Raw genomic sequence first — 55,117 nt, forward strand, 5'->3', positions numbered from 1 at the left:
CTGTTTCGCCAGGCTCACCGCGGCAAAGGCCACGGAAACCGGGTTTTCGCCGATGGCGGTGTCGGTGCGCACCTGCTTGGCGGCGCTGAAGGTGGCCTGGAACAGCCGCCCCAGCAGCGGGCCAATGGTTCCGGCCTCACGCGCCACGGCGTAGGCGGATTTCATCTGCCCGAGGATCTGCGGCTCGCCCAGCACCAGCGAGTCCAGCCCCGAGGCGACACGCATCATGTGACGAACGGCCGCATCGTCTTCGTGCACATAGGCACTGGCGCGCAGGTCTTCGAGGCTCAGATGGTGGTACTCGGCCAGCCAGCGCAGCACGACATCCGCCGAAAGGTGATCCTGTTCTATATAGAGTTCACTGCGATTGCAGGTGGAGAGGATCGCAGCTTCGCGGCTGTCGGTGAGGCGGCAGAGCTGCTGCAAGGCCTCAACCAACTGCTCAGGGGTAAAGGCCACGCGCTCGCGGACGTCTACTGAAGCAGTCTTGTGGTTAATACCGAGTGCGAGGAAGGCCATTCAAGGTCGCTGATGATGTCGAGAAGCCGACAATTGTCCTACTTCGAAAGATTCAGAACAACCATTGCCGACTATTGTCCCAATAGACTGCCTCTGTAAGGCATCCGCTGAGTCTCGGTTATGTTTGGCCGAAGGCTTGTGTCATGATGATCCGACCGCAGGTTAGTCGTCCTCTTCCTATATGAATAGATCTTCCGCGTTGCTCCTCGCTTTTGTCTTCCTCAGCGGCTGCCAGGCCTTGGCACCCGTTTCACCGGACGCTACACCGCCGGTCGAAGACAGCACACCGGCTCCTGAAAAGCCCAAGGTTTACTCCTCGTTCAGCGAAGACACGATCTTCAGCCTGCTGAGCGCGGAACTGGCTGGCCAACGCAATCGTTTCGACATTGCCCTGGACAACTATGTCACCCAGGCCATCAACACCCAGGACCCGGGCATCTCCGAGCGGGCGTTTCGCATCGCCGAATACCTGGGCGCCGACCAGGCTGCGCTGGACACCGCGCTGATCTGGGCGAAAAACGCCCCGGACGACCTGGAAGCCCAGCGCGCCGCCGCCATCCAGCTGGCCCGCACCGGGCGTTACGACGAATCCATGGTCTATATGGAGAAAGTCCTGCAGGGCAAGGGCGATACTCATTTCGATTTCCTCGCGCTGTCGGCCGCCGACACCGACCAGGACACCCGCAACGGTCTGATGAAAAGCTTCGACCGCTTGCTGCAAAAACACCCGAACAACGGCCAGTTGGTCTTCGGCAAGGCGCTGCTGCTGCAACAGGACGGCGACACCCGCGAAGCCCTGCAACTGCTGGAGCAGAACCCGCCGGAAGAAGGCGAAATCGCCCCGATCCTCCTGCGCGCCCGCCTGCTGCAAAGCCTCAGCCGCGCCGACGAAGCCCTGCCGCTGCTGGAAAAAAGCATTCGCAAATACCCGGACGACAAGCGCCTGCGCCTGACTTATGCACGCATGCTGGTCGAGCAGGATCGCATGGACGACGCCAAGGCCCAGTTCTCCAGCCTGGTCCAGCAGTATCCGGAAGACGACGAGCTGCGTTACTCCCTGGCGCTGGTCTGCCTGGAAGCCAAGGACTGGGAAGAAGCCAAGGGTTACCTGGAAGACCTGATCGCCCGGGAAAGCCATGTCGATTCGGCGCACCTGAACCTGGGCCGTATCGCCGAAGAGCTCAACGACCCGCAGGGCGCGCTGGCGGAATACGGCCAGGTCGGCCCAGGTAACGACTACCTGCCGGCACAATTGCGCCAGGCTGACATCCTGATGAACAACGGCCGTACCGCCGAAGCCGAAAAACGCCTGGCCGCCGCCCGCGACACCCAGCCGGACTACGCCATCCAGCTGTACCTGATCGAAGCCGAAACCCTGTCCGCCAACAAGCAGGGCGACAAGGCCTGGAAGATTCTCCAGCAAGCCCTGCAGCAATACCCGGACGACGTGAACCTGCTCTACACCCGGGCGATGCAGGCCGAGAAGCGCAATGACCTGGCGCAGATGGAAAAAGACCTGCGCCTGATCATCAAGCGCGAGCCGGACAACGCCATGGCATTGAACGCCCTCGGCTACACCCTGTCGGATCGCACGACCCGCTACGCCGAAGCCAAGGCCCTGATCGAACAGGCCCATCAGCTGACCCCGGACGATCCGGCGGTGCTCGACAGCCTGGGCTGGGTGAACTATCGCCTGGGCAACCTCGCGGAAGCCGAACGCCTGCTGCGCCAGGCGCTGGAACGCTTCCCCGACCAGGAAGTCGCCGCGCACCTGGGCGAAGTGCTCTGGGCCAACGGCAAGCAACGCGAAGCCAAGCAGATCTGGAGCAAGTTCCTCAAGGACCAGCCCGACAGCCCTATCCTGCGCAGTACCATCAAGCGCCTGACCGGATCAGAGACCCTTTAAGACTATGTTTTTGCGCCACCTTATCGTTTTCAGCTTTATCGCTCTGCTCGCCGGCTGCTCGGGTTTCGGTACCCGCGAATCCGTCGAGGGCCACGGCAGCCCTGCGCTATGGCGCGAACACAAGCAGCAGTTGACTGGTCTCGACGGCTGGCAGATCAACGGCAAGATCGGCATTCGTGCACCCAAGGATTCGGGCAGCGGCACCTTGTTCTGGTTGCAGCGCCAGGATTACTACGATATCCGCCTGTCCGGCCCGCTGGGTCGTGGCGCCGCCCGCCTGACCGGTCGTCCCGGCCAGGTCGCGCTGGAAGTCGCCAACCAGGGACGTTATGAAGCGCCAACCCCGGAAGCCCTGCTCGAAGAACAGCTGGGCTGGAACCTGCCGGTCTCGCATCTGGCCTGGTGGGTTCGCGGGCTGCCCGCCCCCGACAGCAAGAGCCGCCTGACCCTGGATGGCGACAGCCGCCTGTCCAATCTCGAACAGGACAACTGGCAGGTCGAGTACCTGAGTTATGCACAACAGAGCGGTTACTGGCTGCCCGAGCGGATCAAGCTGCATGGCCGCGACCTTGACGTCACGCTGGTGATCAAGGAATGGCAACCACGCAAGCTGGGGCAGTAAGCATGAACGCACCACGACTGACCCTGCCCTCCCCGGCAAAACTCAATCTGATGCTGCACATCCTCGGTCGCCGGGAAGACGGCTATCACGAATTGCAGACGATCTTTCAGTTTCTCGATTACGGCGATGAAATCACCTTCGCCGTGCGCGATGACGGCGTCATTCGCCTGCATACGGAGTTCGCCGGCGTCCCCCACGACAGCAACCTGATCGTGCGGGCGGCCAAGCAGCTTCAGGAACAGTCCGGGTGCCCGCTGGGTATCGACATCTGGATCGAGAAAGTCCTGCCCATGGGCGGCGGCATCGGTGGCGGCAGCTCCAATGCGGCGACCACCCTGCTGGGCCTGAATCACCTCTGGCAACTGGGCTGGGACGAAGATCGCCTGGCCACACTGGGCCTTTCCCTGGGCGCCGATGTGCCGGTTTTCGTGCGCGGGCATGCGGCTTTCGCCGAGGGCGTGGGAGAGAAACTCACCCCGGTAGACCCCGAGGAGCCCTGGTATCTCGTGCTGGTGCCGCAAGTCTCTGTAAGTACAGCAGAAATTTTTTCAGATCCGCTGTTGACACGTGACACTCCGCCCATTAAAGTGCGCCCCGTTCCCAAGGGAAACAGCAGAAATGACTGCTTGCCGGTGGTTGCAAGGCGTTATCCAGATGTACGTAACGCATTGAATTTGTTAGGTAAATTTACCGAAGCAAAACTGACCGGGACTGGAAGTTGTGTGTTTGGGGGCTTCCCAAGCAAAGCTGAAGCTGATAAAGTCTCGGCCCTTCTTACAGAGACCCTTACAGGGTTTGTAGCAAAAGGAAGCAACGTTTCGATGTTGCATCGCAAGCTGCAAAGTCTGCTCTAAAAGGAACCAAGTGCCAGGCACTTGATGCAACAGATACAGGGGCGTCGCCAAGCGGTAAGGCAGCAGGTTTTGATCCTGCCATGCGTTGGTTCGAATCCAGCCGCCCCTGCCATTTTCCTTATACTCATCCAGGTATACCCTCAGCCTTCAGGTACTGCGCGTGTCCAAGATGATGGTCTTTACGGGGAACGCTAACCCCGATCTGGCTCGGCGTGTCGTACGTCAGCTGCATATCCCTCTCGGTGACATCTCTGTCGGTAAGTTTTCCGACGGCGAAATTACCGCTGAGATCAATGAAAATGTCCGTGGTAAAGACGTCTTCATTATTCAGCCGACCTGCGCTCCGACCAACGATAACCTGATGGAACTCGTCGTGATGGCTGATGCCTTCCGCCGCTCCTCAGCGACTCGAATCACTGCTGTAATTCCTTACTTTGGTTATGCCCGTCAGGATCGCCGTCCGCGTTCCGCACGTGTGGCTATCAGCGCGAAAGTCGTGGCTGACATGCTTACCGTAGTCGGCATCGACCGTGTTCTCACGGTTGATCTGCATGCTGACCAGATTCAGGGCTTCTTCGATATTCCGGTAGATAACATCTACGGCTCCCCGGTTCTGGTGGATGACATCGAAGACCAACGTTTCGAAAACCTGATGATCGTCTCCCCGGACATTGGTGGCGTCGTGCGTGCACGTGCCGTTGCCAAATCCCTGGGCGTGGATCTCGGGATCATCGACAAGCGCCGTGAGAAAGCCAATCACTCTGAAGTGATGCATATCATCGGTGACGTTGAAGGCCGTACCTGCATCCTGGTTGACGACATGGTCGATACCGCCGGCACCCTGTGCCACGCGGCCAAGGCCCTGAAAGAGCATGGCGCTGCCAAGGTCTTTGCCTACTGCACACACCCTGTGCTGTCGGGTCGAGCAATCGAGAACATTGAAAATTCCGTGCTGGACGAGCTGGTGGTGACCAACACCATCCCGCTGTCCGCTGCAGCACAAGCCTGTGCGCGTATCCGTCAACTGGATATCGCACCGGTTGTTGCCGAAGCGGTTCGCCGTATCAGCAACGAAGAATCGATCAGCGCGATGTTCCGCTAGGGCCCTGCCCTAGCCTGACATCTCGATGACGAAAAGCGCCCCGCCCCAGCATTCCTGTTGGGGCGGGGCTTTTTTGCCCATATCGCCTTTAGCGCTGGTCGCAAACGCTGGGGCGAGTGTGGTTATTTTGGAGATACAACATGAACGATTTTACTCTGAATGCTGAAGTGCGTTCCGACCTGGGGAAAGGTGCGAGCCGCCGCCTGCGTCGTCTCGCAAGCCTGGTTCCAGCTGTAGTTTACGGTGGCGACAAAGCCCCTGAATCCATCAGCATGCTGGCCAAAGAAGTTGCCAAACTGCTCGAAAACGAAGCGGCTTTCAGCCACGTTATCGAACTGAACGTTGGCGGCACCAAGCAAAACGTCGTGATCAAGGCGCTGCAACGTCACCCGGCCAAAGGCCACGTGATGCACGCTGACTTCGTACGCGTTGTTGCTGGTCAGAAACTGACCGCTATCGTTCCAGTGCACTTCATCAACGAAGCTGCTCCGGTCAAGAAAGGCGGCGAGATTTCGCACGTTATCGCTGAAATCGAAGTGTCCTGCCTGCCGAAAGACCTGCCTGAGTTCATCGAAGTCGACCTGGGCGACGCTGAAATCGGCACCATCGTTCACCTGTCGAACCTCAAGGCCCCTAAAGGCGTTGAGTTCGTTGCTCTGGCTCACGGTAACGACCTGGCTGTTGCCAACGTTCACGCTCCACGTGTTGCCCCAGAAGCTGCAGAAGGCGCTGCAGAGTAATTCACTCTGCTTGCCGGAGTTACCGGAAACATCGCGGACTGGAACGTAGCGAGAAAGCGGGCGGGAACGCGGAGTTTACATAATGGTAAATGAGCACTTGTCGTCCACTTTCGCCGCACACTCCCGTCGCGGCGATGTTATCCACAACTCCAAGGAAGGGCCCCTATTGTGACTGCCATCAAACTGATCGTTGGCCTGGGTAATCCAGGCGCCGAATACGAACAGACCCGGCATAACGCAGGGGCCCTTTTTGTTGAGCGCATCGCCGAGAAACAAGGCGTCAACCTTGTGGCCGATCGCAAATATTTCGGCCTGACCGGGCGTTTTTCGCACCAGGGTCAGGACATTCGTCTGCTGATACCCACCACCTACATGAACCGCAGCGGCCAGGCCGTGGCGGCATTGGCCGGTTTCTTCCGCATCAAGCCCGAAGAAATCCTGGTGGCGCATGACGAACTCGACCTGCCACCCGGCGTCGCCAAGCTCAAACAGGGCGGCGGGCATGGCGGGCACAACGGGTTGCGCGACATCATCGCGCAACTGGGCAACCAGAATACCTTTCACCGCTTGCGGCTTGGCATCGGCCACCCAGGCGTCGCCAGCATGGTCTCGAACTTTGTCCTGGGTCGCGCGCCGCGCGCCGAACAGGAAAAGCTCGATGCCAGCATCGATTTTGCCCTCGGCGTGCTGCCGGATATCTTCGCCGGTGAATGGAACCGGGCGATGAAAAACCTGCACAGCCAGAAGGCCTGACTCTTATCCGAGGGGAAACACCATGGGATTCAACTGCGGCATCGTCGGCCTGCCTAACGTCGGCAAGTCCACCCTGTTCAACGCCCTGACCAAATCCGGTATCGCGGCCGAGAACTTCCCCTTCTGCACCATCGAGCCGAACAGCGGCATCGTGCCGATGCCGGATCCGCGCCTGGATGCCCTGGCCGCCATCGTGGTGCCCGAGCGCGTGCTGCCGACCACCATGGAGTTCGTCGACATCGCCGGCCTGGTGGCGGGCGCCTCGAAAGGTGAAGGCCTGGGTAACAAGTTCCTGGCCAACATCCGCGAAACCGATGCCATCGCCCACGTGGTCCGCTGCTTCGAAGACGACAACGTGATCCACGTGTCCAACAGCGTCGACCCGAAACGCGACATCGAGATCATCGACCTGGAACTGATCTTCGCCGACCTCGACAGCTGCGAAAAGCAACTGCAGAAAGTCGCGCGCAACGCCAAGGGCGGTGACAAGGACGCCGTGGCGCAGAAAGCCCTGCTCGAGCAACTGATCGCGCACTTCACCGAAGGCAAGCCAGCGCGTAGCCTGATGAAGAACATGAGCGCCGACGAAAAAGCGGTGATCAAAGGCTTCCACCTTCTGACCACCAAGCCGGTCATGTACATCGCCAACGTTGCTGAAGACGGTTTCGAAAACAACCCGCACCTTGATGTGGTCAAGGCCATCGCCGAAGAAGAAGGCGCCGTGGTGGTGCCGGTCTGCAACAAGATCGAAGCGGAAATCGCCGAACTTGAAGACGGCGAAGAGAAAGACATGTTCCTCGAAGCCCTGGGCCTCGAAGAACCTGGCCTGAACCGCGTGATCCGCGCCGGCTACGAAATGCTGCACCTGCAGACCTACTTCACCGCCGGCGTCAAGGAAGTTCGCGCTTGGACCGTCCGCGTCGGCGCTACCGCTCCGCAGGCCGCCGCGGTGATCCACACCGACTTCGAGAAAGGCTTCATCCGCGCCGAAGTGATCGCCTACAACGACTTCATCCAGTTCAAGGGTGAAGCCGGTGCCAAGGAAGCCGGCAAATGGCGCCTGGAAGGCAAGGACTACATCGTCAAGGACGGCGACGTGATGCACTTCCGTTTCAACGTCTGACCTGACTTTGCGAAATGCCCCGTGGCTTGAAGCTCAAGCCACGGGCTCGCCGATAGGACTCCTGCCCTGCTGGCTGCTACCCCTCCTTACTCCCCCCTAATTACCAATGTTCTCCGGACATCCCCTCTCCGCCGAAGCCCCATGCCCGCCGTCTGGCCAACACTTGTTTTGCCTGAGCGCCACGGACACTTCATCGCACCACGCGACAGGAGTACCCTGCATCCCTCTGACACAGGCAGATACTTGCATGCGTTCTGCTTAACTCTATGCACTCGCTCACGCTACGCACGGACAGGGCCCCGCCACAGATGCAAAAGAAAGTTATCGTCGTCGACGATCACCTGCTGACACTGATCGGCATTCGAGCGTCGCTCAGCGATGACAGCACGCTGCAGATCGTCGGCGAGGCCCAGGATGTCGAAGGGCTTTTCCAGCTGTTGGCCGAACAGCCCTGCGACCTGGTCATCACCGACCTGATGATGCCCCACAGCCAACAGGCCGATGGCATCCGCCTGATCGAGCAATTGCGCCGGCGTTATCCGGCCATTGCGGTCATCGTGGTGACCATGCTCAACAACCCGGCGCTGCTGGCCTCGATCCTCAAGCTGGGCGTCCAGGGGCTGATCAGCAAGCGCGGGGTACAGGGCGACCTGCAGATGGCGGTTCGCGCCAGCCAGGCCAAACCCTTCATCTCCCCGTCCATCAAGCATCTGCTCAACCCCGGCCAGCCCCTGAGCGAGATCGAACAACTGTCCCCTCGCGAAGTCGAGGTCTTGCGCCTGTACGGCGCCGGGCTGTCGGTCAATGAAATAGCCCTGCACCTCAACCGCTCCAAGCAGACCATCAGCAGCCAGAAAAGCAGCGCCATGCGCAAACTGGGCCTGGATAACAACGCCAGCCTGTACCTGTACATCCAGGAAGTCGGGCTGACCTGAGACTATGCCTAACCCTCTAGCGGGCCTGTCGCGTCTGACCCTCTGGATCACACTCTTGCTGACCAGCGTTGCTTCCCTGGGCGCCACCGAGCCTGAGCCTGCGCCGCTGTCCCTGGCCACGCTGATGGCCCTGCGTCAGACACTGCCCCCGCGCCCGCTACGGGTCGCCGAAGTGAGCGCCTCCAACGAGCGACCCGAGCCGCGCGGCAACGTTGTCCTCAACCAGATCACCAACGACTACCTGGAACACATCAGCCAGTTTCTCGAACTGCCGATCCAGCGCGTGCCCTACCCTACGGTGGACACCGCCATCGCCGCCCTGACCAGCGGGGACATCGACCTGATGCCCCGCGCCACCGAATACGAAAGGAAGCAACCCGGGTTCATCTACAGCCTGCCCTACCTGGACAACGAGCCGATCATCGTCGGCCGCATCGCCGACAAGGACCTGCCCCCGGACCTGGCGGGCAAGCGCGTGCTGGTCCCGGCCTACTATGTACAGGCCGAAACGGTCGCCAGGGCCTACCCCAAGGCCGAACTGATTGTGATCAAAAGCATTATCGAAGGCCTGCAACGCCTGGCCGACGGCGAGGCCGACGCGCTGATCGGCGATCAGCTGCGCAGCAACTTCTACATGCGCAGCCTGGCCAACCTCAAGCTGCAGAACAAATACGTCGCCGACCTGCCGGCCATGGGCTTCAGCTTCGCCGCACAGGGGCATGAAGAGAATCTGGTCACCCTGATCAACGCCTCGCTGAAGACGGTGACCCGGGAGCGCAAGCAAGAGATCTTGCAGCACTGGGAACGCTCGCCCTGGCTGTTCGCGCCGACCGACTCCTTCGCCCTCAACAGTGCGGAAGACAGCTGGCTCAAGCGCCTTGCGTCGCTGAACCTGATCGCCCGCCAAATCCCCAATTACCTGTATCGCAATGCCGACGGCCAATGGGCCGGGCTGGCATTCAATGTGCTGCGCAGCCTGGCCGACGACTATCAGCTGCAACTGAACATCATCGACAGCCAGTCGCCGGAAATCGATCGGCAGCGCCTGGAGCGCAACGAGGCGCAAATCGCCCTGTCATTGGTACCGACCCCGGTCCGACAAAAGAGCCTGCTGTTCAGCGATGGCTTCGGCACCGAATACTGGGCCTTCGTTACCCGCCAGGGCGCCAGTTCCCCCAGCTCACTGGCGGCCCTGGGCGGCAGGCGCCTGGCACTCCAGGCCGGGCATCCCCTGCAGCACCTGCTCCAGAGCCGCTACCCGAGCATCGAACTGGTGCTCACCGACAATTACGATCAGGCCGTGCAATTGGTGGAACAGGGCATGGTCGACGCCATGCTGAACAGCGCCGCCGATGCCCGGCACATGACCAACCCGGGGCTGCGCGCCGGCAAGCAGTTCCAGGCCCAGCCCGAGCCGCTGGTGTTCGCCGTCTCGGCCGAGCACCCCGAACTCCTGAGCATCCTCAACAAGCTCCTGTACTCGTTGAAGAACTCGGACGGCAACCAGGACCGTATCAGCGTTCTGGCACGGCCCGCGACCAAGGGTTCGCTCTGGGACTATCTGCCGAAATGGCTGTGGCAGACCGCTGCACTGGTCCTGGTGCTGGTGTTGCTGTCCTTGCACTGGAACTGGCGCCTGCGGATTCAGATTCGCAAGCGGCGCGCCGCGCAGAACCAGCTCAAGGACCAACTGGCCTTCCAGTTCGCCTTGCTCAACGGCTTGCCCATTCCCCTTTACGTACGCGACCTGCAGGGGCGCCTGAGCACCTGCAACCACGCCTATGAGCAGTTCTTCGGCCAATCCCTGGACGAGATCCGCGGCACCACGCCCCAGGAGCAAGGCATAAGCCCACCCGCGCTGGCCCGGGAGCTGGAGGAACAGCACCAGCGACTGCTGGATAACCGCCAGTCGCAGTTCCTCGACAGCGTGATCGAGGTCGACGGCAAGACCCACCATATCTACCAATGGCTGGTGCCCTTCTACACCGCGCTCGGCAAACAGCAGGGGCTGCTGGGCGGCTGGATCGACATCAGCGTGCGCAAGCACCTGGAAAACAAACTGCTCGAAGCCCAGCAACAGGCGCTCGACGCCAGCGCGGCGAAAAGCCAGTTCCTTGCGACCATGAGCCATGAACTGCGCACCCCGCTGAATGCCATGGTCGGCCTGCTGGAGCTGGAAACCAGCGGCTCGTCCAAGCCTTCGCAAAACCTCAGCATTGCCCAGCAGTCGGCGCAATCGATGATCGACCTGATCGGTAATATTCTCGATCTGGACAAGGTCGAAACAGGCCAGATGGAACTGGCGTCCAGCCCCACCGCGCTCGCCCCGTTGCTGGAAAACTGCCTTGAGCTGTTCGCTGTCCAGGCCCGGAAAAAGCACCTGGAGCTGAAACTGGAACACCACCTGGACCCGCAGCGGCGCTATCAGGTGGACGCCATGCGCCTGACACAAATCCTCCATAACCTGCTGTCCAACGCCCTGAAGTTCACCGATCACGGATGGGTCGAACTGCAGGTCCGGGAACTGGACGTGGCCCCGCGCCAGAGCCGGTTGACATTCCAGGTCAACGACAGCGGCATTGGCATCGCCGAGGAGCTCCAGCCACAGATGTTCGCGCCCTACCAGCAAGCCCATGCGCAGATCGCCCACCTGCACGGCGGCTCCGGCCTGGGCCTGAGCATCTGCAAACAGTTGGTCGAACTCATGGGTGGCACCATCCGACTCGACAGCGCCCCCGACCAGGGTTGCCGGGTCAGCTTCGAACTGATCCTGCCCTGGCAGCTTGCCGAGGACGAGGCGCAGCAGGCCGCTCATGACGCTGCGGCGGTCGCCGCGCTGAATGTGCTGATCGTCGACGACGTCTCCACCAACGGCCTGGTGCTCGAGCAACAACTGCTCAGGCTCGGCCATCGGGGAACTTATGTCAGCAGCGGCAAGGCGGCCCTGCAGGCCTGGGAAAAGGGTGACTTCGATGTGCTGATCACCGACTGCAACATGCCGGACATGGACGGCTACGCCCTCACCCGCAGCGTTCGGGCCGCAGAACAGGCGCGCGGCCTGCCAAGGCTGCCGATCATCGGCTACACCGCCCGGGCCCTGGCGGATGAAAGGCAGCGTTGCCAGGCGGCCGGCATGGACGACCTGATGATCAAGCCCATCGTCCTCGAACGCCTGCGGGAAATGCTCGGTGGGCTGAAAGCGCTCGGCTTCCTTCCCCAAACCACAGCCGCTTTACCCCTCGCCCCACCCGAGCCTGCCTCCGACCAGGCGGCTCCCGCGACCTTCAACCTGTCCCAGCTGGAGGTTTTCCAGAACGATCCACAACTCAAGGAACGCTTGCTCCAGGAGCTGCGCCGTAACCTGGAACAGGAGCATGAGCTGTTGAGCACCCCGCTGCCCGACACGCCGGACTTCCTCGAACAGTGGGTCCACCGGGTCAGCGGGCTGGCCTGCACCGTCGATTCGCCAGCCTTGATGCGGGCCTGCCTCGACCTGCAACTCGCAGCCCGCCAGGGTGCGCAGAATATGGATGGCCAACGCGAAGAAGTGCTGTCCGTCATTGAACGCATGCTGCGCGACATCGAACGCCACGGCTGACCCGCTCCGGGCAGCCCTGCGCAACGCATCCCGCCCTGGGCGACGCCCGGGTCGGCGCCCTGAAACATCTTGTTCCATTCCCTCCCCGCGCCTTTCGTACTCGTCTCATACAAGCCCGCACGCCTGCTCGGCATCCTAGGCGCCCTTCGTTACCGGGCACTGCCAGCCATGGGCAACCCTGGTCGCGTCTTGCAGCGGCCGGCATCGAAGACCTCAAAAAAAAAACCATTTCATATACATAAATCAAGGTGATTCGATGCCTCATAACAACCGCGTCAACGCCATGCGCAAGCTGCCGTTGGCCATCACCCTCGGTCTGGTTTCGTTGGCCACTCAACAAGCCTTCGCCCACGGGTATGTCGAGAGCCCAAAATCCCGTGCCTTCATGTGCTCCGCAACCGGCGGCAACCTCAACCGCGATTGCGGCCCCGTCACTTACGAGCCGCAAAGTGTCGAGTACTCGCCATCGGTCCAGCATCACTATCCCAAGGATTACTGCTCGGGCGACTTCACTAAATGCGGTCCGGCGAACGGCACCATCCCGGCGGGCGGCATCACCAGCTTCTCCCAACTCAACGAGCAGACGGCGACCCGCTGGCAGAAAACCACGATCAAGCCGGGCATGAATGAATTCACCAGGTACTACTCCGCCGGTCACGCCAGCGCCTACTACCAGTTCTACATCACCAAGAAGGACTGGAACCCGAACCAGCCGCTGACCCGCGACTCCTTCGAGATGACCCCGCTGCTCAATGAAAGCGCCGGCGGCGCGCGTCCGCCAGCCGGTGGCAGGACCAAGCACAAGGTCAACATCCCGGCCGATCGCAGCGGTTACCACGTGATCCTGGCGACCTGGAAAATCGCCGACACCGCCGCCACCTTCTACCAGGCCATCGACGTCAACATCGACAACGATGGCGCGCCGATTCCTGACTGGAAGATCCTCGGCGCGGTGCAGCCTGAACAACTGCGTGTCGGCGACAAAGTCAGCACCCGCGTGTTCACCAATGCCGGCGAGCAACAGAACCGCCAGACCCGCCTGAGCATCGAGACCGCGGAACAGGCCCAGGCCAACACCTGGCCGTTCCTGTTAGCGCAGCAGGTCAACAAGGCCAATGCCGGCTACGTAATGGGCGAACTCAACGCCAATAACGAAGTCGTGCCCAACTATGGCAAGAACACCATTTACGCCAAGAACAACAGCGACGTGGTGCGCGTGGAAATCCAGAAAGAGCAGCCGAGCATTCCTGGCGAGCTGAAGCTTTCCGGCCTGCAGGCCGAGTACACCCTGAAGGACAACGCCACCGACCTGCACTTCAACGCCATTGCCCAGGGCGGCAAGTACACCATCAGTTCGACGGTCTTCAACGGCAAGAACGAAAGCATCGCTCACGTGCAAGCCGAGCCTGGCAACAACACCCCGCACTTCTCCATCCCGCTGCGTAACGTCAGCGAAGGCGAATACGACGTGGTGGTCGTGGCCAAGCCGGAAAAAGGCGAGCAGCTGCAACAAAGCCAGCGCATCACCCTGAAAGCCGAGGAAGTGGGCGGCGGTGATTACGACTTCGTCTTCCCCAAAGGCCTGACCGGCTACAAGGCCGGCACCAAGGTCCTGGCCAAGGACGGCAACGTCTATGAGTGCAAGCCGTTCCCTTACAGCGGCTACTGCATCCAGTGGAACGCCGGCGCCACTCAGTTCGAGCCTGGCGTTGGCAGCAACTGGAAGGACGCCTGGATTCGCAAGTAATCCATAACCTGACCAACCGCAGCGTGGTGCCTCGGCACCGCGTTGCGGACCTTGGGAATCGACATGAACCACCCTCACTACTCAAGACCGCGCAGGCTGCTGCACTGGTTGTTCGCCGCCGTTGTCCTGTGGGCAACCATCAGCGGCTACACCAGCGCCCTGTTGCAGCCTGCGCCCTCGGTCCGGCAGGCGATCGCCTTTATCAACGTCTCGCTGACCACCCTGCTGGTGCCGCTGTTCGTCCTGCGGCTGTTCTACCTCGCGCGTCATCCCGCTCCGCCGGCCCCTGCCCATCAGAGCGCGGGTGAACGCCGCCTGGTGCATGCCGGGCACGCCGCCCTGCTGGTCACCCTCGGCACCGTGCTGTTCAGCGGCGTGCTGATGATGTCGCGCCCGATCGACCTGTTCGGCCTGCAACTCCCGCAACCTTTGCAGGACCCGGCGGCCATCACCTTTTTCGAGGAGCTTCACCACTACAGCTGCATGGCCCTGGCCCTGCTGGTGGCCGGCCATATCGCCGCGGTGATCCTCCACCAACTGCGCGGCCATGGCGTGCTCAGACGCATGCTGCCGAAACGCCCATGAAGACGCTGCTCTCATGGCGCCCGCGTTGGCTCGGGCAATGCTGCCTGCTTCCCGCCAGCCTGGTCGCCCTGGGCCTGTGGCTGGCCTGGCTCGGCCTCGACAGCTGGACCTACCGGCAAGTGCTGGCAGGCCAGCCGGTGCCGGCCGCGGTACCGAGTGCCAGCGCCGAAAAGCTCCTGCCCGCGCCTCTGGACGATCACAACATCGCCAGGGTCTTCGGCGCCGTGCCGGTCGAATTCGACAGCGCGCAGGCCAGCCTGCCGCTGGTCCTGCTCGCCAGCCTGCTGGGCAACCAGCCCGAGCAATCCAGGGCACTGATCCAGCATGCCGACAGCCGGGCCTTCTACTCCCCGGGCGAACGCCTGCCCGACGGCACGCTGCTCAAGAGCGTCAGCGCCGACCAGGTCGTGGTGCTGCGTAACGGCCGTGAACAGAACCTGCTGCTGCCCGGGCGCCAGATGCACCTGCTCAGCCCCCAGACACCCCCTCCGGAGGTCGCCGACCGAAAAGCCACGGCCCTTCTGCAAGCGATAGAGAACACACCATGAAACTGTCCAAGATTGCCGGCGCCGTGCTCAGCCTCGGCCTCCTGCTGAATGCCTTGCCCAGCAGCGCGGCCCTCACCACCCAGCGCCTGTGGACGCTGAACATGAAGGACGCCGAACTGCGCGACCTGGCCAGCGAGGTCGGGGAAATCACCGGCAAGACCCTGGTGGTCGATGCCCGCCTGCAAGGCAAGGTCAGCGTGCAATCGTCCAATGCCCTGGACAAGGACGGGATCTACTCGCTGTTCCTCAGCGTGCTGCGCAGCCAGGGTTTCGTCGCCCTGGACCAGGGCGACCGGGTGCTGATCGTGCCGGCGGTGGAAGCCAAGACCAAATCCAGCGAGCAATCGGGCGATGAGTTCGTGACCCGGGTCCTGGACCTGCGCAACGCCAACGCCGCGGAAATCTCCGGGGTGGTGCGCCCGCTGGTGAGCGATGACGCCTATGTCGCGCCCTCGGCCAGCTCCAACGCCCTGGTGGTTTCCGACAGCGCCAGCAACGTCGAGCGCATCCGCCAGGTGGTCAGCGAGCTGGACCAGGCCGGCAACCGCTCGTTCAGCACCGTGGCCCTCAAGCACGCCTGGGCCAGCGACGTGGCCCGCACCCTGAACGAAAGCATCAGCCAGACGGGCAACGGCCCCAGCGACGCCAAGGCCGTGGGCGACGCCCGCAGCAACCGGGTGATCCTCGCAGGCAACACCCAGGCCCGCCAGCGCATGGCCGAGCTGGTCAGGGCCATCGACGTGCCGAGCAATGCCAACGACAGCGCGCGGGTGGTGCGCCTGCACCACAGCGATGCCAAGCAGCTGTCGAAGCTGCTCAACGGCATCGGCAAGCGCCTGGACGACGGCAATCGCGGTGGCGGCGAAGGCAAGGGCAGCGGCAACTCGATACTGGTGAGCGCCGATGAAAGCCAGAACGCCCTGGTGCTGATGGCCGACCCGGCGCAACTGAGCATGCTCGACAAAGTCATCACCCAGCTGGACCAGCCACGGGCCCAGGTGCTGGTGGAAGCGGCCATCGTCGAAGTCAGCGGCGACATCAACGAAGCCCTCGGCGTGCAATGGGCGGCGCGCGCCGGCAACGTCGCCGGCGGCACCAATTTCAGCGGCACCGGCCTGTCGATCGGTACCCTGCTGGGGAATGGCAAGGACAAGAACATCACCCTGCCGGACGGCGCCATCATCGGCATCGGCACCAGCAATTTCGGCGCGCTGGTCACCGCCCTGTCCAGCGACTCCAAGAACAACCTGCTGTCCACCCCGAGCCTGCTGACCCTGGACAACGAAGCGGCGGAAATCCTCGTCGGCCAGAACGTGCCGTTCCAGACCGGCTCGTACACCACCGACACCGCCGGCGCCAGCAACCCCTTCACCACCGTGGAGCGCCAGGACGTCGGCGTGACCCTCAAGGTGACCCCGCACATCAACGAGGGCAACACCCTGCGCCTGAAAGTCGAGCAGGAAAGTTCGGAACTGGCCAGCGCCCCGCCCGGCATCACCACCAGCGACGTGATCACCAACAAGCGTTCGGTGAAAAGCACCATCCTCGCCGACGACGGCCAGATCATCGTGCTCGGCGGCCTGATCAAGGACAACGTCAAGACCCAGGTCAGCAAGGTGCCGGTACTGGGCAGCATTCCCTGGCTCGGCCGGCTGTTCACCAGTACCAAAGACGTCACCGAAAAGACCAACCTGATGGTCTTCCTGCGGCCGACTCTGGTGCGGGGCAGCGCCGATGCCGTCAACGTCAGCCAGCGCAAGTACAACGACCTGCGCAAGCTGCGCGCCAACGGTGACAGCCGCAGCGGCCTGGCCCTGCCGGCCGACTCGCGTCAATTGTTCGATGCCGCCCCGCAGGATGGGACCATCGACATGCGCGCCAGAGAGCCACGCCGATGAACCCGGTCGCGCGCCTGCCCTTCGGTTTCGCCAAGCGCCATGGGGTCCTGCTGGAGCCCATGGAGAGCGGCCTGCGGCTTTATTGCCGGGCCGACACGCCGGTGGAAATCCTCGCCGAGATCCGCCGCTGCCACGGCCCGCTGCGGGGCCATCGGATACTCGACACCGAGGCTTTCGCCGAGCAGCTGGCCGGGCAGTATCGCGACGGCCGCGACGACGCCATGCAAATGGCCGAGGGCCTGGGCGACCAGATCGCCGGCCAGGACGACCTGGCCAGCCTGGCCGAGCAACTGCCGCAGATCACCGACCTGCTGGAGCAGGAAGACGACGCACCGATCATTCGCCTGATCAACGCGATCCTCGGCGAGGCGGTCAAGGTCAAGGCTTCGGACATCCACCTGGAAACCTTCGAGCAACACCTGTCCGTGCGCCTGCGGGTCGACGGCCTGCTGCGCGAAGTGCTGCGCCCGCGCCGGGAACTGGCGGGCCTGCTGGTGTCGCGGATCAAGGTCATGTCCAAGCTCGACATCGCCGAAAAGCGCATCCCCCAGGACGGCCGCATCGCCCTGCGCATCGGCGGCCATGAAGTGGATGTGCGGGTCTCCACCCTGCCTTCGGCCTACGGCGAGCGGGTGGTGATGCGCCTGCTCGACAAACAGGCCGGGCGCCTGGACCTGGGCCGGCTGGGCATGGCCGAGGCGATCCGCGGCAAACTCGAAGACGCCCTGCTGCGTCCCCACGGCATCCTGCTGGTCACCGGCCCCACCGGTTCCGGCAAGACCACCACGCTGTATGCCGGGCTCAGCAGCCTGAACAACCAGACCCGCAACATCCTGACCATCGAAGACCCGGTGGAATACCACCTGGCCGGCATCGGCCAGACCCAGGTCAACACCAAGGTCGACATGACCTTCGCCCGAGGCCTGCGCGCCATCCTGCGCCAGGACCCGGACGTGGTCATGGTCGGCGAGATCCGCGACCGGGAGACCGCCGACATCGCCGTGCAGGCCTCCCTCACCGGCCACTTGGTGCTGTCCACCCTGCACACCAACAGCGCCATCGGCGCCGTCACCCGCCTGCTGGACATGGGCATCGAACCCTTCCTGCTCTGTACCTCGCTGCTCGGCGTGGTCGCCCAGCGCCTGGTGCGCGTGCTCTGTATCGATTGCAAAAGCGCCGCGCCCGCCGACGCCGCGGCCTGCCACCGGCTGAACCTCGACCCGCAACAGGCGCCGCTGCTCTACCACCCGGTCGGCTGCCCGGCCTGCCAGCACAGCGGCTATCGCGGTCGCCAGGGCATCTACGAACTGGTGCTATTCGACGAACCGCTGCGCCAGCTGATCCACGAAGGGGCTGGCGAGGCCGCCTTGACCCACTACGCGCGCCAGCATGCCCACAGCCTGTTCGCCGACGGCCGGGACAAGGTGCTGCAAGGCGTCACCAGCGTCGAAGAACTGCTACGTGTAACCCGGGAGCACTGACCATGGCCGCCTACGAATACCTCGCAATGTGCAACGCCGGGCGCAAGACCCGCGGCGTACAGGAAGCCGACAGCGCGCGGCAGGTCCGCCAGCTGCTGCGTGAACGCAATCTGATCGCCCTGCAGGTCAAGCCGGCCCGCGGGCAAAAGGACCATTCCGGCGCCGCACTGACCAGCAACCAACGCCTCAGCCCGGCGCAACTGGCCTTGCTCACCCGCCAATTGGCAACCCTGGTCCAGGCCTCACTGCCACTGGAAGAAGTGCTGGCCGCCGTCGCCGCGCAATGCAGCAAACGCGCGCAGCAGAGCATGATGCTGGCGATCCGCGCGCGGGTGCTGGAAGGCCATGACCTGGCGCGGGCCATGGGCGAATACCCGCGCGCCTTCGGCTCGATGTACCGGGCCACGGTGGCCGCCGGCGAACGCGCCGGCCACCTGGCCCAGGTCCTGATGCAACTGGCCGACTACACCGAGGCCCGGCACGCCGCCCGTCAGCAGCTGCAACTGGCCATGCTGTACCCGAGCATCCTGCTGCTGGCGGCCTTCGGCATCGTCGGTTTCCTGCTCAGTTTCGTGGTGCCGGATGTAGTCAAGGTGTTCATCGACAGTGGCCAGCAACTGCCGGTGCTGACCCGTGGCCTGATCGCCACCAGCGACTTCGCCCGGGACTACGGCCTGCTCCTGCTGCTGATACTCGGCAGCCTCGCCGCCGGCCTGCGCGTGGCCCTGCGCAAGCCTGCCCTGGCCATGCGCTGGCACCAGCTCCAGCTGCGCCTGCCGGTGATCGGGCGGGTCATCCAGGCCAGCAACAGCACCCGTTTTGTCAGCACCCTGGCGATTCTCGGACGCAGCGGCGTGCCGCTGGTGGATGCCCTGGAAATCTCCGCCGAAGTGGTCGCCAACCAGCAGATTCGTACTCGTATGAAAGACGTGGCGCGGGCCGTGCGCGAAGGTAGCGGGCTGACCCGGGCCCTGGAACAGAGCGGCGATTTCCCGCCGATGATGCTGTACATGATCGCCAGCGGCGAGCGCTCGGGGGAACTGGACAGCATGCTCGAACGCGCCGCCCACCAGCAGCAGACCCAGCTGTCCAACGGCATCGCCATGCTGGTCGGGCTGTTCGAGCCGGCGATGCTGGTGTTCATGGGCGCCAGCGTGCTGGTCATCGTCCTGGCGATCCTGATGCCCATTCTCAACCTCAACCAACTCATCACCTGAAGAGCCCACAACATGCGCAACCCTTCCCGCCAACGCGGCTTCACCCTGATCGAGATCATGGTGGTCGTGGTGATTCTCGGTGTCCTGGCCGCCCTGGTGGTCCCGCAGATCATGAGCCGCCCGGACCAGGCCAAGGTCACCGCCGCCCGCAGCGACATCAAGGCCGTGGCCACGGCCCTGGAAATCTACAAGCTCGACAACCACCACTACCCCTCGACCCAGCAGGGCCTGGAAGCCCTGGTGAAAAAACCGGCCGGCCTGCCGGCGGCCCTCAACTGGAACCCCGACGGCTACCTCAAGCGCCTGCCCAAGGATCCGTGGGGCAACCCTTACCAGTTCCTCGCCCCGGGTCGCGAGGGCTCGGCCTACGACCTGTATTCCTTCGGTGCCGACGGCCGCAACGGCGGCGACGGGACCAACGCCGACATCGGCAACTGGGAGCCTTGAAGTGCGCAAGCCAATGGCGGGTTTCACCCTGCTGGAGCTGCTGGTGGTCATGGTGATCATCGGCTTGCTGGCCGGCATGGTCGGGCTGGTCCAGAGCGACTCGGGCGGGCAGAAGGCCCGGCGCGAGGCTGAGCGCCTGCAAAACCTCATTGGCCTGCTGCGCGAAGACGCGGTACTGAACAACATCAACCACGGCCTGCGCCTGGCGCCGGACCACTACACAGTGCTGAGCCTCGACCGCGGCGGCCAGTGGCAGGTGGACCAGCGCTTCAAGGAACACCGGCTGCCCGGCGAGCTGCGCCTGAACCTGCAGGAGCCACGACCGCAGGGCAAGGAGCCGCAACTCTGGGTGCTGGCCAACGACCAGATCTCGCCTTTCAACCTGCTGCTGGAATACCGCCAGCAGCCGCTGCTGTCGCTGTCCAGCGACGGAGTCGAGGAGGTGCGTCTTGCCCCGGTGCAATGAACAGGCGGGCTTCACCCTGCTGGAAGTGATGGTGGCCCTGGCCATTTTCGCCGTGCTGTCGCTGGCGCTCTACAGCGCCACCGAACACCTGATCGGCAACAACGGCGGCCTCAGCGAACGCACCCTGGCGCAATGGCTGGCGGACAACCGCCTGAACGAACTACGCGCCGGCATGCGCCAGGCCCAGAGCCAGCGCCAGGAACCGATTCGCTTCGCCGGACGCGACTGGCTGCTGACCAGCGAAACCGCCGCCGCGCCCGACCCGCGCTTGCTGAAGATCGTGCTCGAAGTCTCCACCGACGCGCCCATGCCCCGGCAACGCGCGCGCCTGGCGGGCTACCTGGAGGCCCGCCCATGAAACGCCGGCAGCAGGGCTTCACCCTGCTCGAAGTGCTGATCGCCATGGCCCTGTTCAGCCTGCTCGGCCTGGCCTGCTATCAGTTGCTCGAACGCATGATCCATACCGACCAGCGGATTCATCAGCACGAACTGCAACTGCGGCGCCTGCAGCGTGCGGTGGGTATCTTCGAGCGCGACCTGACCCAGGCCATCGCCTACCCGGTCAACGGCAGCTCGGCGCGCCAGGCACTGATCGGCGAGCCCGGGCGCATCCAGCTGGTACGCGGCGGCTGGAGCAACCCCTTGCAGCAGGCGCGCAACGACCTGCTGCTGGTCACCTATCACTGGAACGACGACCAATGGCTGCGCGAATACCGCAGCCCGGTGGACGGCCCCGACCTGTCCGGCACCGCCGCGCAACAGCTGCTGCTCGATGGCGTCCGGCTCGAACGCCTGCGCTACATCGACGACCAGGGTAAGGCCCACCCCAACTGGCCCGTCGGCCAGGCGCCATTGAGCCTGCCCCAGGCCATTGAGCTGGAGCTCGACGCCCCGGGTTATCCCGGCCTGCGGCGGGTGATCCTGCTGCCGGGCTTCAAGGGGCTGGAGCATGGTTAAGGCCTGTAGACAACGGGGCATCGCGCTGATCAGCGTGCTGCTGATCACCTCCCTGGCGACCCTGATCGTCAGTGACATGCTCGCTCGCCAGCGCCTGAGCCTGATCGGCAGTTCCAACCAGCTGTTGCAGCAGCAACTGTGGCAACTGGCGCTCAGTGGCGAAGCCTGGGCGCGTGGCCAACTGCGCGACGACTGGCGCGATGAGCCGGAGCCCAAGCGCGTGCACCTGGGCCAGCGCTGGGCGCAAAACACACCGCTGTTCGACATCGACGGCGGGCGTATCCGCATCCAGCTGCAGGACCTCAGCGCGCGCTTCAACCTCGGCACCCTGCGCACGCCCAACGACCGGATCAGCCGCCTGCGTTATCAACGCCTGCTGCAAGTGCTCGGCCTGCCACCCCACGACCCCAGGCGCCTGCCGCCGGTGCGTGGTTTCGACGGCAAGCCGCTGGCCTGGAACGACAGCAACGAATTGATGCGCCTGGAAGGCGTCGACACAGCGGTCATGGAACGCCTGCGGCCCTGGGTCAGGACCACGCCGGGGGCCCTGAACCTCAACACCGCCCCGGCCGAACAACTGGCCAGCCTCGGCAAGCTCGACCTGGCCCAGGCCGTCGCCCTGGTGCAGGCGCGCCCCGCCGATGGCTACAAGACGGTGCAGGAGTTTCTCGACGCCCCCGTGTTGAAACAGCACGAGATCAACAGCCAGGGGCTCGACGTCAGCAGCCGCTATTTCCAGGCGGTGCTGGATGTCGAACTGGGTGACCGCCAATTGCGTTTGATCAGCCGCCTGCGCATCGAGCCGGACGGCCAGGTCAGCGTACTGCAGCGCACCCTCGCCGCCCCTTCCCGTTTTCTGGAGTAATCCCATGCAAGCCTGGCTTTACCTCACCACCGTGAATGCGGACGACGACTCGCCCGTCACCTGGTGGCAAACCGACGGCGAGCCGGTGCACGGCACGCTGCAGCAGGCAGCGGTGCTGGCCGGCCTGCGCCTGACCCTGCTGCTGCCGGCCGAAATCGCCAGCCATCACCGCTTCGACGTACCGCCGCGCAGCGGCCGCTGGCTGCAGCAAGCCATCCATTCGGTACTGGAAGAACGGCTGCTGGACGACCCCGAGCAGCTGCATCTGGCCCGTGGACCGTTGCAGGCGCGTCGGCACTGTCGCCTGTTCGCCCTGCAACGGCAGTGGCTGGAACAACTATTGGAACGGCTGGCCCGCCATGGCCTGACGGCCGAGCGCATTCACGTCGATGCCGACTGCCTGCCGGACAACCAGACACTGGCCCTGCGTTGCCACGACCGCTGGCTGATCGGCGGGGCCTGCCAGCAACGCCTGGCACTCGATGACCAGACCCTCGAAGAGCTGGCCCCGCTGCTGCCCGACAATCTGCAACGCAGCGAGGAAACACCCTGGCCGCTGTTGACCCGGGGCAGCGCGCAGGCCATCGATCTGCGCCAGGGCGCGTTCGCCCTGCGCAGCCCGTCGCGTACACCCTGGCGGTCGTTGCTGGCGATCCTGGCCATCGCCTGCGGCGCTCAAGTGGCACAGGACCTGGGCCACCGCTGGCTGCTGCAACACCAGACCGCCGAGGTGACCGAGGCCAGTCTGGAGCTCTGGCGCCAGCGCTTCCCCGACGAGCCGCGGGTGATCGACCTCGCCCGCCAGGTCCAGGCCCGTGCCCGGCAGGCCGGCCAGCCCCGGCAAAGCCTGGCGCGCCGGCTCGACAACCTGGCCAGCCAATGGACCAACAGCGACGGCGGCGATACGCGGATCCGCCGGCTGGACTACCAACAGGCGCAAGGCTGGACCCTGCAAGTCAACGCGCCGGATTTTTCCACCCTCGAACGCCTGCGCGAAGCCCTCGCGCAGCAGGGCGCGAACGTCCAGGCCGACTCGGCCGTGCTCGCTCCCGACGGGGTCAGCGCCCGCCTGAAAATCACGGACTAAACCATGACCACCCTTTTCAATCGTTACTCGAACCGCTGGCAGCAGCTACCGGCCCGCGATCGCCTGGCCCTGAAGCTGCTCAGCCTGTTTCTGGCCGTGACGCTGTTCTGGACCCTGCTCTGGAATCCGCAGCACCAGGCCTTGCGCGAGGCTGAACAGCAGTTCCAGGAGGCTCTACAGTTGCAAACCGATCTGCTCAAGCTCCCTTCGTCCACCCAGGCCCGCGGCCAACAGGCCAACAGCCGCACCCTGGCCGGCCTGATCACCGCCAGCACGGCCGCGGCCAACCTGAGCATCGAACGCATGGACAGCGAAGAATCCGGACGCCTCAACCTCAACCTGGGCGGTGCGCTGCAAGACCTGCTGACCTGGCTGGACGAGGTGGAAAACCAGGGCGTCAACCTGGTGTCGCTGCAATTGGAGGTCGACCCTCAGGCCCTGGTCCAGGCGCGCCTGACCCTGGAGGCGAACTGATCGCGCCCGCCGCTCAGCGGACGGGCTCCTCATCGACCCGCTCAGTGCCCAGCAGGCGCGGGCCCCAATCCTCGACCGCCGCCTGCTCGACCCGGCGCTCCAGGGTGCGGCGCCAGGAGGGCACCAGCGGCAACTCCAGGCACAGTCGAATCTCCTCCACTGCCACCTCGCGGGAAAACAGCACCGCGCTCAAGCGCGACAGCGGCCACTGCTCGAAGGGGCGCTCGACCTGCTGCAACACGTCCCCGGCGCTTATGCTGCCCGCTTCCAGCACCCGGTAATACCAGCCGGTACGCCCGCTCTGCTGGACCCGCAGCGACATGTCTTTCACGGCAAAGCGGTCATTGAGTTTCCAGCACGGCATGCGTCCCTGGGACACCTCCAGCAACACGCTGCCGACCCGGACACGGTCGCCCAGGCAGACGTTCTGCTCGGTCCAGCCGTGGCTGCTGAAGTTCTCGCCAAAGGCGCCCGGCTGCTCCAGCAACGCGTGCGGCCCCAACTCGGCGGCCCAGGCGGCGTAATGCTCGCGGGGGTAGTGATGAATGGCTTTTTCCGTGCCGCCATGCACCCGCAGGTCGCCCTGCTCGTCGTCCAGCAGGCCCAGCGGACCGACCTGCAGACTGCCGGTGCGCGCGGTCTTGGCGATCGCGCTCATCGATCCCGGGCGGCTGTAGGCCACGGCGCGGCCGGTCAACAGGGCATCGAGGGTTATACGCTCAGGGGTCATTACCTTACTCCATGGTTTCATCGGCGAACTGATGTTCCCGGCAGATCAACTCAATGTCGGCAGGCGCCAGCGGCTCTTCGGTCAGGCCACAGAAAGGCCCGCCCGCGACCTGTTGGTGAAAGCGGCAGGTCTTGCACAGGCCGAAGCTCGGCACATCCTGGGTGCGCTGCACGTTGCGCAGCAGCTCGCCGAGCAAGTGCTCCAGTTCCCTGGCCTGCCCGCCCATGCGTTGCGCGGCGGTCTCGAGGAACGCCGGTGGCATCACTTCCGCCAGCAGGGTCCTGGCTTGCTCGGTCAGCAACAGGTGCACGCTGCGTTTGTCCCGGGCGTCCTGGCTTTTGCTGATCAGGCCCTTGGCTTCCAGCGCCTTGAGCGACTGCGACACCGTGCCTTTGGTCAGGCCCAGGTAATCGGCCACCGCCAGCGGTGTATTGGAATAGCCGTTGCAGCGCGCCAGGTACAGCAGCGCGCTCAACTGGATCGGCTGGATATCCGCCAGCAGCGGGTGCTCGCGGAACCAGACGCGGGTCAGGCTGCTAAGCCTTTCAAGCAAATCGAACAGCACAGGGGCATTTCCCGGATCAATGTCTGCGATAAATAGTATCGAATAAAAACTATATTGACAAAGACCTGAGCCAGTGAAAATCTAAATACAGTATCGATCCGATACTTTTATTGGAGGCTCAGCCCATGACACACGCTCGTTACTACCACGCTGGTTGCCCGGTTTGCGTCGAGACGGAACAGACCCTGCTGGAACTGCTGGACCCGCAAATCAAAGTGGAAATCATCCACCTCGGCCAGGCACCCGCGCGGATCGCCGAGGCCGAAGCCGCCGGGGTCAAATCGGTACCGGCCCTGGTGGTCGCGGACAAGGTCCTGCACCTGAACTTCGGTGCGGCCCTGGCCGACCTCAAGTAGACCCGCTCGCCAGCGCCCTCCTGACGAGGCGCTGGCGCCCTTCTTTTTTCGACGGATGAAACCGCCATGAACGTGAAAGTCTTCGACACCCATGTGCGCACCCGCGCAGGCCATTACCTGCACTTCGACGTGCTGACCGAAACCCACGACGCCGCCCTGGCCCGGCAATATGCCTTTGCCTGGCTGGACAGCCTGGGCGTGCGGGAAAGCGACGTATCGCAGAACGAATGCCGCTTCTGCCACAGCCGGATCGGCGATCCCCAGGTGATGCAAGGCATCGCCCGCCAAGGCTATTTCATCATTCCACTGCAAGGTTTCCAGAGAGCGGGCTTCGAGGCGACCGGCCTGGAGGTGAGCGGATGAACGCCTATAAACCACTGGACTGCGACCTGCACGACTACCTGGAAATCGCCTGCATGCATGGTTACCGGCTGCTGGTGGAACGGGTCGATGGCAGCCAGTTCGAAGCGCTCGGCAAGACCACCCGCACCAGCGCCAATGGCGAAGAATTCTTCTGCCTGGAGGACGCCGAAGGTCCGCTCGAAATACGCCTCGACCAGCTGCTGGCGATTACCCCGCTGGATGCCAAGCGCAGCTTCGGACGCATCCTGCTGGCCGGGCAACACTGCTCGATCTGACTCGACGAGCGCCTTGGCCAAGGGAAAAAAAAGCGCCGACATCGCTGTCGGCGCCCTTTCGTTCACGGCATGCACTCAGGCTTTTGGGGTCCGCGGCAGGAAGATCGCCAGCAGGCCGAACAGCGGCAGGAACGAGCACAGGAAGTACACGTACTCGATGCCGTGGATGTCCGCCAGGTGGCCCAGCAGCGCCGCGCCGATCCCGCCGAAACCGAACATCAGACCGAAGAACACCCCGGCGATCATGCCGACATTGCCCGGCACCAGCTCCTGGGCGTAGACCACGATGGCCGAGAACGCCGACGCCAGGATGAAGCCGATCACCACGCTGAGCACGCTGGTCCAGAACAGGTCGACATGGGGCAGCAGCAGGGTGAACGGTGCCACGCCGAGGATCGAGAACCAGATCACCGCCTTGCGCCCGATCTTGTCGCCGATCGGCCCGCCGAAGAAGGTCCCGGCCGCCACCGCGCCGAGGAAGAGGAACAGGTGCAGCTGCGAGCTGGCCACCGACAGGTCGAACTTCTCGATCAGGTAGAAGGTGAAGTAGCTGGTGAGGCTGGCCATGTAGAAATACTTGGAGAACACCAGCAGCCCCAGCACCACCAGGGCGCTGAGCACCCGCCCCTTGGACAGCCCGTGGGTCGCCGACTGGCCCTGCTTGAGCTTGAACAGCTTGAGGTGGCTGGCGTACCAGCGGCTGATGGCGTAGAGCAGCCCCAGGGCGAACACCGCGAACAGGCCCATCCAGGCCACATTGCCCTGGCCGAAAGGAATGATGATCGCCGCCGCCAGCAGCGGGCCGAAGGCGGTGCCGGCGTTGCCGCCGACCTGGAAGCTCGATTGCGCCAGGCCGTAGCGCCCGCCGGAAGCCAGCCGCGCCACCCGTGAGGCTTCCGGGTGGAAGGTCGAGGAGCCGACGCCGATCAGCCCCGCCGCCAGCAGGATCAAGGCAAAGCTGCCGACCTGGGACATCATCAGAATGCCGATCAGGGTGCAGACCATGCCCACCGGCAGCAGGTACGGCTTGGGATGACGGTCGGTGTAATAACCGACCCAGGGCTGCAGCAGCGAGGCCGTGAGCTGGAAGGTCAGGGTAATCAGGCCGACCTGGGTGAAGGTCAGGCCGTAGCTGGCCTTGAGCATCGGGTAGATCGCCGGCAGCACCGCCTGGATCAGGTCGTTGATCAAATGCGCCAGCGCCACCGCGCCGATGATACGCAGCACCAGAGGGCTGCTTTGAGAGGCCGCGGGAGTCGCCACGGAGGCGGACTGAAGGTTGCTGATAGCCATGAGAGTTTCCGTACAGCAGATGGATGCGCAGTTGCAGGGGTGGCCAATGTGCCATTTTTCGGTGCGCCGCGGCTATCCCCTTAGCTTGCTAACGACTTGAATATTTCGCTTGATGCGCAGCACAACAAGCATCGAAGCCCGCGTTCCGCAACACAGCCGACGCAAACCGGCCAATACGGGGTAGCGACTAAAATGCGGGTCAGGGGTCACGACCGCTGCACGTGCAATCGCAGGATGCACTGGCGGCTACAGGAGGGAATTGGATAAACGGTTGATAGCGTAGATAATTTTTTTATAAAAAGCGCTTGACGCCTTACCGTTCTACGCGAATAATGCGCGCCACTTGGCTACATAGCTCAGTTGGTTAGAGCATAGCATTCATAATGCTGGGGTCCGGGGTTCAAGTCCCTGTGTAGCCACCAAGTACCTGTTTACAGACATCTACGGAAGTCTCTAAACAACCTCAAGAAGCCCGCCTAGTGCGGGCTTTCTTGTTTCTGGCTATCTCTCCCTGTATTCCCCTATACCTTCCCTCCGTGTATCCCGCTGTGTATCCTCGGCAAATAATTGAACCGAGGGGATACAAACCAAAATGAAGCGATCCGAGATAAAGCGCCGTCCGCTTTCCGATACCGCATTGGCCGGCCTGGAGCCCGATGCCAAGGAGTATCGCGAACTCGACGGGAACGGCCTTTATTTCCGTGTGAAGACCGACGGTCAAAAGTCCTGGCAGTTCCGCTACAAGAAGCCCGACGGCAAATGGTCTTGGCTTGGACTTGGCGGTTACCCTGAGGTGAGCGGATCGGTGGCCAGGCAGAAAGCTGCCGAACTCCGCACCGACGCCGCCGATGGGAAAAATCCGATCATCACAAAACAGGTCCGCAAGAAAGCGGACAGAGAGATCGCCGGCGAGACATTCGAGCCGCTGGCGCGGGAATGGTACGCCTCACGCCTCACCAACTGGGACGCAGGCACTGCGAAGCGAATCATTGGTGCCCTGGAGCGTCACGTCTTCCCTGTGTTCGGCAAGCGCCCCTATACAGAAATCACCCCCCTCGAGTGGATGGAGTTTCTGCGCAGCATGGAGCAGCAGGGAATTCTCGAGCAGATGAGCCGTGTGCGCTCGTACTGCCGAGACGCCTACGACTTGGCCAGGGTGACTGGCCGGACAACTCACAACCCGCTTGAAGGCCTGCAAAAGTACCTCCAGTCCGGCAAGGCCGAGAACTACGCCCACGTTTCACCCGATGAACTCCCCGGTTTGATCCGCGCCATCGCAGCCTATCCACACGCCCACGACGTGCGTCTCGGTCTGCGTCTGCTGAGCCTGTTCGCCGTGCGCCCCAGCGAGCTACGCGAAGCACAGTGGTCTGAGTTCGACTTTGCGAAGAAGGTTTGGACGATCCCCGTCGAGCGCAAAGGCCGAAAGAAGGGACTTGAGCACCTGGTGCCGCTTTCGTCGCAAGCGATCGAGGCGCTGGAGGAATTGCGCAAATACACAGGTAGTTACCCGCTTCTATTCCCTGGCCGCAGTGACCACACCAAGCCGCGGAGTGACACCGTGTTTCTGATGGCTCTACGCCGGATGGGATACGAAGGCCGACAAACTGGTCACGGCTTCCGTCATATCGCGTCGACGGTACTCAACGAAAACGGATTCGACGAGAACCACGTCGAGGCCCAGCTATCACACAAAAAGCCTGGCGTTGCTGGCGTCTACAACAAGGCCCAGTACCTGCCGCAGCGAGCGACGATGATGCAATGGTACGCGAACTACCTCGACGGTCTTGCTGGTGGAATAGTGGTGCAAGGCGACTTCGGCAAAAGGGCTTGATGGGGGTCTTCCATTGGCCGTATAGACGCATATAGACTGAGAGCCATCACTGTTCAAATAGACAGTATTCGTATAAACAACCGTTTTGGCCAACCTAGTTCGACGGAGCGAAAAGTGGACTTCCCAACCGCCTGGTTGGCCAATCTATTCAAAAGGGGACGCCTGGGAGGCGACAATGGCCAGAGCCAAGATTCCAGAATGGTTTGATCTATCCAATTACAAATTACCCGAAAGCGCGGATGAGTGGGGGGCTAGCATTGAGCTGCGATCGAGATTCCTTGAAGCGAAAAGCCGCCTATCAATCGACAAGCAGAAAGCTTTTTTTGAGATCTTTGCAAGCAGATCAATAGAAAGCTTCAACCTTGGCGATCGACACACTAACCCCTTCCCCGTTAGGACAATGAATGCTGCTGATATGGCCGTTATCTCAGCGTCTTGGTCAGTTGATCAAGGATGGCAAGAGCTATATCAGAAAGTTTGCTCAGTAGTTGGACAGCCAGGACACTGGGAACTTCTTGACGAAATAATAGCGATATATCAAAAAGAAGAATCGTTAAAAAATGACGCTATAGGAAAAGTAGGCTGGCTGGCTCCGGAGTTCTGCCATGGAATCCCCATAACCGTTGATTTGGATAGCGACGACGAGACCTTAAAGCTTTCATTTAGTATATGGCTCGCTGGTGCAAGAGATGAGATCAATAATAGATTTAAGCGTTCATTTAATGATGAGGACTTTCAGAAGTGGCACAAATTCAAGATATTGGCTGCTTTCGATCTTTACCAATGGGCCGAAATCAATAACGTCCGACTCACTAACACTCAGATAGCCAACGCCTTATTTCCACCAGACTCAGTATCCATGGAGGATCGTGACATTGACATGGGCGAGCGACTCAGAAAGGTCGTGAAACCTCTCATGGAGCAGACGATTACCGGTTCCACGGTACGCTTAATCACCGCAACAGTCCGACTGGAAAAGTATCTAGGGCAAATCGTAGCCGAGGATCAGGAAAGGAGGTCGATTAAAAAGCTGGAATCAGACACAGTAAAAATCATTCCGGAACAGGAAAGAAACGCCTGAGCGCCGGATTAAAATCCCGGCACTTCGATGCCGGGAGAGTTACCTATGATGGCTGGCCCGGAATGTAAAACACACTCTACGATGACTTCAGTTAATCGTCTGAACAACTTTAAATCTATCCCCGGCGACACACCAATCTATATCAGTCGGGATAAAGACCATGAGTACCATCCAAGCTAATACACACCCAGAAACTGCGACAAACCATCACTTTGACCCTTCCACTGTCATCATCCGCATTAGCGAACTGTCCGCGATCACAGGCTATGCGCGTCCGACAATCTACAAACGCCTCAAAGACGATCCGACCTTCCCACGCCCCGTACCGTTGAGCGATAGCAAATCGCGCGGGGCACCTGTCGGCTGGATTTTGGCTGAGGCACAAGCCTGGGTGCGCCAGCGCATCGCTCTGCGCGAGGTGACCGCCTAATGAACAAAAAAAAGGTCGACCAACAGGCCAGCCACAAAAATACTCACGTCGAGAATACCAGCGGAACAGCTCAACGCGCTCGCCTTTTGGAGCGCTTGCAAGCAGGCCCGATTGATACCTTCACCGCCATCCGCGAGTTGAACATCGTTCGCCCGGGGGCCCGCATCAACGAGCTGCGCGACATGGGCCACAGGATCATGACGGAGCGTCTCACGCTGACCGACGATCAAGGTCGTACCCATCGCGGCATGGCGCTCTACTACCTCAGCACCAATCCACCGGCAGGGGTGACGCCATGAAGGCTCGCATCGTTCCCTTCGACTATCAGGGCCAGACTGTCACCTTCAACGCTGACGGCTGGATCAACGCCACCGTTGCAGCAGCCCGCTTCGGCAAGGTTCCCAATGATTGGCTGCGCCTTGGCTCCACCGAGGAGTACATCAAGAAGCTCGCCAGCAGGATGGCCGAGAGTAATACGGGAAAATCCCGCATTACTCTTGTGACAACCCGTCGGGGCAACACTGCCAACAGCGGCACCTGGCTCCACCCAAAACTCGCAGTGAAGTTCGCTCGCTGGCTCTCTGTAGACTTTGAAATCTGGTGCGATGAGCAGATCGACGTGCTGGTGCGTGGTGACCAAGCCAATTGGCAGCAAGCCCGCCAGCAATCTGCCGTCGGCTATCGCGGCCTGTGTGACGCTCTGGCAATCGCTTACGAGGAGAACGGCAAGACTCCCCAACGCCACCACTTCATCAACGAAGCCAAGTTGATCAACCAGGTAATCACCGGCCAATTTGCTGGACGTAATCGCGACGAACTCACCGCACATGAGCTGCTGCTGGTGACGCTGATCGAGATCCGCGACGTGTTGCTGATCGGCCAGGGAAAAGACTTCGCAGCCCGTAAAGCATCTCTCCTGCGCTACGTCCAAAGCCTGACCGCCAAGCACCTTCGGAGTGATGCCGCATGAACACCACATTCATGATCGGCGATGAAAGGTCGATAACTTTTCTTGCCAGCAATCATGCTCGCCGGTATGGTTTACCCGTCGCTGCAAATTCAGCGATCGGGTTTGGTCGCCCGGTAAGCAAAAGGCGCAACAGCGCCCCCATTTCGATTGCAGGCGCTTTTTTTGCGCTCGCAGTTTCGTTTTATGGCGGCTGTGTGCGGGAGGCCTTCGGGCCTGCTGGGTTCCTTTTGCCCCAGTCGACCAACCCGCGCACAGCTGCCACCCAAATTCGCTTGGTCGCGAACGGTGGTAGCTCCCCAGCAAAAGGAGCTACACCCATGAAACACGCCCTCATTCCGTCCGCAATTCGCGCCTTTGTTCACCGCCGCATGGCCCTGAGCGCTCTCCGCGCAAACTCGTCCCTCTCCGTTCGTCTCGCCCGCTATAACGCCCACATGAGCATCGTTCGCAGTCTGGAAGCGCAAGGGGGTATGCAATGAATCTGCAGACATTGCCTGCCATAGCAACCATCGAGGGCGAGGTGCTGCGTGAAGCAGTTCTGGATGCCAACGAAATGTGCTCAATGAACTTCGCCAGGGAAGAATGCGCGGAGCTGGAGAAAATCCTGCTGACGTTCGTGATACCCGCCATGGGTGGCTACAACAATGAATTGGCTTGTGATATCGCACGGCACCTTGAGCAAATCCGCACCTTCAGCGGAAATTTCTGCTGGCGGCATCGTCACCTGGGCGCCTCCTATGGCGTGGTTGGTAAGCGGAGTGGAATAGACAACGGGGGTGCGCAATGAGTCAGACCACTGCCAGCATCACCGACGATGCTCTCGACCTGCTCCGCGCCACTCACGAACGCATCAATCACATGCGCGTGCTGTTCAACTCCATCATCAAGGATATGAAGCACGGCAAGTCTCGCGACATTGAGGAGCTGGCCAACCTCGGCAGTTTCTTGGGTTACGACTGGGCGAACTACGTCGACTGTGAAGTCGAGAAGATGCAGAAAGCGCTGGACGCTGCGGAGGTGGCTAAATGAATGCCATCCAAACGCGGGACGATCTGAGCTTCACCAGACGCGACTCCGAAGGCCGTTTGGTTAACTGGCCTCGGAACAATCCGGGTGTGGCTTCTGACTGGAAGAAGGGTATCGGTCTCTTCGAGTGCGAGGTTTACGAGCTCGCCGCCCACGATGAAACCGAAGCATTTCACGCTATCGAGTTCGCGATCACCGGCATGGGTGGTCACTATACAAGTCTGGAGATCGGCTTTGCAGAGTCGGTAGCGCGGGCAGCAGTCCTGGGCTTGCGTGCGATGCGCGACGGCACAGCACGGTTCGAACCAACAGCCTCCGAAGAGACTTAAACCATGAAAATTCAAAACGGCGCATCAGCGTCGACGGGATCGGCTTGCCCGAAAAAAGCCATCGAGCTGTTTTACGTCATCCACCCGAAGATGCCCAGGGCGTTGCTGGGACCGTTTTTGACCGAGGCCGACGCCGAGTGTGGGCGCGTAGTTATGCGTAGTGCTGGCGCTCAGGTGACGGCCTGCCTGGTTGACGCAATCGACGACATTACCCACTGGCACGGCGTGAACAACGGCCAGGTCTGCCGGGCCTTTGCTGGTGCTGATCGCCGGGAGGTCGCCATGGGTAACATGACTCCGCTCAAGCGCAAAGGTAGCGGCGGTCCGCCCAGCACAGGCTCGCACATCGACAGCGCCAGCTATGCGCTGCTGGTGGAAACCCTGATTGGCTTCCTGGAGCTGCGCATCTCGGAAGGCGACCAAGGCCGTCACTGCGATGAACTGGAGCGACTCACGCTGCAACTGGAGAGTCTGGCCAAGCGGTTTACCCCGCCGAAGGGGGCCGCATGACTGACGCAACGATCCTATTCCGTGATGCGCTCCAGGCCGTCTACGGGCCGCTCGATTGGCTTCCCCTGCCCGACGGTACCATTCACCGGTTCCGCGTCCCGGACGACAAGCCGGGCACCCTCAACGGCTGGTACGTGCTGTACCTGGACGGCATCGCCTCTGGCGCGTTCGGCAGTTGGAAAGCTGGCGGCGCCAGCACCTGGTGTAGTCGTGAGCCGGTGGACGCCCAGGAAGCGGCGCAGGTCCGTGAACGAGTGGACCAGGCCCGGCGCCAGCGTGAGGCCGAGCAGCACCAGCGCCAGCAGCAGGCCGCGGAGTTGGCCAACCGCTGGTGGCGGAATGCGCGCCGCGCCTCGCCAGACCATCCATACCTCGCCGCCAAAGCGGTTCGCTCCTACAGCCTGCGCCAGCGCGGCGCTGATCTGCTGATCCCGCTGTACCTGGATGGGCACTTGGTCAACCTGCAACGAATTGCCCCGGACGGCGCCAAGCGCTTCTTGCCCGGTGGTCGCGTGAAGGGCACCTATTCGCCGCTGGGCATCATCGAGCCAGGTACCCCGCTCTGCATCTGTGAGGGGTGGGCGACGGCTGCCAGCCTCCACCAGCACGGCGGCTACGTCGTCGCCGCTGCCATGAACGCGGGCAACCTGATCCCGGCGGCGATGGGCCTGCGCTCCCGCTACCCGGGGCAGGCAATCGTGATCGCCGGCGACGACGATCGACTCACCGACGGTAACCCCGGACGCAAAGCGGCGAATGCCGCGGCAGCGGCCGTGGGTGGCCAAGTGGCCTTTCCGGAATGGCCAGAGGGCGCCCCTGACGACCTCACCGACTTCAACGACCTCGCCAACTGGAAGCTCGCCCATGTCCAAGCCTGACACCAACGTGATCAACCTTCGACCTGATGTGGCCACCATTGCGCCTGATCGTCCCTGCTGGGCCGTGTACGAGCACTGGGTAACCAACGAGAAAGGTCGCAAGCTGCGCCCGGGCGTTTACTGGCACAGCTTCAAGCGTGCCGCCGCCGACCAGGACGACGCCGATGGCGATATCGGCGACCGGCCTATCACCGATGAGTGGATTGCCAGCCCCGTGACTGTCGTCGCCCGCACCACCAACAGCGACGACGGCAGCGAAGGGCGTTTGCTGCGCCTGGTGACCGAGAGCGGGATCAAGGAATGGATCATCGCCATGGAGGTGTTCGGCGGCAGTGGTGAAGACGCCCGGCGTGCACTGTTCGGCATGGGCGTCATCATCGCCCTCAAGAAACGCGGCACGTTCATGGAGTACTTGCTCGACCAGCGCCCCGCCGAGGTGCTTGCCACCACCAGCCGGCCGGGTTGGCACGAGTCGGGGGCGTTTGTGCTGCCCGGGCGAACGATCGGCAGCGACAAGGTACGGTATCAGGCCAGCAACAAGGCCCAGGTGCTTTTCAGTCGCCGCGGCGAGTTGGCGCTATGGCAAACAGAAGTGGCCGCGAAGTGCTCCGGCAACCCGGTACTGACGCTGGCAATCGGCTGTTCGCTGGCTGGGCCGCTGCTAAGCCTGGTCGGTGTGTTGGGCGGTGGTGTTCACCTGGTGGGCGACAGCTCGAGCGGCAAGTCGCTGGCGCAGTTGATCGGCTCGTCGGTGTGGGGTGACCCGGGGGTGTTCGCCGCCAGTTGGGACATGACCAAGGGCGGCCTGGAGATCGAGGCGTCGAGCCGTAACGACACCATCTTGCCCCTGGACGAGATCAAGCGCGCCGACCCCAAGCGCGTCCAGGAAATGGCCTACTCACTCGCCAACGGCCAGGGCAAAGGCACCATGACCCGGGAGCGTGAAGGTCGCGCCAAATTGAGCTGGCGCTTGCTGACACTCTCCAGCGGCGAGCGCTCCCTCTCCGAACACGCCGCCATATCCGGCAATGCTGCTCACGCTGGCGCCGAGTTGCGCATGGTCGACGTGAACGCCGGCACCCGCACGCATCGGGCCTTTGATGAGTTGCACGGCCTGGAGGGCGCAGACTTTCACCGCCAGCTCACCGTGGCGGTCGGCGCCCACCATGGCCACCTCGGACCAGCGTTCGTCGAGAAGCTGCTCGCCAGCGACGACCAGGCCGGGCTGCTCGAAGACTTTGCCGGTGTGCGCGCCACCTTCGTCGAAGACAACGCCCAGGCCGGCCGAGTGGCTGACCGTTTCGCGGTGATCGCGCTGGCGGGCGAGATGGCCACCGCCTACGGGCTGCTGCCCTGGGAGCCGGGCACCGCCCTCGCCGACTGCCGTTTGCTGTATGGCGAATGGCTCAGCCGGGTCGGTAGCGGCAATGCCGAAGATCGCCAGATCCTGGCCGGCATCCTCGATTTTATCGATCGCCACGGCAGCAGCCGCTTTTCCGATGTCGACGACACGACACCCGACACCAAGGTATTCAACCGGGCCGGCTATTGGGAGCTCGTGGGCAACAACCGTCTGTATCTGTTCAACAAGCCAGCTCTGATCGAGGCCGCCCATGGCTACGGCCTGTCTCGCATCATCAAGGCGCTGGAGGGTGCAAACGTTCTCGCCCGCCGCGACAGCGAACGCAAAACCAAAAACTACCGTCTCCCGGGCGGTGGCCAGGCTCGCCTGTACGTGGTCGATCCAGAGGTAATAGATCGCGAAGGGGGTGGCGCATGAACGGTCCCCAAACACCACTTGCCCGGATTGCCCGAGTTCACAGGAACCTAGAATCACTGGCAACAGTGGCAACACCGGCAACGGCCTTGTGGGGCGAGGCTTACAGCCGTTGCCGGCCTATAAAAAAAGTGGCAACAACTGGCAACACACACCTCATTTTCAACATAAGTAAGCGGTTCAATCCATCCGTTTGGTTATCACTGTTGCCGGTAAAAAACCGGTGGCAACGAAATGGCAGCATCGGCAACGCCTGGAGGCCACGGTTTACGGGGCTGTTGCCATTGTTGCCGCTGTTGCCGGTGTTTTTGAAATCACAGGAACATTGGATTACGAACAATCGGGGCGAGGTGACGCTGTGAGCCTCCTTTCCGGCCTGCTCAATCACATGCCGCCAGCCGTTACCGGTACCGACTCGCCAAAAGTGGATAGTCGGCCTCAACCTCGCTCGAACCTAGTGCTGGCCAACCGCATCGAGCGCACTCCCCGGTTCGTCACCAGCCCACACGCAAGCGCCGCCACTGCCACACCTGAGTGGCGACTGGCCCGTGACCAATACCTCAACCACATCATGGCTTGTCGGGGCTGCTACGCGCCCACCGGCCGCCATTGCACGGTTGGCGCTCACCTGCGTGCCAGCTACGACAACACATCTATGGAGGCTCACCCATGAGCACCAGCATCGTCATTGCCCTGGTGGACATTGCCAAAAAACCAGGCGCCAGCATGAGCACCAGCTTGATCACCACTCGGCGGATCTGCCGCATCTTCGGGGCGCGGCTTGATTCGATCCGCATTGAGCGCCGGGCCATGCGCCGCAAGGCCAGCAAACTGCGCCAGTACCTGCCATTCACCGCCAGCGCCATCACTGAGATTGAGCAGGCAGCCGCCGACCACCGCGGGTCGGAGTGGCAAGACCTGCGCACAGTGCTCTCCGGTTTCGGTCGCTCTCTGGTGCTGGACACCGAGGGCCTGGCCGAAGGGCTTGGATTCGATCGGCTGTGCGACCTGCTGGCAATCAATACCGTGGAGCGGGAGACGGCACGTAAGGATGGCTTGGCCAGCCTCGCCGATCTGGTGTTCGCCTATGCACTCGAGGAAAGCGCCACTCGCCGCGGGCAGGACTGGAACGACGCGCCATTGTTCAACGCCTGCCAGCTCGCGATGGCGAACTTCATCAAGGAATGCCCGGAGCACCTACTGCCCGATCCTTTCGCGCCCGGCGGGCCGTTCGGCCCGAAGCTGCCACCAGACCTGCGCCTCGTCAGCAAATAACCCTTTCGGTACGCGACACGTTTTGGTCACTCGCAAAACGTGTCGCGACACATAGAGCAACACCACCGGGCATCAGCCCAACAATCGCGCCAAGGCGCCGAAGGAGGCAACACATGTCACATCACATACGCTTCGCCGAAGCGTGTAAGGCCACGGACTTCACCACTGACCCCGGCACGATCGGAGGGTATGTCGTGTGGACCGTTCAACACGTTCGGGATGGTGAAAGGGTCGAGATCGAGGGGCCTTTCTTCACCGAGGAAGAGGCCAGAGTCTCCGCCGAACTGATGCGCATCGAGTACCGCGGAGCCCGGGCTTATCAATCGACTCACTGTTCAGCCTGGAATCCCGACGTGAAACGCGAGATCGCGATTCGAAACGACGCGATGGCCGCTCGAATGATGCTAGCCATGCAGATCGGCGCCGCAGTACCAACCCACACCACCAACGCTAAATAAGAGGAAAAGGCCATGACCGCATTAGCAATTGAGTACACCCCACGAACCAAAATCACCTTGTGCGGATCGCTCGGTAAGAAGTTCGGAAAAGAGCACACCTTTCTTCTCGATCGCGGGGATACCCGGGAAGCGATGAGGGCTATCGACGTGAACCACCCAGGATTCTTTCAGGAGTTGGCCAGCGCCAAGACCAGGGGTCTCGAGTTCGCAGTGTTCCGAAATGGAAAGAATGTCGGAGAGGAAGAATTTGAGCTGGGTGGTTGTCGCGAGATCAAGATTGTTCCGGTGATCTGTGGGAGCAAGCGTGCTGGATCTCTGCAAACGGTCATAGGGGCCGTGCTTGTGATGGCAGGGGCGGTGGTTACCGCGCTTGGCGGCGGTGCTGTTGGTGTGCCCATGATGAAAATGGGGGCGGTGGTGGGCGTTGGTGGCGTAATCCAAATGCTCAGCCCCCAGGTCTCTGGTCTTAAGCAGAGTGCATCACCCGAAAATGCACCAAGTTACGCATTTGGATCGGCGCGAAACACCACTGCCAGCGGGAACCCGGTACCAATCTGCATCGGCTACCGTCGATGGGGTGGTGCGATCATCAGCGCCGGGATCTACGCCGAAGACCAAATGTAGCTTGCACATACTCGACTCAATGGGGTGGCCTTCAGCAAGCGACCCCAACTTGTTGAGGGGGGTGATACATTCCTCATTTTATGGAGAGAGCCGCAATGCAAAGGATAATTGCCCCGTGCTTGTTAGGTGCCCTGTTGGTGGGTTGCTCGACCTCTGCAGTACCTACCGATAAAGCAAGACAAGTAGGCCCGGACAAGGTGTATTCGTTCCAGATCACCCCTGCTACGCCCTACGGAACGCTTACCGTGGTGCGAGACTCCGGGTTCATCAGTTCGGGTTGCGACATGGGTATTTATGTCGACGGCAAACTGGTGGCCAAGCTATCAACGAAAGAAAAGGCCACATTCAAAATTCCGGCCGGTGAGGTCGTCCTTGGGGCGGGGGTAATCGGCAGCGGGCTTTGTGGCACGGCCGCGGATCGGCGAGAGCGGGAAGTATCTTTGAACGCTGGGCAAAACAAGAAATACCGCGTGTTCATCAGCAGCGAGGCCGATGTCGACATTTTGCCAAGTACCCTTTGAGGTCGCGTACCAGAGAGTTTTTGGCGTTGCCTTGAGATAGGCGATATGGCGCAACTGAAACCATATCGTCTCTCACTGGTGGTCTTGCCGGAGCGTTGGAACCAGACCGGTAACCACCAAAAGTAACCACCTTACCGGGTTACCATCCATCAAAGGGATCTCCGTCACGGAGTCGCCTGGCGCCCACCAATCTTGATAATTATTAACAGGCTGATTGGCTGGCCAATGTCAGGCTGCTGAAGCTGGCCAGATCGCCCGGCATCCCTTGCATGCCGGGCCTGCCCACTCTGGACACCGAACCGAGGAAAACAATCAGCTACCATCCGTACTTCCAAGCCACGAAGACGAGCGCATGACTGTACGAATTCACTTCTACGCCAAAGCTTTTGAGAAAGCAGCATATCGAGACGATTTCCTCGATGGAAAGCTCTACATGAACACATTGGGATATTTCAAAGCTTACGAGGAGCAAGAAGAGGCAAACGTGGGCGATAGGTTTGAAGCCGTGGCGTCTCATTTCCAACCTGATCAAGTCAGGCTCATTATAAATGAGATGGAAATTCCCGCGTCGGCAATGGCCGGTCCAATGATCGTCCAATATAAACATCACGACGATCTCAATCTCTGCTGTTTGTTCTGCATCCACGATGGTCTGTTTCCACCAATCACCAAAGATAATTTTCAAGCGTTCGTAGCCAGCCAAAGATTGAATGAAGACGTCGAAAAACTGGGAAGTCATTCCGTATTGATTGTGAATGCACGGGCTTTTCAAGAGCGGGTGATAGCAGCTATCAAACGAGAAAACTTTGATGCAACCGCTGGTCTGGTCAGCTACTACGATGCTGCGACGTTCAATGGCAACTTTGCTGACGAAAAAATCCCCTTCAATAAACGAGATAGCTACCAGCACCAGCGTGAATATCGTATTGCTCTGGATCGACCCGATGCGGATGGAGGCCCGTTCACGCTCGAGGTTGGCTCTCTCCGTGATATTTGCGCAATCTGCCCGACGAGCGAAATCAACCCACTGGTGGAGGATTGCCTCCAGCAGCTGTATCGCCAGGGAGTATTTGACTAGATAAAACGGATACCGCTGTCAGTGGTTACCATGCGCGGTGACCACCACCGGTGACCGCTTCGCCCCTTGGTCACTGGCGCATCAGATCGCCTTGCCGAGACACCCCATGGAGGTTAGCGCCAAGTTCCGGCCGGCGTGTTTCGCGCAGTCTCTCACGCACTTCCGTCGCGCACTTGGTCAATGCGCGAAGCCCTCCCCCGGCAAGGTTTCACGCACCCTTCACGCAGTGTCTTCACGCACCTGGAGTGCGCGAACGTTCTGTGGGAGCGAGCTGTGTGCCGATGGTACGCAGCCAGGTACGCACCTTCCTACGCGATGCTGGCGCGAACCTGGCTGACGGTTACCGGCGCGGCTATCAGAACGAGCGGTTACCAAACGCGAGGTTTCCACGGTGGTTTCCATAAAAAATAGGTGTTTTCTCTGGAAACCTAGTTAACTTCGAAATAAATCTAATGAGTCGGCACAACGAGGCTTCCAATCCATACGCGACCCGCTCTCATGCAATTCGCGATTTCCGCAGTCCAGTTGAATGGTTATGTCGATTCTTTATGGTGCTTTGCGTGCGCGGGCGTTCATGGAGTGCTATAGCTAACGCAAACAGGATGACCTTTGCGGGCCTTTCACGGTTGCTCATGCCATTTACTAGGTATATCGATACCGTTGGGCGGAACCTGTGGGATGGCCTCTTGACTAACATATAGGCCGGCTGATAATTCGCGACCATTTGCACGCAGGACCATCCCAGGGACTGGGGAAGAGAGGTAACACGTGATTTTCAGTGAACAGAAAGTAGCGCAGATCGCAGCTTTCTTCTTGGCCCGCGCCGAAGGTTCGCTGCCCAATCTGAAGCTCATCAAGCTGATGTACTTAGCTGATCGAGAGTCGATGAACAGGTTTGACGTCCCAATGTCAGAGGATCGAGCAGTTTCGATGACTCATGGCCCCGTTTTGTCTGCGACCTTGGACTTGATTAAAGGTAAACGGAAATCGAAGGAATGGAGCTCCTGGATCTCGCCACCCTCTGATCATGAAGTGAAGCTGTCCAAAGAGTTGAAAAATTTTGATGACCTTGATGAGTTGAGTCGTTCCGATTTTTCGGTACTTGACGCCATCTGGCATCAATTTGGGCACATGAACAAATACCAGCTTCGGGACTACACTCATAAGCACATCCCCGAATGGCGCGACCCGCACGGCACCTCGGTAGATATTGATCCGAAATCTACCTTCATAGCCCTCGGCGTTGGTGAGGATCTTGCTGAAAGCAAAGCGCAGGATCTCCGTGAGCGGCGGGCCCTTGCTAGGAAAATATCTGAGTTCATTTGATGCCAGGGACAATACTTCAGAAAGGAACTTTGTTGATCCCTACTGGCGGCTCTGATCATTTACACATAGTGATCAACGACCCAGTTTATTGTCCGTTTCAGGGTGATAACGTTGTATTGCTCGTGAACATCTCTTCCGTCTATCCGGGCAAATACGCAGACACGACATGCATACTTTCGCCGGGCTCACACCGATTCGTTAAACATGACAGCTGGGTCGTTTACCGTGAAGCGGTGATAAAAAGAGTGGACGCCCTCGAGACCGGCGTAGCGCAAAACCAGATCAGAACTCACGATCCGTTCCTCACTGACGAGTACCTACGGATTCGAGGAGGTTTTGACACTTCCCCCGACGTCAAAATAAAGATTGCTCGATTTCTGAAGCAACACAGCCTATAGCGCCTACGTTCTCCCCTCCTCCTGTCCCTTCAGGAAAACTATTCGTCACAGCGCCACGCTTTAACGGAATGTGAGACAGGCATGAGACGGAACCCATATAGCGTGGGCGTCTGAGGTCCGTTACATGCGGCGGCCGTCAAAGAAACGGGCTTGGCTGTCTCATACCCCCGACAGACCCCAGACGAGTTCTGGACAGGCTCTGGACGGTCGCCGCAATGGCAGCTTGAACTACTCCAGCTGAGAGCCACAGCCAGCGTGGACGGAAGCAGGTCGGGCAGCAAACCGGATAGCCACCACGTCCAGAAACCGGGAGGGACCGCAACGGTCACTTGCGGGACCAATGGCCCGCGGCCGCCCCAGGCAAACGAGGCCATAATCCTTGACCACCCTTGACGGAACCTTGACGAAATTTTTGACAGATATTGACGGATTGGTCATTCGCCACCAGTAGCTGGAACGCTGAAAGCCACGCAGGACAACACTTTGCGGGCTTCCCGCAGCCTGGCCGGCGCCAGCCTCGTCAAGAATTCAAGAGGTAGTCGTCAAGGTAACTGCCCGACCAGTATCCAGACCCGCGCTGGCGGGATGCTGTGGTGAAATACCGGACCAGACAAATGCTTAGCGCACCAGGCAATACTAGACAGGCCCTAGACGGATTTCCGACTACAGAACGCGGGCAAGTTACCCATAACCCAAGCAATGCGCTGGTTCCAGCGTTGAAGGTGGCGTGCTGGAGCTTGATGCTCGTCAAGAATTTATTGGGAAGCCCCGGACCTGACAGCAGGCAAAAGCACGGCATAACAAATCGACTGACCTTGCACTTTTTGTGCGGATAGCTATGACTTAGAAGGCTCTACTTCAGTACTCATCCAACTACTGATCAGGGAAGGATGAATACCTTCAAAACTAGACGGTTGTGAGTGGATAAGCCCATCACGAACCAAGTGAATCAATGGGTACTTCACGTCTCGGGGGTGAGCGTCGCCGCGATTTACATCAATACGGAGCCGTAAAAGAGGCCATAACATGCAGACATAGCTGATTGGAGGATCAATCTCATCACCTGCGGACAAGGTGCCTGAAATGATGCCTCTCAGCATGCCTGCCTCATCGAATACAGGCCCTCCGCTCATTCCACCGTCAAAACGCGCCGCAACGCGGAAGCATGGAAAGGTAAAATTACCACTGGGTTGACCGGCAGGTAGTATTTCCTCGACCACACCAGTGGACGTTGTAGGCTTATCGTCAAGATCGAGATGGTAACCACCATCCGCATTCGGGGTCGTTCGTGGCACAGAGCTGTGGTACCCAAAAGCAGCTATTGGAGTGCCCACAGAAGGTGTCGTGAAATGCACTGGAGTGGTTCGCCAGGCAATCGGCTTTGTTGGGTCACTACTCCCGTGTAGTCCAAGATGTAAAAGCGCTAGGTCCGAGTCAGGGCAACGCCAAGCCGTAAAGACGTTCCATACTACGTATTCCGGCCCAGGGGTTATTTGATAAAGCCGTATCGCGTAATCGGAAACCACCTGCTTACTACCCTCCGATTGACCGCTCCCAAATCTAGTGGTGATATCGTCCAAAACGTGTCCGGCAGTAACTGCTAAATGGCCCGCTATGATCACGGCTGTGCCGATGACATGAGTCTCTCCTCCTGCAAACTCAACAAGTACCCGCAAGGCGATCTCGGATGCGGGAGTATCAGCAGGCTGCGGAACAAATGTCGGAGTATGCGGGATGGCCATTAGTCGTTTTCCTTGCGTGCTTTGAACCGCTTCAAATTTGCGCTCAAAGTTTGGAGGATAGATGAGTTGATGAGAGGCGCGCCGAAAAACCTGCCTGAATCTGGTTCACAACAACTGACCTAACGAAATGGGAGGTCAGCTCATCCTGACGACTGCTATTTGCCTCAATCGATGATTTGCGCCCTCCATGACAGAGCATCGAATGGCGTGGTTGTGAAAACACCCGTGAATGACCACTACCCTGATCCGGGGTGGTGCTGGCGCGGGTGAATGGCAAGAACGCCTCTGTGTGGTGGAACCGCCACACGGCGCCAACACCATTGCCGCAAAGTGTGGCGATGACTCCTCAAAAGTGAGGGGCGAGATAATCGGGCCACTTTTGGACCGATCCATCAAAGGAGTGGTGGTGATGACCACACCTTTGCACCGGCGACGGGATTATCACGATGACGTTTACCGTTCGTCGGGGATGGAGCAACGAACCTCAGCGGCTTTTTCAGCCAGCGGGAAACGGGCCAAAAACACCCCAGCAGACAGCACCCTGTATCCCCATGTGTATCCCCTAAAAAACACGAATACAAAATAATCAATAAAATTAGTATATTACATGCCCAGTTCAAATGTCTGTGTACCACCAAGTACCTCAACAAAGCCCGCCTTGTGCGGGCTTTGTTGTTTCTGGCTATCTCTCCTCGTATCCCCCCTCTACCTCGCCTTCCCTCCGCCCTCTTGCCCCATGAGCGCACGAAGCATTCTCTGCGACTGCCTGGGCCAGACTATTGCCTTCAATGCCGACGGCTGGATCAATGCCCCTGTCGCCGCCGCTCGCTTCGACAAAGCCCCCAACGAATGGCTTGACCTCGATTCCACCGAAGCCCCTACCAGATCTTGCAGGTGCCAAGCCTGTGCAAGTCCTCTATAAAACTGCACTCCATCCCTAAGGAACCCCAGCAATGCACATGGAAGAGCACACACTGAGCGAAATGGACGATGAGCTGAAACTCATGCTCGGCCGCTTTCGGCACGAACAATTCGTCGAGAAACTCGGATGGCGGCTGCCCGCCCATCCGAGCCAGGCAGGTTGTGAATGGGATCAATACGACACCGAACACGCCCGCTACCTCCTGGCGTTCAATGCAGACCGCGCCATCGTTGGCTGCGCCCGGCTGATTCCCACCACGCTCCCCAACCTGCTTGAAGGGGTGTTCAGCCATGCCTGCGCCGAGGCGCCGCCCAAGCATGCAGCCATCTGGGAAATGACTCGCTTCACCACCTGCGAACCGCAATTGGCGATGCCGTTGTTCTGGAGAAGCCTCAAGACGGCCGCCCTGGCGGGCGCAGAGGCCATCGTCGGGATCGTCAACAGCACCATGGAGCGCTATTACAAAATCAACGGCGTCCACTACGAACGGCTGGGCCCGGTCACGGTGCACCAGAATGAGAAAATCCTCGCCATCAAACTCTCGGCCCACCGCGAGCACCATCGCAGCGCGGTCGCACCGTCAGCCTTCATGTCCGACACATTATTGAAAGAGACAGCTTGATACGGGCCGAGTCGTCCTTTTTGAATGCCCCTCAGATATAGCCCATCGCGACTGCGTAAGACACTGCCTGCACGCGGTTACTGGCGCCGATTTTGCGCTGGATGTTGCGGTGATGGTAATTCACGGTATCGGTGCACACCCCCATGATCACGCCGATTTCCTCCGAGGTTTTGCCGTCGGCCGTCCAGCGCAGCACATCACATTCCCTCCCACTGAACGCCACGCCCGTATTGAAGACACGCACGTCGCTCTCCAGCTCGGAAATTTTCTCGTGGGCCGCGGCGGCAAAGGCTCTGGTCACCGGCTTCAAGGCTTCAAATTCCTGAAGGCTGATGGGGTTGTTCTTGCGCGCCAGGCTTAACACCCCGACCCTCCCCTGGGCGTTGAACGAGGGTTGTGCCAGGCCGTGGCATAAATGTGAATCCTTGGCTTCAGACCACAGGTCCGCGCATCCCCGGAACAACTCATTGCTCCATAGAATGGGGGCCGACGAGACTTTGCTGTGCTTCACCGTGGGATCGATCACCGCGTAGTTAGCCGCCTGATATCGCTGCACCCAGTCCTCGGGGTAATTGCCGTACATATAAGTCCTGGGCCGCATGAACGGGGTCACGCTGCACATGCCGTAGGCAAAAAAATCAAACCGTAGTTCGCGCAAGGCCCTCAACGCGACAGCCGTAAACTCCTGCATATCCATGGTTCGCGCAAAGATACTATAAAAGTACGCATCCCATCCCAACTGCTGCCCTAATTCCATTTTGAGCACCACTAAAGTTGAAAACAGGCCGTTAGACTAGACCAACCTGAATCTCTGTCAACAAGCAAAATCACATCGTCATAGAAGGCTTTGCGCTAGCACTAGATTCATTGCGCCTAATCCTACCAACTACTTAGAACATTGCATCCCGGCGATGTTAGTAAGCCATTACCACCTTTCAGCCGACGAATGAACCTGCCTCTTCACAATAATGCAACAGTTCATTCGGTGGGCTGCAGCCAACCCGTTCATACGCTAATCACTACAAGATCTGGTAGTTCCACCCCCAAGAAACGCAGGTGTATAAACAACACCCGCTCAGCACCGCCACGCAGGAACATAGTTAAACACTGTAAATATTCACCCACGTCAATTAACTAAATATTTACTTTCAACATTATCACCCCCAACTAAGGAGGATGCTGCCCATGCCTGCTTCGCTTTCCCCTAGCGGCTTTAATGATCATCTTGAACTTCGCCAGAAAAATCGCGCCACCGTCGAACAGTACATGCGCACTAACGGCAAAGATCGCCTGCGCCGGCATGAACTGTTCACTCAGGATGGCAGTGGCGGTTCCTGGAACACCGAAACCGGTAAACCCCTCGTGTTCCAGGGCCACGCGAAGCTGGCCGCCCTCGGCGCATGGTTGGAGAAGTGCTTTCCAGACTGGCAATGGCACAACGTCCGGGTGTTTGAAACCGATAACCCCAACCACTTCTGGGTGGAGAGCGACGGTCGCGGCAAGACTCTGGTTCCCGGTTATCCCGAAGGTTATTGCGAAAACCATTACATCCATTCTTTCGAACTGGATGACGGCAAGATCACGCAGAGCCGTGAATTCATGAACCCCTTCGAACAACTTCGCGCCTTGGGTATCCCCGTTCCAAGAATCAAGCGTGAAGGTATCCCCGCCTCATAAGCCCCCCCTAATTCATTGGAGATTGAGCATGCCTAACAGTGCAACGCAACAACTAACCGCTAACGACACCACTGAACTTCGCCGCAAAAACCGCGCCACGGTCGAGCAATATATGCGGACCAAAGGCCAGGACCGCCTGCGCCGCCATGAACTATTTACCGAAGATGGTACAGGCGGCTTATGGACCACCGACACCGGCGCGCCGATTGTAATCAGTGGCAAAGCCAAGTTGGCCGAACATGCTGTTTGGTCACTCAAGTGCTTCCCGGACTGGGAATGGTACAACGTCAAAGTATTTGAAACCGATGACCCTAACCATATCTGGGTCGAGTGCGATGGCCGCGGCAAGATCCTCTTTCCCGGCTATCCGGAAGGCTATTACGAGAACCACTTCCTGCACTCCTTCGAGCTGGAAGACGGCAAAGTAAAACGCAATCGCGAATTCATGAACGTCTTTCAGCAACTGCGCGCCCTGGGTATTCCAGTACCGCAAATCAAACGCGAAGGCATTCCAACTTAATCCCTCGTGAGAGTGATCGCATCATGGAAGACTTACTGAAACGGGTTTTAAGTTGTGAAGCGTTCCAGCAGCCTCAATGGAGCGAGCCCTCACAATTGCACGACGCGCAGGCCTACCTCAGGGACAGCGCCTCATTGATACGAGTGGAAGACATCCTGGTGCTGCGCGCCACGCTGGCGCGTGTAGCGGCCGGCGAAGCGATGGTCATCCAGTCCGGTGACTGCGCCGAGGACATGGATGAAAGCACTCCCGACCATGTGGCCCGCAAAGCCGCGGTGCTGGACATCCTGGCCGGTACGTTCCGGCTGGTGACCCAGCAACCGGTGGTACGGGTGGGCCGGATTGCCGGGCAGTTTGCCAAGCCGCGCTCCAACAACAACGAACGCATCGGCGATGTCGAATTGCCGGTGTATCGCGGCGACATGGTCAACGGCCGCGAGGCCATCTGCGGTCATCGCCAGCACGATGCGCAACGCCTGGTTCGAGGCTATAGCGCCGCGCGGGACATCATGCAACACCTGGGCTGGAAAGCGTCGGCAAGCCAGGAACAACTCAGCGGTTCACCGGCCTGGACCAGTCACGAAATGCTGGTACTCGACTACGAACTGCCACAACTGCGCCAGGACGAACAGGGCCGGGTATTTCTCGGTTCGACCCACTGGCCGTGGATCGGCGAGCGTACCCGTCAGTTAACGGGCGCTCACGTGACGCTGCTCAGCGAAGTGCTCAATCCGGTGGCGTGCAAGGTTGGCCCGGACATCACCCGGGACCAGTTGCTGAGCCTGTGTGAACGCCTGGACTCCAAGCGCGAACCCGGCCGGCTGACCCTGATTGCCCGCATGGGCGCGCAAAAGGTCGCCGATCGCCTGCCGCCGCTGGTTGAAGCGGTGCGCCAGGCCGGCCACAAGATCATCTGGCTGAGCGACCCGATGCACGGCAACACCATCGTCGCGCCCTGCGGCAACAAGACCCGCATGGTGCAGGCCATCACCGAGGAAATCACCGCCTTCAAGCATGCCGTGACCTCAGCCGGTGGCGTGGCCGCCGGCCTGCACCTGGAAACCACCCCTGACGACGTCAGCGAGTGCGCTTCCGATGCCGCCGGCCTGCATCAGGTCGCCAGCCGCTACAAGAGCCTGTGCGACCCGCGCCTGAACCCCTGGCAGGCCATTACCGCGGTGATGGCCTGGAAGAACCAGCCCACCTCAACCCTTGCCTCCTTTTGACTGGAGTTTGTCGACATGACCGGCATTCCATCGATCGTCCCTTACGTCTTGCCTACTTCGCGCGACCTGCCCGTCAACCTCGCGCAATGGAGCATCGACCCCGAGCGTGCCGTGCTGCTGGTGCATGACATGCAGCGCTACTTCCTGCGGCCCTTGCCCGACGCCCTGCGTGAACAAGTCGTGAGCAATGCCGCGCGCATTCGCCAGTGGGCCGCCGACAACGGCGTTCCGGTGGCCTACACCGCCCAACCTGGCAGCATGAGCGAGGAGCAACGCGGGCTGCTCAAGGACTTCTGGGGCCCGGGCATGAAGGCCAGCCCCACCGACCGCGAGGTGGTCGACGCCCTGACCCCCAAGCCCAGTGACTGGCTGCTGACCAAGTGGCGCTACAGCGCGTTCTTCAACTCCGACCTGCTGGAACGCATGCGTGCCAACAATCGCGATCAGTTGATCCTGTGCGGGGTGTACGCCCATGTCGGGGTACTGATTTCTACCGTGGATGCCTACTCCAACGACATCCAGCCCTTCCTCGTTGCCGACGCCATCGCCGACTTCAGCAAGGAGCACCACTGGATGGCCATCGAATACGCCGCCAGCCGTTGCGCCATGGTCATCACCACCGACGAGGTGGTGCTATGAGCCAAGCCGCCCGTCTCATGGAGCGCATCCTGCAACCGGTTCCCGAGCCGTTTGCCCTGTTATACCGCCCGGAATCCAGCGGGCCTGGCCTGCTGGATGTGCTGATCGGCGAAATGTCGGAGCCGCAGGTCCTGGCCGATATCGACTTGCCTGCCACCTCGATCGGCGCGCCTCGCCTGGATGTACTGACGCTGATCCCCTACCGCCAGATCGCCGAACGCGGTTTCGAGGCGGTGGACGACCAGTCGCCGCTGCTGGCGATGAACATCACCGAGCAGCAATCCATCAGCATCGAGCGCTTGCTGGGACTGTTGCCCAACGTGCCGATCCAGTTGAACAGCGAACGCTTCGACCTCAGCGACGCGAGCTACGCCGAGATCGTCAGCCAGGTGATCGCCAACGAAATCGGCTCCGGGGAAGGCGCCAACTTCGTCATCAAGCGCACCTTCCTGGCCGAGATCAGCGAGTACGGCCCGGCCAGTGCGCTGTCGTTCTTTCGCCATCTGCTGGAACGGGAGAAAGGCGCCTACTGGACGTTCATCATCCACACCGGCAGCCGTACCTTCGTGGGCGCCTCCCCCGAGCGCCACATCAGCATCAAGGATGGGCTCGCGGTGATGAACCCCATCAGTGGCACTTACCGCTATCCGCCCGCCGGCCCCAACCTGAGCGAAGTCATGGACTTTTTGGCGGATCGCAAGGAGGCCGACGAGCTCTACATGGTGGTGGATGAAGAGCTGAAAATGATGGCGCGCATTTGTGAGGACGGCGGCCACGTCCTCGGCCCTTACCTCAAGGAAATGGCGCACCTGGCCCACACCGAGTACTTCATCGAAGGCAAGACCCATCGCGATGTACGGGAAATCCTGCGCGAAACCCTGTTTGCGCCCACCGTCACCGGCAGCCCGCTGGAAAGCGCCTGCCGGGTCATCCAGCGTTATGAGCCGCAAGGCCGCGCGTACTACAGCGGCATGGCCGCGCTGATCGGCAGCGATGGCAAGGGCGGCCGTTCCCTGGACTCGGCGATCCTGATTCGCACCGCCGACATCGATAACAGCGGCGAGGTGCGAATCAGCGTGGGCTCGACCATCGTGCGCCATTCCGACCCGATGACCGAGGCTGCCGAAAGCCGGGCCAAGGCCACTGGCCTGATCAGCGCACTGAAAAACCAGGCGCCCTCGCGCTTCGGCAACCACCTGCAAGTACGCGCCGCATTGGCCAGCCGCAATGCCTACGTCTCGGACTTCTGGCTGATGGACAGCCAGCAGCGGGAGCAGATCCAGGCTGACTTCAGTGGCCGCCAGGTGCTGATCGTCGACGCCGAAGACACCTTCACCTCGATGATCGCCAAGCAACTGCGGGCCCTGGGCCTGATAGTGACGGTGTGCAGCTTCAGCGACGAATACAGCTTTGACGGCTACGACCTGGTCATCATGGGCCCCGGCCCCGGCAACCCGAGCGAAGTCCAACAGCCGAAAATCAACCACCTGCATGTGGCCATCCGCTCCTTGCTCAGCCAGCAGCGGCCGTTCCTGGCAGTGTGCCTGAGCCATCAGGTGCTGAGCTTGTGCCTGGGCCTGGAACTGCAGCGCAAAGCCATTCCCAACCAGGGCGTGCAAAAACAGATCGACCTGTTCGGCGCCACCGAACGGGTGGGTTTCTACAACACCTTCGCCGCCCAGAGCTCGAGTGACCGCCTGGACATCGACGGCATCGGCACCGTCGAAATCAGCCGCGACAGCGAGACCGGCGAGGTGCATGCCCTGCGTGGACCGTCGTTTGCCTCCATGCAGTTTCATGCCGAGTCGCTACTGACCCAGGAAGGTCCGCGCATCATCGCCGACCTGCTGCGGCACGCCCTGATCCACACACCTGTCGAGAACAACGCTTCGGCCGCCGGGAGATAACCATGCACAACTACGTCATCATCGACGCCTTTGCCAGCGTCCCGCTGGAAGGCAATCCGGTCGCGGTGTTCTTTGACGCCGATGACTTGTCGGCCGAGCAAATGCAACGCATCGCCCGGGAGATGAACCTGTCGGAAACCACCTTCGTGCTCAAGCCACGTAACTGTGGTGATGCGCTGATCCGGATCTTCACCCCGGTCAACGAACTGCCCTTCGCCGGGCACCCGTTGCTGGGCACGGCCATTGCCCTGGGTGCGCGCACCGACAATCACCGGCTGTTCCTGGAAACCCAGATGGGCACCATCGCCTTTGAGCTGGAACGCCAGAACGGCAGCGTCATCGCCGCCAGCATGGACCAGCCGATACCGACCTGGACGGCCCTGGGGCGCGACGCCGAATTGCTCAAGGCCCTGGGCATCAGCGACTCGACCTTTCCCATCGAGATCTATCACAACGGCCCGCGCCATGTGTTTGTCGGCCTGCCGAGCATCGCCGCGCTGTCGGCCCTGCATCCCGACCACCGTGCCCTGTGCAGCTTCCACGACATGGCCATCAACTGTTTTGCCGGTGCGGGACGGCGCTGGCGCAGCCGGATGTTCTCGCCGGCCTATGGGGTGGTCGAGGATGCGGCCACGGGCTCCGCTGCCGGGCCCTTGGCGATCCATCTGGCGCGGCATGGCCAGATCGAGTTCGGCCAGCAGATCGAAATTCTCCAGGGCGTGGAAATCGGCCGCCCTTCACTCATGTTCGCCCGGGCCGAGGGCCGCGCCGATCAACTGACGCGGGTCGAAGTATCAGGCAATGGCATCACCTTCGGACGGGGGACCATCGTTCTATGAACAGTTCAGTACTAGGCAAGCCGCTGTTGGGTAAAGGCATGTCGGAATCGCTGACCGGCACCCTGGATGCGCCGTTCCCCGAGTACCAGAAGCCGCCTGCCGATCCCATGAGCGTGCTGCACAACTGGCTCGAACGCGCACGCCGCGTGGGCATCCGCGAACCCCGTGCGCTGGCACTGGCCACGGCTGACAGCCAGGGCCGGCCTTCGACACGCATCGTGGTGATCAGTGAGATCAATGACACCGGGGTGCTGTTCAGCACCCATGCCGGAAGCCAGAAAGGCCGCGAACTGACAGAGAACCCCTGGGCCTCGGGCACGCTGTATTGGCGCGAAACCAGCCAGCAGATCATCCTCAATGGCCAGGCCGTGCGCATGCCGGATGCCAAGGCTGACGAGGCCTGGTTGAAGCGCCCTTATGCCACGCATCCGATGTCATCGGCGTCTCGCCAGAGTGAAGAGCTCACGGATGTCGAGGCCCTGCGCAACGCCGCCAGGGAACTGGCCGAGGTTCAAGGTCCGCTGCCGCGTCCCGAGGGTTATTGCGTGTTTGAGTTGCGGCTTGAATCGCTGGAGTTCTGGGGTAACGGCCAGGATCGCCTGCATGAACGCTTGCGCTATGACCGCAGCGCTGAAGGCTGGAAACATCGCCGATTACAGCCGTAGGGTACCGAGATAAATATGCTTTGAAGTGCTGGCTGCTCCAACTTCGAACTCATTGCGCGAACTTCAACACTTATGACACCCGGTCAACATGAGAAGAGTCCAGATGCGAAAGAACGCGTATTCGAAATACCAAACAGAGAGTCCGGATCACCAAAGTGTGTAACGACATTAATTCCTATCTGAATCTTATAGTTGCTCTAGAACGTTGTCCTTGACCCAGCGATAGACATCGGGCCAGAGACGACACAAACAAAGTTAGACATTACTGAGGCTGCTACCATGCTAGATCTTCAAAACAAGCGTAAATATCTGAAAAGTGCAGAATCCTTCAAAGCTTCACTGCGTGATGACCGCACTGTTATTTATCAAGGCCAAGTTGTTGAGGATGTGACTACACACTTCTCTACGGCTGGAGGCATATCGCAAGTTGCAGAAATCTACGAAGAACAATTCAGCGGTGAACACGACGACATTCTGACTTACGTACGCCCCGACGGTTACCTGGCCTCTTCTGCCTATATGCCCCCTAGAAACAAAGAAGACTTGGCGTCGCGACGCCGCGCAATCACGTACGTCTCGCAAAAAACCTGGGGCACCCACTGCCGTAACCTGGACATGATCGCCAGCTTCACCGTCGGCATGATGGGATATCGGCCGACATTCAGGAAAAAATGCCCTGAGTACGCAGAAAACATTACCGAATACCATGACTACGCCGAGCGCAACAGCCTGTATTTGTCTGAGGCCATTGTTGATCCACAGGGCTATCGGGCACGTACCCACGGCACCGACCTCAACCTGCCGCCGCCCGATCGTGCCGTGATGAGGATCAACAAGCAGAACGCCGAGGGCATCTGGATCAGCGGCGTCAAAGGCGTGGGCACGGTAGCACCGCAGTCCAATGAAATATTTGTTGGCAGCTTGTTCCCCGCAGCGCCCAACGAGTCATTCTGGGCTTACGTCCCTGCCGATGCGCCGGGGGTGAAGATTTTTTGCCGAGAGATTGTCTCCCAGCCTCACGCCAGCGCCTATGACCACCCGCTCATATCCAAAGGTGAAGAAGCCGAGGCGATGGTGGTATTCGATAACGTGTTCATTCCACGCTGGCGAATCATGGCGGCGAACGTGCCGGAACTGGCCAACGCCGGCTTCTTCAGCCTGTGGACCTCATACAGCCATTGGTACACGCTCGTGCGCCTGGAAACCAAGGCTGACCTGTATGCCGGACTGGCCAAGGTGATCATGGAAGTCCTGGGCCTTGAGGGGATTGCGGTGGTTCGCCAGCGGGTCAGCGAAATAGTGCAGCTTGCGGAAATACTCAAAGGCATGTGCATCGCCTCCATCGAAACGGCCGAGATGTCCGAAGGCGACATATTGCTGCCTGGCCCCAACGCACTGGCCGCCGGAAGGATTTTTGCCATGGAGAAATTGCCTCGGGTGCTGCATTTGCTCAGAGAGCTGTGCGGACAGGGCTTGATCCTCAGGTTCAACGAGAAAGACTTGGCCACCGACGCCGCCTTTGGCCAGAAGTTCTCCTGGTTTCTTGACACGCAAAGCGTGGGCGCCAGAGAGAAGAACCTGCTGATGAATCTGGTGTGGGACGTGGCTGCCAGTGAGCACTCCACACGTGCATTGGTGTTTGAAGAACAGCACGCACTCAGCGAGCCCCTGCTGCGCGATAGCCTGGTGCTGGACTACGACTACCGCAAAAGCACAAGCCTGATACGCCGCATGGTGGGGCTCAACGCCAAATAGACCTGATTGGCGTGTAGGCGCCGCGCAACCCTTCATTCGTGCCGACTGAACTCGGCACGAATGAAGGGTTGTCCGCCTCCGGCCCCTGGCATCCCGTAAGTTTCCAACCTTCAACGGTAGTACACCGCCCCATTAGCATCCAAATGAATACAGCAGGAGCCCGTTACAGCGCTGGCGCTGGATGCCTGGCTACGCTTGCACGGGATCTCGGTCCGAGACGAGCCAGGTTTACCGGCCCCCCCTTTGTTCGAGCCATGCCACTTGGCAGGCTCGTTCAGTTGTAGCGGTCAGCCTGTCGCCGGTTGGCTTGCCACCCGCCACCTCCAGGCCAGCGTCTGGCATCGGGCCTTGCCCAGAAGCGCCAGCCATATCGGCACCGTAGCGATCAACGAAAGGCTCAGCATGGGCCCGTTCACTGCTGTACATTCCTCCCCACGGACGACACATCATTTACCCAGTGAACGGAGTTCAACGCGTGTTCTCGACCCTCAATCCGCGTCACCGCCGGCTTGCCAGTTTCTCGCTGATAGCCGTCGCCCTCAGCCTCGCCGCCTGCAACGCTTCCGCCCCCTCCCACACCGC

Annotated in this window: 59 protein-coding genes, 2 tRNA genes and 1 pseudogene (1 of these 62 only partly in view); 56 read left to right on the forward strand and 6 right to left on the reverse strand. The window is 60.8% G+C overall.

From position 1 onward, the window contains the following. Positions 1-519 carry the 5' portion of a glutamyl-tRNA reductase gene (gene hemA, locus DK261_RS19235; protein ID WP_009050788.1) on the reverse strand. 768 nt of this gene lie to the left of the window's left edge, so only the first 519 of its 1,287 coding nucleotides appear in the window; its start codon is at positions 517-519; its stop codon lies beyond the left edge, outside the window. Between the two features lie 181 nt (positions 520-700). Between hemA and DK261_RS19240 the strand changes: the two genes are divergently transcribed. From DK261_RS19240 to gspM, 23 genes are all read left to right on the forward strand, one after another. Then, the gene (locus DK261_RS19240; protein WP_028683383.1) at positions 701-2,425 is read left to right on the forward strand and encodes a tetratricopeptide repeat protein; all 1,725 of its coding nucleotides are present in this window, start codon (positions 701-703) and stop codon (positions 2,423-2,425) included. Positions 2,426-2,429: 4 nt separating this feature from the next. After that, on the forward strand, positions 2,430-3,047 hold the full coding sequence (gene lolB / locus DK261_RS19245; protein WP_009050790.1) for a lipoprotein insertase outer membrane protein LolB: 618 nt from the start codon (positions 2,430-2,432) through the stop codon (positions 3,045-3,047). 2 nt (positions 3,048-3,049) lie between these two features. Beyond that, entirely contained in the window at positions 3,050-3,901 is an 852-nt protein-coding gene (gene ispE / locus DK261_RS19250; RefSeq protein ID WP_053269893.1) for a 4-(cytidine 5'-diphospho)-2-C-methyl-D-erythritol kinase, read from the forward strand. 37 nt (positions 3,902-3,938) lie between these two features. Then, positions 3,939-4,013, forward strand: a tRNA-Gln gene (locus DK261_RS19255). A gap of 48 nt (positions 4,014-4,061) precedes the next feature. Beyond that, positions 4,062-5,003 (forward strand): ribose-phosphate pyrophosphokinase, encoded by a 942-nt coding sequence (locus DK261_RS19260; protein ID WP_003171603.1) that lies wholly within the window; start codon positions 4,062-4,064, stop codon positions 5,001-5,003. Between the two features lie 140 nt (positions 5,004-5,143). Then, positions 5,144-5,743: a 50S ribosomal protein L25/general stress protein Ctc gene (locus DK261_RS19265; RefSeq protein ID WP_009050792.1), complete on the forward strand. Its 600-nt coding sequence runs from the start codon at positions 5,144-5,146 to the stop codon at positions 5,741-5,743. A gap of 168 nt (positions 5,744-5,911) precedes the next feature. Next, positions 5,912-6,496, forward strand: coding sequence for an aminoacyl-tRNA hydrolase (gene pth, locus DK261_RS19270; RefSeq protein WP_009050793.1), 585 nt, complete (start codon positions 5,912-5,914; stop codon positions 6,494-6,496). A 22-nt stretch (positions 6,497-6,518) separates the two neighbouring features. Then, positions 6,519-7,619, forward strand: coding sequence for a redox-regulated ATPase YchF (ychF, locus tag DK261_RS19275; RefSeq protein WP_007928338.1), 1,101 nt, complete (start codon positions 6,519-6,521; stop codon positions 7,617-7,619). 308 nt (positions 7,620-7,927) lie between these two features. Beyond that, the gene (locus DK261_RS19280) at positions 7,928-8,554 is read left to right on the forward strand and encodes a response regulator (RefSeq protein ID WP_009050795.1); all 627 of its coding nucleotides are present in this window, start codon (positions 7,928-7,930) and stop codon (positions 8,552-8,554) included. Positions 8,555-8,558: 4 nt separating this feature from the next. Next, positions 8,559-12,152 carry an ATP-binding protein gene (locus DK261_RS19285; RefSeq protein ID WP_110176148.1) on the forward strand — a complete coding sequence of 1,198 codons (3,594 nt, stop codon included), beginning with the start codon at positions 8,559-8,561 and terminating at the stop codon, positions 12,150-12,152. A gap of 256 nt (positions 12,153-12,408) precedes the next feature. Continuing rightward, complete coding sequence (gbpA, locus tag DK261_RS19290) at positions 12,409-13,899, forward strand: N-acetylglucosamine-binding protein GbpA (RefSeq protein WP_110176149.1); 1,491 nt, start codon at positions 12,409-12,411, stop codon at positions 13,897-13,899. Positions 13,900-13,962: 63 nt separating this feature from the next. Beyond that, positions 13,963-14,484 (forward strand): cytochrome b, encoded by a 522-nt coding sequence (locus DK261_RS19295; protein ID WP_110176150.1) that lies wholly within the window; start codon positions 13,963-13,965, stop codon positions 14,482-14,484. Continuing rightward, positions 14,481-15,032, forward strand: coding sequence for a type II secretion system protein N (locus DK261_RS19300; protein ID WP_028683387.1), 552 nt, complete (start codon positions 14,481-14,483; stop codon positions 15,030-15,032). Before DK261_RS19295 ends, DK261_RS19300 begins: the two co-directional genes overlap by 4 nt. Next, the gene (gspD, locus tag DK261_RS19305) at positions 15,029-16,930 is read left to right on the forward strand and encodes a type II secretion system secretin GspD (protein WP_110176151.1); all 1,902 of its coding nucleotides are present in this window, start codon (positions 15,029-15,031) and stop codon (positions 16,928-16,930) included. Before DK261_RS19300 ends, gspD begins: the two co-directional genes overlap by 4 nt. Beyond that, positions 16,927-18,411, forward strand: coding sequence for a type II secretion system ATPase GspE (gene gspE / locus DK261_RS19310; RefSeq protein WP_110176152.1), 1,485 nt, complete (start codon positions 16,927-16,929; stop codon positions 18,409-18,411). The genes gspD and gspE overlap by 4 nt, the downstream gene beginning before the upstream one ends. Before the next feature lie 2 nt (positions 18,412-18,413). Further along, a complete protein-coding gene (gene gspF, locus DK261_RS19315) occupies positions 18,414-19,628 on the forward strand; it encodes a type II secretion system inner membrane protein GspF (protein WP_016703589.1) in 1,215 nt (404 codons plus the stop codon). 12 nt (positions 19,629-19,640) lie between these two features. Beyond that, positions 19,641-20,075, forward strand: a complete 435-nt coding sequence (gene gspG / locus DK261_RS19320) for a type II secretion system major pseudopilin GspG (protein ID WP_009050803.1) — start codon at positions 19,641-19,643, stop codon at positions 20,073-20,075. 1 nt (position 20,076) lies between these two features. Next, positions 20,077-20,541, forward strand: a complete 465-nt coding sequence (gspH, locus tag DK261_RS19325; protein ID WP_103331106.1) for a type II secretion system minor pseudopilin GspH — start codon at positions 20,077-20,079, stop codon at positions 20,539-20,541. Next, the gene (gene gspI, locus DK261_RS19330; protein ID WP_009050805.1) at positions 20,525-20,899 is read left to right on the forward strand and encodes a type II secretion system minor pseudopilin GspI; all 375 of its coding nucleotides are present in this window, start codon (positions 20,525-20,527) and stop codon (positions 20,897-20,899) included. Before gspH ends, gspI begins: the two co-directional genes overlap by 17 nt. Continuing rightward, a complete protein-coding gene (gspJ, locus tag DK261_RS19335) occupies positions 20,896-21,498 on the forward strand; it encodes a type II secretion system minor pseudopilin GspJ (RefSeq protein ID WP_110176153.1) in 603 nt (200 codons plus the stop codon). The genes gspI and gspJ overlap by 4 nt, the downstream gene beginning before the upstream one ends. Continuing rightward, positions 21,491-22,363, forward strand: coding sequence for a type II secretion system minor pseudopilin GspK (gspK, locus tag DK261_RS19340; protein WP_110176154.1), 873 nt, complete (start codon positions 21,491-21,493; stop codon positions 22,361-22,363). The genes gspJ and gspK overlap by 8 nt, the downstream gene beginning before the upstream one ends. Positions 22,364-22,367: 4 nt before the next feature. Beyond that, positions 22,368-23,450, forward strand: coding sequence for a type II secretion system protein GspL (gene gspL / locus DK261_RS19345; RefSeq protein ID WP_110176155.1), 1,083 nt, complete (start codon positions 22,368-22,370; stop codon positions 23,448-23,450). Positions 23,451-23,453: 3 nt separating this feature from the next. Beyond that, positions 23,454-23,924 carry a type II secretion system protein GspM gene (gene gspM, locus DK261_RS19350; protein ID WP_028683395.1) on the forward strand — a complete coding sequence of 157 codons (471 nt, stop codon included), beginning with the start codon at positions 23,454-23,456 and terminating at the stop codon, positions 23,922-23,924. Between the two features lie 13 nt (positions 23,925-23,937). Here the strand turns inward: gspM and DK261_RS19355 are convergent, their stop codons facing one another. Next, complete coding sequence (locus DK261_RS19355) at positions 23,938-24,654, reverse strand: MOSC domain-containing protein (protein ID WP_009050810.1); 717 nt, start codon at positions 24,652-24,654, stop codon at positions 23,938-23,940. 4 nt (positions 24,655-24,658) lie between these two features. Next, complete coding sequence (locus tag DK261_RS19360; protein WP_009050811.1) at positions 24,659-25,219, reverse strand: MarR family winged helix-turn-helix transcriptional regulator; 561 nt, start codon at positions 25,217-25,219, stop codon at positions 24,659-24,661. 125 nt (positions 25,220-25,344) lie between these two features. On the opposite strand from DK261_RS19360, the gene DK261_RS19365 reads away from it, so the two are divergent. The 3 genes from DK261_RS19365 (at position 25,345) to DK261_RS19375 (ending at position 26,213) form a co-directional block, all read left to right on the forward strand. Beyond that, positions 25,345-25,575 carry a thioredoxin gene (locus tag DK261_RS19365; RefSeq protein ID WP_038635100.1) on the forward strand — a complete coding sequence of 77 codons (231 nt, stop codon included), beginning with the start codon at positions 25,345-25,347 and terminating at the stop codon, positions 25,573-25,575. Between the two features lie 66 nt (positions 25,576-25,641). Next, positions 25,642-25,938: a DUF2024 family protein gene (locus DK261_RS19370; RefSeq protein WP_110176156.1), complete on the forward strand. Its 297-nt coding sequence runs from the start codon at positions 25,642-25,644 to the stop codon at positions 25,936-25,938. Further along, positions 25,935-26,213: a Rho-binding antiterminator gene (locus tag DK261_RS19375; RefSeq protein WP_041984178.1), complete on the forward strand. Its 279-nt coding sequence runs from the start codon at positions 25,935-25,937 to the stop codon at positions 26,211-26,213. The genes DK261_RS19370 and DK261_RS19375 overlap by 4 nt, the downstream gene beginning before the upstream one ends. A gap of 75 nt (positions 26,214-26,288) precedes the next feature. Here the strand turns inward: DK261_RS19375 and DK261_RS19380 are convergent, their stop codons facing one another. Beyond that, positions 26,289-27,506: an MFS transporter gene (locus DK261_RS19380; protein WP_110176157.1), complete on the reverse strand. Its 1,218-nt coding sequence runs from the start codon at positions 27,504-27,506 to the stop codon at positions 26,289-26,291. A gap of 345 nt (positions 27,507-27,851) precedes the next feature. On the opposite strand from DK261_RS19380, the gene DK261_RS19385 reads away from it, so the two are divergent. The 20 genes and pseudogenes from DK261_RS19385 to DK261_RS19480 all read left to right on the forward strand — a co-directional run bounded on the left by DK261_RS19385 (position 27,852) and on the right by DK261_RS19480 (position 41,623). Then, a tRNA-Met gene (locus DK261_RS19385) sits at positions 27,852-27,928 on the forward strand. A gap of 170 nt (positions 27,929-28,098) precedes the next feature. Beyond that, on the forward strand, positions 28,099-29,340 hold the full coding sequence (locus DK261_RS19390) for a tyrosine-type recombinase/integrase (RefSeq protein ID WP_110176158.1): 1,242 nt from the start codon (positions 28,099-28,101) through the stop codon (positions 29,338-29,340). Between the two features lie 175 nt (positions 29,341-29,515). Then, the gene (locus DK261_RS32905; protein ID WP_146218543.1) at positions 29,516-30,421 is read left to right on the forward strand and encodes a DUF6387 family protein; all 906 of its coding nucleotides are present in this window, start codon (positions 29,516-29,518) and stop codon (positions 30,419-30,421) included. Positions 30,422-30,581: 160 nt separating this feature from the next. Continuing rightward, positions 30,582-30,851, forward strand: coding sequence for an AlpA family transcriptional regulator (locus DK261_RS19400; RefSeq protein ID WP_110176160.1), 270 nt, complete (start codon positions 30,582-30,584; stop codon positions 30,849-30,851). Further along, positions 30,851-31,150, forward strand: coding sequence for a helix-turn-helix domain-containing protein (locus tag DK261_RS19405; RefSeq protein ID WP_110176161.1), 300 nt, complete (start codon positions 30,851-30,853; stop codon positions 31,148-31,150). Before DK261_RS19400 ends, DK261_RS19405 begins: the two co-directional genes overlap by 1 nt. Then, entirely contained in the window at positions 31,147-31,821 is a 675-nt protein-coding gene (locus tag DK261_RS19410; protein WP_110176162.1) for a KilA-N domain-containing protein, read from the forward strand. The genes DK261_RS19405 and DK261_RS19410 overlap by 4 nt, the downstream gene beginning before the upstream one ends. Then, on the forward strand, positions 31,818-32,300 hold the full coding sequence (locus DK261_RS32910) for a hypothetical protein (RefSeq protein WP_146218544.1): 483 nt from the start codon (positions 31,818-31,820) through the stop codon (positions 32,298-32,300). The genes DK261_RS19410 and DK261_RS32910 overlap by 4 nt, the downstream gene beginning before the upstream one ends. Then, entirely contained in the window at positions 32,297-32,608 is a 312-nt protein-coding gene (locus DK261_RS19415) for a hypothetical protein (RefSeq protein WP_092302009.1), read from the forward strand. Before DK261_RS32910 ends, DK261_RS19415 begins: the two co-directional genes overlap by 4 nt. Beyond that, on the forward strand, positions 32,605-32,850 hold the full coding sequence (locus tag DK261_RS19420) for a hypothetical protein (protein WP_110176163.1): 246 nt from the start codon (positions 32,605-32,607) through the stop codon (positions 32,848-32,850). The genes DK261_RS19415 and DK261_RS19420 overlap by 4 nt, the downstream gene beginning before the upstream one ends. Continuing rightward, positions 32,847-33,176 (forward strand): hypothetical protein, encoded by a 330-nt coding sequence (locus tag DK261_RS19425; protein ID WP_110176164.1) that lies wholly within the window; start codon positions 32,847-32,849, stop codon positions 33,174-33,176. Before DK261_RS19420 ends, DK261_RS19425 begins: the two co-directional genes overlap by 4 nt. A gap of 3 nt (positions 33,177-33,179) precedes the next feature. Further along, positions 33,180-33,455 (forward strand): annotated as a pseudogene (locus DK261_RS19430) (hypothetical protein); the annotation flags it as partial. 227 nt (positions 33,456-33,682) lie between these two features. Further along, positions 33,683-34,564, forward strand: a complete 882-nt coding sequence (locus DK261_RS19435) for a toprim domain-containing protein (RefSeq protein WP_110176165.1) — start codon at positions 33,683-33,685, stop codon at positions 34,562-34,564. Continuing rightward, a complete protein-coding gene (locus DK261_RS19440; protein ID WP_110176166.1) occupies positions 34,551-36,344 on the forward strand; it encodes a DUF927 domain-containing protein in 1,794 nt (597 codons plus the stop codon). Before DK261_RS19435 ends, DK261_RS19440 begins: the two co-directional genes overlap by 14 nt. Further along, positions 36,341-36,703 carry a hypothetical protein gene (locus DK261_RS33055; protein WP_158286942.1) on the forward strand — a complete coding sequence of 121 codons (363 nt, stop codon included), beginning with the start codon at positions 36,341-36,343 and terminating at the stop codon, positions 36,701-36,703. The genes DK261_RS19440 and DK261_RS33055 overlap by 4 nt, the downstream gene beginning before the upstream one ends. 307 nt (positions 36,704-37,010) lie before the next feature. Beyond that, the gene (locus tag DK261_RS19450; RefSeq protein ID WP_110176167.1) at positions 37,011-37,616 is read left to right on the forward strand and encodes a hypothetical protein; all 606 of its coding nucleotides are present in this window, start codon (positions 37,011-37,013) and stop codon (positions 37,614-37,616) included. Positions 37,617-37,729: 113 nt separating this feature from the next. Next, entirely contained in the window at positions 37,730-38,074 is a 345-nt protein-coding gene (locus DK261_RS19455; protein ID WP_110176168.1) for a hypothetical protein, read from the forward strand. A gap of 12 nt (positions 38,075-38,086) precedes the next feature. Next, positions 38,087-38,698, forward strand: coding sequence for a tail assembly protein (locus DK261_RS19460; protein ID WP_110176169.1), 612 nt, complete (start codon positions 38,087-38,089; stop codon positions 38,696-38,698). A gap of 95 nt (positions 38,699-38,793) precedes the next feature. Then, positions 38,794-39,219 (forward strand): hypothetical protein, encoded by a 426-nt coding sequence (locus DK261_RS19465; RefSeq protein ID WP_110176170.1) that lies wholly within the window; start codon positions 38,794-38,796, stop codon positions 39,217-39,219. A gap of 352 nt (positions 39,220-39,571) precedes the next feature. Then, complete coding sequence (locus DK261_RS32915; RefSeq protein ID WP_146218545.1) at positions 39,572-40,297, forward strand: hypothetical protein; 726 nt, start codon at positions 39,572-39,574, stop codon at positions 40,295-40,297. A gap of 768 nt (positions 40,298-41,065) precedes the next feature. Further along, on the forward strand, positions 41,066-41,623 hold the full coding sequence (locus DK261_RS19480; RefSeq protein ID WP_177411721.1) for a Panacea domain-containing protein: 558 nt from the start codon (positions 41,066-41,068) through the stop codon (positions 41,621-41,623). 1,234 nt (positions 41,624-42,857) lie between these two features. Here DK261_RS19480 and DK261_RS33935 read toward each other — a convergent pair. Beyond that, a complete protein-coding gene (locus DK261_RS33935; RefSeq protein WP_110176173.1) occupies positions 42,858-43,763 on the reverse strand; it encodes a trypsin-like peptidase domain-containing protein in 906 nt (301 codons plus the stop codon). Between the two features lie 229 nt (positions 43,764-43,992). Between DK261_RS33935 and DK261_RS32920 the strand changes: the two genes are divergently transcribed. Together DK261_RS32920 and DK261_RS19495 are read left to right on the forward strand one after the other, a co-directional pair. After that, positions 43,993-44,349, forward strand: a complete 357-nt coding sequence (locus DK261_RS32920; protein WP_146218546.1) for a hypothetical protein — start codon at positions 43,993-43,995, stop codon at positions 44,347-44,349. 367 nt (positions 44,350-44,716) lie between these two features. Next, complete coding sequence (locus DK261_RS19495) at positions 44,717-45,307, forward strand: acyl-homoserine-lactone synthase (RefSeq protein ID WP_110176174.1); 591 nt, start codon at positions 44,717-44,719, stop codon at positions 45,305-45,307. 31 nt (positions 45,308-45,338) lie between these two features. Here DK261_RS19495 and DK261_RS19500 read toward each other — a convergent pair whose 3' ends face one another. After that, the gene (locus tag DK261_RS19500; RefSeq protein WP_038635113.1) at positions 45,339-46,064 is read right to left on the reverse strand and encodes an autoinducer binding domain-containing protein; all 726 of its coding nucleotides are present in this window, start codon (positions 46,062-46,064) and stop codon (positions 45,339-45,341) included. 428 nt (positions 46,065-46,492) lie between these two features. Between DK261_RS19500 and DK261_RS19505 the strand changes: the two genes are divergently transcribed. The 8 genes from DK261_RS19505 to DK261_RS19540 all read left to right on the forward strand — a co-directional run bounded on the left by DK261_RS19505 (position 46,493) and on the right by DK261_RS19540 (position 54,535). Continuing rightward, positions 46,493-46,984 carry a PhzA/PhzB family protein gene (locus DK261_RS19505; RefSeq protein WP_009050818.1) on the forward strand — a complete coding sequence of 164 codons (492 nt, stop codon included), beginning with the start codon at positions 46,493-46,495 and terminating at the stop codon, positions 46,982-46,984. 28 nt (positions 46,985-47,012) lie between these two features. Next, the gene (locus tag DK261_RS19510) at positions 47,013-47,504 is read left to right on the forward strand and encodes a PhzA/PhzB family protein (RefSeq protein ID WP_009050819.1); all 492 of its coding nucleotides are present in this window, start codon (positions 47,013-47,015) and stop codon (positions 47,502-47,504) included. A gap of 23 nt (positions 47,505-47,527) precedes the next feature. Then, the gene (locus tag DK261_RS19515) at positions 47,528-48,730 is read left to right on the forward strand and encodes a 3-deoxy-7-phosphoheptulonate synthase (protein ID WP_041984169.1); all 1,203 of its coding nucleotides are present in this window, start codon (positions 47,528-47,530) and stop codon (positions 48,728-48,730) included. Between the two features lie 15 nt (positions 48,731-48,745). Beyond that, entirely contained in the window at positions 48,746-49,369 is a 624-nt protein-coding gene (locus tag DK261_RS19520) for an isochorismatase family protein (RefSeq protein ID WP_009050821.1), read from the forward strand. After that, on the forward strand, positions 49,366-51,276 hold the full coding sequence (locus DK261_RS19525; protein ID WP_110176175.1) for an anthranilate synthase family protein: 1,911 nt from the start codon (positions 49,366-49,368) through the stop codon (positions 51,274-51,276). Before DK261_RS19520 ends, DK261_RS19525 begins: the two co-directional genes overlap by 4 nt. A 2-nt stretch (positions 51,277-51,278) precedes the next feature. Beyond that, the gene (locus tag DK261_RS19530) at positions 51,279-52,115 is read left to right on the forward strand and encodes a PhzF family phenazine biosynthesis protein (protein ID WP_016703606.1); all 837 of its coding nucleotides are present in this window, start codon (positions 51,279-51,281) and stop codon (positions 52,113-52,115) included. Then, complete coding sequence (phzG, locus tag DK261_RS19535; protein ID WP_038635117.1) at positions 52,112-52,780, forward strand: phenazine biosynthesis FMN-dependent oxidase PhzG; 669 nt, start codon at positions 52,112-52,114, stop codon at positions 52,778-52,780. Before DK261_RS19530 ends, phzG begins: the two co-directional genes overlap by 4 nt. Positions 52,781-53,059: 279 nt before the next feature. Further along, complete coding sequence (locus tag DK261_RS19540) at positions 53,060-54,535, forward strand: 4-hydroxyphenylacetate 3-hydroxylase N-terminal domain-containing protein (RefSeq protein ID WP_009050825.1); 1,476 nt, start codon at positions 53,060-53,062, stop codon at positions 54,533-54,535. Positions 54,536-55,117 lie beyond the last annotated feature (582 nt).

The sequence above is a fragment of the Pseudomonas sp. RW409 genome (assembly GCF_003184125.1).
In the GTDB taxonomy this organism is placed as follows: Bacteria; Pseudomonadota; Gammaproteobacteria; order Pseudomonadales; family Pseudomonadaceae; genus Aquipseudomonas; species Aquipseudomonas chlororaphis_I.

Excerpts from the sequence above, each read along its gene's own strand:
- DK261_RS19240 (WP_028683383.1), top strand. The coding sequence starts at position 701 with ATGAATAGATCTTCCGCGTTGCTCCTCGCTTTTGTCTTCCTCAGCGGC.
- lolB (WP_009050790.1), top strand. The coding sequence starts at position 2,430 with ATGTTTTTGCGCCACCTTATCGTTTTCAGCTTTATCGCTCTGCTCGCC.
- ispE (WP_053269893.1), top strand. The coding sequence starts at position 3,050 with ATGAACGCACCACGACTGACCCTGCCCTCCCCGGCAAAACTCAATCTG.
- DK261_RS19265 (WP_009050792.1), top strand. The coding sequence starts at position 5,144 with ATGAACGATTTTACTCTGAATGCTGAAGTGCGTTCCGACCTGGGGAAA.
- ychF (WP_007928338.1), top strand. The coding sequence starts at position 6,519 with ATGGGATTCAACTGCGGCATCGTCGGCCTGCCTAACGTCGGCAAGTCC.
- DK261_RS19280 (WP_009050795.1), top strand. The coding sequence starts at position 7,928 with ATGCAAAAGAAAGTTATCGTCGTCGACGATCACCTGCTGACACTGATC.
- DK261_RS19285 (WP_110176148.1), top strand. The coding sequence starts at position 8,559 with ATGCCTAACCCTCTAGCGGGCCTGTCGCGTCTGACCCTCTGGATCACA.
- gbpA (WP_110176149.1), top strand. The coding sequence starts at position 12,409 with ATGCCTCATAACAACCGCGTCAACGCCATGCGCAAGCTGCCGTTGGCC.
- DK261_RS19295 (WP_110176150.1), top strand. The coding sequence starts at position 13,963 with ATGAACCACCCTCACTACTCAAGACCGCGCAGGCTGCTGCACTGGTTG.
- DK261_RS19300 (WP_028683387.1), top strand. The coding sequence starts at position 14,481 with ATGAAGACGCTGCTCTCATGGCGCCCGCGTTGGCTCGGGCAATGCTGC.
- gspD (WP_110176151.1), top strand. The coding sequence starts at position 15,029 with ATGAAACTGTCCAAGATTGCCGGCGCCGTGCTCAGCCTCGGCCTCCTG.
- gspE (WP_110176152.1), top strand. The coding sequence starts at position 16,927 with ATGAACCCGGTCGCGCGCCTGCCCTTCGGTTTCGCCAAGCGCCATGGG.
- gspF (WP_016703589.1), top strand. The coding sequence starts at position 18,414 with ATGGCCGCCTACGAATACCTCGCAATGTGCAACGCCGGGCGCAAGACC.
- gspG (WP_009050803.1), top strand. The coding sequence starts at position 19,641 with ATGCGCAACCCTTCCCGCCAACGCGGCTTCACCCTGATCGAGATCATG.
- gspJ (WP_110176153.1), top strand. The coding sequence starts at position 20,896 with ATGAAACGCCGGCAGCAGGGCTTCACCCTGCTCGAAGTGCTGATCGCC.
- gspK (WP_110176154.1), top strand. The coding sequence starts at position 21,491 with ATGGTTAAGGCCTGTAGACAACGGGGCATCGCGCTGATCAGCGTGCTG.
- gspL (WP_110176155.1), top strand. The coding sequence starts at position 22,368 with ATGCAAGCCTGGCTTTACCTCACCACCGTGAATGCGGACGACGACTCG.
- gspM (WP_028683395.1), top strand. The coding sequence starts at position 23,454 with ATGACCACCCTTTTCAATCGTTACTCGAACCGCTGGCAGCAGCTACCG.
- DK261_RS19355 (WP_009050810.1), bottom strand. The coding sequence starts at position 24,654 with ATGACCCCTGAGCGTATAACCCTCGATGCCCTGTTGACCGGCCGCGCC.
- DK261_RS19365 (WP_038635100.1), top strand. The coding sequence starts at position 25,345 with ATGACACACGCTCGTTACTACCACGCTGGTTGCCCGGTTTGCGTCGAG.
- DK261_RS19370 (WP_110176156.1), top strand. The coding sequence starts at position 25,642 with ATGAACGTGAAAGTCTTCGACACCCATGTGCGCACCCGCGCAGGCCAT.
- DK261_RS19375 (WP_041984178.1), top strand. The coding sequence starts at position 25,935 with ATGAACGCCTATAAACCACTGGACTGCGACCTGCACGACTACCTGGAA.
- DK261_RS19380 (WP_110176157.1), bottom strand. The coding sequence starts at position 27,506 with ATGGCTATCAGCAACCTTCAGTCCGCCTCCGTGGCGACTCCCGCGGCC.
- DK261_RS19390 (WP_110176158.1), top strand. The coding sequence starts at position 28,099 with ATGAAGCGATCCGAGATAAAGCGCCGTCCGCTTTCCGATACCGCATTG.
- DK261_RS32905 (WP_146218543.1), top strand. The coding sequence starts at position 29,516 with ATGGCCAGAGCCAAGATTCCAGAATGGTTTGATCTATCCAATTACAAA.
- DK261_RS19400 (WP_110176160.1), top strand. The coding sequence starts at position 30,582 with ATGAGTACCATCCAAGCTAATACACACCCAGAAACTGCGACAAACCAT.
- DK261_RS19405 (WP_110176161.1), top strand. The coding sequence starts at position 30,851 with ATGAACAAAAAAAAGGTCGACCAACAGGCCAGCCACAAAAATACTCAC.
- DK261_RS19410 (WP_110176162.1), top strand. The coding sequence starts at position 31,147 with ATGAAGGCTCGCATCGTTCCCTTCGACTATCAGGGCCAGACTGTCACC.
- DK261_RS32910 (WP_146218544.1), top strand. The coding sequence starts at position 31,818 with ATGAACACCACATTCATGATCGGCGATGAAAGGTCGATAACTTTTCTT.
- DK261_RS19415 (WP_092302009.1), top strand. The coding sequence starts at position 32,297 with ATGAATCTGCAGACATTGCCTGCCATAGCAACCATCGAGGGCGAGGTG.
- DK261_RS19420 (WP_110176163.1), top strand. The coding sequence starts at position 32,605 with ATGAGTCAGACCACTGCCAGCATCACCGACGATGCTCTCGACCTGCTC.
- DK261_RS19425 (WP_110176164.1), top strand. The coding sequence starts at position 32,847 with ATGAATGCCATCCAAACGCGGGACGATCTGAGCTTCACCAGACGCGAC.
- DK261_RS19435 (WP_110176165.1), top strand. The coding sequence starts at position 33,683 with ATGACTGACGCAACGATCCTATTCCGTGATGCGCTCCAGGCCGTCTAC.
- DK261_RS19440 (WP_110176166.1), top strand. The coding sequence starts at position 34,551 with ATGTCCAAGCCTGACACCAACGTGATCAACCTTCGACCTGATGTGGCC.
- DK261_RS33055 (WP_158286942.1), top strand. The coding sequence starts at position 36,341 with ATGAACGGTCCCCAAACACCACTTGCCCGGATTGCCCGAGTTCACAGG.
- DK261_RS19450 (WP_110176167.1), top strand. The coding sequence starts at position 37,011 with ATGAGCACCAGCATCGTCATTGCCCTGGTGGACATTGCCAAAAAACCA.
- DK261_RS19455 (WP_110176168.1), top strand. The coding sequence starts at position 37,730 with ATGTCACATCACATACGCTTCGCCGAAGCGTGTAAGGCCACGGACTTC.
- DK261_RS19460 (WP_110176169.1), top strand. The coding sequence starts at position 38,087 with ATGACCGCATTAGCAATTGAGTACACCCCACGAACCAAAATCACCTTG.
- DK261_RS19465 (WP_110176170.1), top strand. The coding sequence starts at position 38,794 with ATGCAAAGGATAATTGCCCCGTGCTTGTTAGGTGCCCTGTTGGTGGGT.
- DK261_RS32915 (WP_146218545.1), top strand. The coding sequence starts at position 39,572 with ATGACTGTACGAATTCACTTCTACGCCAAAGCTTTTGAGAAAGCAGCA.
- DK261_RS33935 (WP_110176173.1), bottom strand. The coding sequence starts at position 43,763 with ATGGCCATCCCGCATACTCCGACATTTGTTCCGCAGCCTGCTGATACT.
- DK261_RS32920 (WP_146218546.1), top strand. The coding sequence starts at position 43,993 with ATGACCACTACCCTGATCCGGGGTGGTGCTGGCGCGGGTGAATGGCAA.
- DK261_RS19495 (WP_110176174.1), top strand. The coding sequence starts at position 44,717 with ATGCACATGGAAGAGCACACACTGAGCGAAATGGACGATGAGCTGAAA.
- DK261_RS19500 (WP_038635113.1), bottom strand. The coding sequence starts at position 46,064 with ATGGAATTAGGGCAGCAGTTGGGATGGGATGCGTACTTTTATAGTATC.
- DK261_RS19505 (WP_009050818.1), top strand. The coding sequence starts at position 46,493 with ATGCCTGCTTCGCTTTCCCCTAGCGGCTTTAATGATCATCTTGAACTT.
- DK261_RS19510 (WP_009050819.1), top strand. The coding sequence starts at position 47,013 with ATGCCTAACAGTGCAACGCAACAACTAACCGCTAACGACACCACTGAA.
- DK261_RS19515 (WP_041984169.1), top strand. The coding sequence starts at position 47,528 with ATGGAAGACTTACTGAAACGGGTTTTAAGTTGTGAAGCGTTCCAGCAG.
- DK261_RS19520 (WP_009050821.1), top strand. The coding sequence starts at position 48,746 with ATGACCGGCATTCCATCGATCGTCCCTTACGTCTTGCCTACTTCGCGC.
- DK261_RS19525 (WP_110176175.1), top strand. The coding sequence starts at position 49,366 with ATGAGCCAAGCCGCCCGTCTCATGGAGCGCATCCTGCAACCGGTTCCC.
- DK261_RS19530 (WP_016703606.1), top strand. The coding sequence starts at position 51,279 with ATGCACAACTACGTCATCATCGACGCCTTTGCCAGCGTCCCGCTGGAA.
- phzG (WP_038635117.1), top strand. The coding sequence starts at position 52,112 with ATGAACAGTTCAGTACTAGGCAAGCCGCTGTTGGGTAAAGGCATGTCG.
- DK261_RS19540 (WP_009050825.1), top strand. The coding sequence starts at position 53,060 with ATGCTAGATCTTCAAAACAAGCGTAAATATCTGAAAAGTGCAGAATCC.